The 57,671-nt window shown below is 49.6% G+C and carries 47 protein-coding genes and 1 tRNA gene (2 of these 48 only partly in view); 6 read left to right on the plus strand and 42 right to left on the minus strand.

Annotated elements, in window-relative coordinates; all coding sequences use genetic code 11:
- The 3 genes from EJL91_RS03200 to pta form a co-directional block, all read right to left on the minus strand.
- Positions 1-492, minus strand: the 5' portion of a protein-coding gene (locus tag EJL91_RS03200) for a YceD family protein (protein ID WP_125140509.1). Its footprint begins 33 nt before the window's first position; the window shows 492 of its 525 coding nt (coding positions 1-492); the start codon lies at positions 490-492; its stop codon lies beyond the left edge, outside the window.
- Positions 493-677: 185 nt separating this feature from the next.
- On the minus strand, positions 678-1,868 hold the full coding sequence (locus EJL91_RS03205) for an acetate/propionate family kinase (protein WP_125140510.1): 1,191 nt from the start codon (positions 1,866-1,868) through the stop codon (positions 678-680).
- 63 nt (positions 1,869-1,931) lie between these two features.
- On the minus strand, positions 1,932-2,933 hold the full coding sequence (gene pta / locus EJL91_RS03210; RefSeq protein ID WP_125140511.1) for a phosphate acetyltransferase: 1,002 nt from the start codon (positions 2,931-2,933) through the stop codon (positions 1,932-1,934).
- 286 nt (positions 2,934-3,219) lie between these two features.
- Here pta and EJL91_RS03215 point away from each other — a divergent pair, with 286 nt between their 5' ends.
- Positions 3,220-4,560, plus strand: a complete 1,341-nt coding sequence (locus EJL91_RS03215) for a tRNA(Met) cytidine acetate ligase (RefSeq protein ID WP_125140512.1) — start codon at positions 3,220-3,222, stop codon at positions 4,558-4,560.
- A 79-nt stretch (positions 4,561-4,639) separates the two neighbouring features.
- Here the strand turns inward: EJL91_RS03215 and EJL91_RS03220 are convergent, their stop codons facing one another.
- The 12 genes from EJL91_RS03220 to EJL91_RS03275 form a co-directional block, all read right to left on the minus strand.
- Positions 4,640-5,875, minus strand: a complete 1,236-nt coding sequence (locus tag EJL91_RS03220) for a class I SAM-dependent methyltransferase (protein ID WP_125140513.1) — start codon at positions 5,873-5,875, stop codon at positions 4,640-4,642.
- 13 nt (positions 5,876-5,888) lie between these two features.
- Positions 5,889-7,253: a PFL family protein gene (locus EJL91_RS03225; protein WP_125140514.1), complete on the minus strand. Its 1,365-nt coding sequence runs from the start codon at positions 7,251-7,253 to the stop codon at positions 5,889-5,891.
- A gap of 34 nt (positions 7,254-7,287) precedes the next feature.
- Complete coding sequence (locus EJL91_RS03230; protein WP_125140515.1) at positions 7,288-7,560, minus strand: ACT domain-containing protein; 273 nt, start codon at positions 7,558-7,560, stop codon at positions 7,288-7,290.
- A gap of 40 nt (positions 7,561-7,600) precedes the next feature.
- Positions 7,601-8,398, minus strand: coding sequence for an MBL fold metallo-hydrolase (locus EJL91_RS03235; protein WP_125140516.1), 798 nt, complete (start codon positions 8,396-8,398; stop codon positions 7,601-7,603).
- A 5-nt stretch (positions 8,399-8,403) separates the two neighbouring features.
- Positions 8,404-8,982 (minus strand): dephospho-CoA kinase, encoded by a 579-nt coding sequence (coaE, locus tag EJL91_RS03240; protein WP_125140517.1) that lies wholly within the window; start codon positions 8,980-8,982, stop codon positions 8,404-8,406.
- A 30-nt stretch (positions 8,983-9,012) separates the two neighbouring features.
- Positions 9,013-11,685: a DNA polymerase I gene (gene polA / locus EJL91_RS03245; RefSeq protein ID WP_125140518.1), complete on the minus strand. Its 2,673-nt coding sequence runs from the start codon at positions 11,683-11,685 to the stop codon at positions 9,013-9,015.
- A 78-nt stretch (positions 11,686-11,763) separates the two neighbouring features.
- The gene (locus tag EJL91_RS03250) at positions 11,764-12,099 is read right to left on the minus strand and encodes an anti-sigma factor family protein (protein WP_125140519.1); all 336 of its coding nucleotides are present in this window, start codon (positions 12,097-12,099) and stop codon (positions 11,764-11,766) included.
- Positions 12,100-12,218: 119 nt separating this feature from the next.
- Positions 12,219-13,196 (minus strand): aldolase catalytic domain-containing protein, encoded by a 978-nt coding sequence (locus EJL91_RS03255; RefSeq protein WP_125140520.1) that lies wholly within the window; start codon positions 13,194-13,196, stop codon positions 12,219-12,221.
- A gap of 421 nt (positions 13,197-13,617) precedes the next feature.
- Positions 13,618-13,700: transfer RNA gene (locus EJL91_RS03260), tRNA-Leu, on the minus strand.
- 92 nt (positions 13,701-13,792) lie between these two features.
- Positions 13,793-14,488: a hypothetical protein gene (locus tag EJL91_RS03265; protein WP_125140521.1), complete on the minus strand. Its 696-nt coding sequence runs from the start codon at positions 14,486-14,488 to the stop codon at positions 13,793-13,795.
- 30 nt (positions 14,489-14,518) lie between these two features.
- Positions 14,519-15,232 carry a DUF5058 family protein gene (locus EJL91_RS03270; protein ID WP_125140522.1) on the minus strand — a complete coding sequence of 238 codons (714 nt, stop codon included), beginning with the start codon at positions 15,230-15,232 and terminating at the stop codon, positions 14,519-14,521.
- Between the two features lie 13 nt (positions 15,233-15,245).
- Complete coding sequence (locus EJL91_RS03275; RefSeq protein WP_125140523.1) at positions 15,246-16,685, minus strand: amidohydrolase; 1,440 nt, start codon at positions 16,683-16,685, stop codon at positions 15,246-15,248.
- 186 nt (positions 16,686-16,871) lie between these two features.
- Between EJL91_RS03275 and EJL91_RS03280 the strand changes: the two genes are divergently transcribed.
- Positions 16,872-17,831, plus strand: coding sequence for a LysR family transcriptional regulator (locus EJL91_RS03280; RefSeq protein ID WP_125140524.1), 960 nt, complete (start codon positions 16,872-16,874; stop codon positions 17,829-17,831).
- A gap of 65 nt (positions 17,832-17,896) precedes the next feature.
- On the opposite strand, the gene EJL91_RS03285 is transcribed toward EJL91_RS03280, so the two are convergent.
- From EJL91_RS03285 to EJL91_RS25085, 4 genes are all read right to left on the minus strand, one after another.
- Positions 17,897-19,075 (minus strand): phosphoribosylaminoimidazolecarboxamide formyltransferase, encoded by a 1,179-nt coding sequence (locus EJL91_RS03285; RefSeq protein ID WP_125140525.1) that lies wholly within the window; start codon positions 19,073-19,075, stop codon positions 17,897-17,899.
- Between the two features lie 41 nt (positions 19,076-19,116).
- Positions 19,117-19,830, minus strand: coding sequence for an IMP cyclohydrolase (locus tag EJL91_RS03290; protein ID WP_125140526.1), 714 nt, complete (start codon positions 19,828-19,830; stop codon positions 19,117-19,119).
- A gap of 373 nt (positions 19,831-20,203) precedes the next feature.
- Complete coding sequence (locus EJL91_RS03295; RefSeq protein ID WP_125140527.1) at positions 20,204-21,538, minus strand: Na+/H+ antiporter family protein; 1,335 nt, start codon at positions 21,536-21,538, stop codon at positions 20,204-20,206.
- Positions 21,539-21,589: 51 nt separating this feature from the next.
- Positions 21,590-21,715 carry a hypothetical protein gene (locus EJL91_RS25085; RefSeq protein ID WP_279230028.1) on the minus strand — a complete coding sequence of 42 codons (126 nt, stop codon included), beginning with the start codon at positions 21,713-21,715 and terminating at the stop codon, positions 21,590-21,592.
- 1,012 nt (positions 21,716-22,727) lie between these two features.
- Between EJL91_RS25085 and EJL91_RS03300 the strand changes: the two genes are divergently transcribed.
- Both EJL91_RS03300 and upp read left to right on the plus strand, forming a co-directional pair.
- The gene (locus EJL91_RS03300; protein ID WP_125140528.1) at positions 22,728-23,558 is read left to right on the plus strand and encodes a hypothetical protein; all 831 of its coding nucleotides are present in this window, start codon (positions 22,728-22,730) and stop codon (positions 23,556-23,558) included.
- A gap of 368 nt (positions 23,559-23,926) precedes the next feature.
- Positions 23,927-24,556 carry a uracil phosphoribosyltransferase gene (gene upp / locus EJL91_RS03305; RefSeq protein WP_125140529.1) on the plus strand — a complete coding sequence of 210 codons (630 nt, stop codon included), beginning with the start codon at positions 23,927-23,929 and terminating at the stop codon, positions 24,554-24,556.
- 75 nt (positions 24,557-24,631) lie between these two features.
- Here upp and EJL91_RS03310 read toward each other — a convergent pair whose 3' ends face one another.
- The 16 genes from EJL91_RS03310 to EJL91_RS03390 all read right to left on the minus strand — a co-directional run bounded on the left by EJL91_RS03310 (position 24,632) and on the right by EJL91_RS03390 (position 46,729).
- Positions 24,632-25,645, minus strand: a complete 1,014-nt coding sequence (locus tag EJL91_RS03310) for an ATPase P (protein ID WP_125140530.1) — start codon at positions 25,643-25,645, stop codon at positions 24,632-24,634.
- A 50-nt stretch (positions 25,646-25,695) separates the two neighbouring features.
- The gene (locus tag EJL91_RS03315; RefSeq protein WP_125140531.1) at positions 25,696-27,135 is read right to left on the minus strand and encodes a carbon starvation CstA family protein; all 1,440 of its coding nucleotides are present in this window, start codon (positions 27,133-27,135) and stop codon (positions 25,696-25,698) included.
- 334 nt (positions 27,136-27,469) lie between these two features.
- Positions 27,470-29,431, minus strand: a complete 1,962-nt coding sequence (locus tag EJL91_RS03320; protein WP_125140532.1) for a fructose-1,6-bisphosphatase — start codon at positions 29,429-29,431, stop codon at positions 27,470-27,472.
- Positions 29,432-29,525: 94 nt separating this feature from the next.
- Positions 29,526-30,200, minus strand: a complete 675-nt coding sequence (locus EJL91_RS03325) for an LbetaH domain-containing protein (RefSeq protein WP_125140533.1) — start codon at positions 30,198-30,200, stop codon at positions 29,526-29,528.
- Between the two features lie 45 nt (positions 30,201-30,245).
- Complete coding sequence (locus EJL91_RS03330; RefSeq protein WP_125140534.1) at positions 30,246-32,435, minus strand: DNA topoisomerase; 2,190 nt, start codon at positions 32,433-32,435, stop codon at positions 30,246-30,248.
- A gap of 61 nt (positions 32,436-32,496) precedes the next feature.
- Positions 32,497-33,438: a DMT family transporter gene (locus EJL91_RS03335; protein WP_125140535.1), complete on the minus strand. Its 942-nt coding sequence runs from the start codon at positions 33,436-33,438 to the stop codon at positions 32,497-32,499.
- A gap of 136 nt (positions 33,439-33,574) precedes the next feature.
- Positions 33,575-34,630: an aldose epimerase family protein gene (locus tag EJL91_RS03340; protein WP_125140536.1), complete on the minus strand. Its 1,056-nt coding sequence runs from the start codon at positions 34,628-34,630 to the stop codon at positions 33,575-33,577.
- Between the two features lies 1 nt (position 34,631).
- Positions 34,632-35,717, minus strand: coding sequence for an aspartate-semialdehyde dehydrogenase (asd, locus tag EJL91_RS03345; protein ID WP_125140994.1), 1,086 nt, complete (start codon positions 35,715-35,717; stop codon positions 34,632-34,634).
- A gap of 256 nt (positions 35,718-35,973) precedes the next feature.
- Entirely contained in the window at positions 35,974-37,743 is a 1,770-nt protein-coding gene (ade, locus tag EJL91_RS03350) for an adenine deaminase (protein ID WP_125140537.1), read from the minus strand.
- Between the two features lie 128 nt (positions 37,744-37,871).
- The gene (locus EJL91_RS03355; protein WP_125140538.1) at positions 37,872-38,645 is read right to left on the minus strand and encodes a TatD family hydrolase; all 774 of its coding nucleotides are present in this window, start codon (positions 38,643-38,645) and stop codon (positions 37,872-37,874) included.
- Positions 38,646-39,684: 1,039 nt separating this feature from the next.
- Positions 39,685-40,863, minus strand: coding sequence for a BMP family lipoprotein (locus tag EJL91_RS03365; RefSeq protein WP_125140539.1), 1,179 nt, complete (start codon positions 40,861-40,863; stop codon positions 39,685-39,687).
- A 154-nt stretch (positions 40,864-41,017) separates the two neighbouring features.
- Positions 41,018-41,932 (minus strand): ABC transporter permease, encoded by a 915-nt coding sequence (locus EJL91_RS03370; protein ID WP_125140540.1) that lies wholly within the window; start codon positions 41,930-41,932, stop codon positions 41,018-41,020.
- A gap of 11 nt (positions 41,933-41,943) precedes the next feature.
- Complete coding sequence (locus EJL91_RS03375) at positions 41,944-43,023, minus strand: ABC transporter permease (protein ID WP_125140541.1); 1,080 nt, start codon at positions 43,021-43,023, stop codon at positions 41,944-41,946.
- Between the two features lies 1 nt (position 43,024).
- On the minus strand, positions 43,025-44,563 hold the full coding sequence (locus EJL91_RS03380; protein ID WP_125140542.1) for an ABC transporter ATP-binding protein: 1,539 nt from the start codon (positions 44,561-44,563) through the stop codon (positions 43,025-43,027).
- A gap of 69 nt (positions 44,564-44,632) precedes the next feature.
- Positions 44,633-45,352 carry a purine-nucleoside phosphorylase gene (deoD, locus tag EJL91_RS03385; RefSeq protein WP_125140543.1) on the minus strand — a complete coding sequence of 240 codons (720 nt, stop codon included), beginning with the start codon at positions 45,350-45,352 and terminating at the stop codon, positions 44,633-44,635.
- 99 nt (positions 45,353-45,451) lie between these two features.
- Complete coding sequence (locus tag EJL91_RS03390; protein WP_125140544.1) at positions 45,452-46,729, minus strand: amidohydrolase; 1,278 nt, start codon at positions 46,727-46,729, stop codon at positions 45,452-45,454.
- Positions 46,730-47,173: 444 nt separating this feature from the next.
- On the opposite strand from EJL91_RS03390, the gene EJL91_RS03395 reads away from it, so the two are divergent.
- Entirely contained in the window at positions 47,174-48,013 is an 840-nt protein-coding gene (locus EJL91_RS03395; RefSeq protein ID WP_125140545.1) for an AraC family transcriptional regulator, read from the plus strand.
- Between the two features lie 237 nt (positions 48,014-48,250).
- Complete coding sequence (locus EJL91_RS03400; RefSeq protein WP_125140546.1) at positions 48,251-48,631, plus strand: hypothetical protein; 381 nt, start codon at positions 48,251-48,253, stop codon at positions 48,629-48,631.
- Between the two features lie 119 nt (positions 48,632-48,750).
- On the opposite strand, the gene EJL91_RS03405 is transcribed toward EJL91_RS03400, so the two are convergent.
- The 7 genes from EJL91_RS03405 to EJL91_RS03435 form a co-directional block, all read right to left on the minus strand.
- Positions 48,751-50,991: a DNA gyrase/topoisomerase IV subunit A gene (locus EJL91_RS03405; RefSeq protein ID WP_125140547.1), complete on the minus strand. Its 2,241-nt coding sequence runs from the start codon at positions 50,989-50,991 to the stop codon at positions 48,751-48,753.
- Between the two features lie 93 nt (positions 50,992-51,084).
- Positions 51,085-53,004, minus strand: coding sequence for a DNA gyrase/topoisomerase IV subunit B (locus EJL91_RS03410; protein ID WP_125140548.1), 1,920 nt, complete (start codon positions 53,002-53,004; stop codon positions 51,085-51,087).
- Positions 53,005-53,236: 232 nt separating this feature from the next.
- Entirely contained in the window at positions 53,237-54,325 is a 1,089-nt protein-coding gene (locus tag EJL91_RS03415; protein ID WP_125140549.1) for a glycosyltransferase family 2 protein, read from the minus strand.
- Between the two features lie 126 nt (positions 54,326-54,451).
- Positions 54,452-55,231, minus strand: a complete 780-nt coding sequence (locus EJL91_RS03420) for a ZIP family metal transporter (protein ID WP_125140550.1) — start codon at positions 55,229-55,231, stop codon at positions 54,452-54,454.
- A gap of 384 nt (positions 55,232-55,615) precedes the next feature.
- On the minus strand, positions 55,616-56,005 hold the full coding sequence (locus tag EJL91_RS03425; protein WP_125140551.1) for a PH domain-containing protein: 390 nt from the start codon (positions 56,003-56,005) through the stop codon (positions 55,616-55,618).
- A gap of 79 nt (positions 56,006-56,084) precedes the next feature.
- Positions 56,085-57,359: a hypothetical protein gene (locus EJL91_RS03430; protein ID WP_125140552.1), complete on the minus strand. Its 1,275-nt coding sequence runs from the start codon at positions 57,357-57,359 to the stop codon at positions 56,085-56,087.
- On the minus strand, positions 57,356-57,671 hold the final stretch of the coding sequence (locus EJL91_RS03435) for a hypothetical protein (protein ID WP_125140553.1). Its footprint extends 1,133 nt past the window's final position; only the last 316 of its 1,449 coding nucleotides appear in the window; its start codon lies beyond the right edge, outside the window; it ends in the stop codon at positions 57,356-57,358. Before EJL91_RS03435 ends, EJL91_RS03430 begins: the two co-directional genes overlap by 4 nt.

Genomic DNA, 57,671 nt, shown 5'->3' on the forward strand with positions numbered 1-57,671 from the left:
GATAACTGACATCCGTGGATCGAGCGACCTAGTGTCACAGGTACAAGTCTCGTGATTGAGATTTGTTCCACATCTATTGCAAATCCCTTTGCAGTCTTCACTGCACAGGACTCTCATAGGCAAGCTCAGTAGCAGTTCGTTACAAACCAACTGGTCTACATCCAGACTATAACCGCTTAAATACGGCTCTTCATCCAAACCCTCTTCCTGTTCCTCCCCCTTGCCGAGAGCAAGCTCCCGATCAAATGTAAGTTCACAGACAAAAGATACAGGCTCAAGGCATCTGGCACAGGGTGCCTCCACAGTGACAGGAAGTTGTCCCGACATCGTGAATTTCTTGCCGCCGATATTTGCTATCTCAAGCTCAAATGGTTCCGCCTTCAAAATCGTATAAACATCGCCGCTGAATTTGATGGAAGCAAGTTCGAATGATACCGTATAAACCTTTCTTTTCCCTTCACAGGTAAAAAGCTCAGATAAATTTATCAGCATACTAATCTCCTAATACGCACTATGATATTATACATAGCGGTTTCTTGTTTGTCAATGCTTATTTTGTATATTATTCCAAATTTTCGACAAATTTTATACCATATCTGCCGGGTTTCCCAAAGCCGGGTTCAGGCAGAGCCGCAATTCCTGCAGCTCTGCCTGTCCGGTATTATAAACTGAATCGATTATTTTACAAGGGCCAGAGTCTCTCTTGCAATTGCAAGCTCCTCATTGGTTGGTACAAGAAGGACTTTAACTTTGGAGTCGTCGGTAGAGATAATTCTCTCCTCGCCCCTTACATTGTTCTTCTCATCGTCGATTTTAACGCCAAGGTAACCAAGGTTAGCACACACATTCTTTCTCAGTTCCTTATTGTTCTCGCCGATACCTGCCGTAAATGCGATGGCATCCACACCGTTCATAACTGCTGCATAAGCGCCTACGTATTTGATGACTCTGTAATCAAAGATATCAAGGGCAAGCTGAGCCTTCGCATTGCCTGATTCTGCGGCATCCTCTAAGTCACGTCCGTCGCTTGAGAGGCAGGAAATTCCGAGAAGGCCGGACTTCTTGTTCAGCACTTCCATAAGCTCATCGAGGTTCTTGTTCTCTTTCTTGCCAACATACTCTAAAATGGCCGGATCGATGTCACCGGAACGTGTTCCCATCACAAGGCCCTCAAGCGGAGTAAGTCCCATGCTGGTGTCTACGGATTTACCGCAGTCAACTGCAGATACACTGGCTCCGTTGCCAAGGTGGCAAACGATGATCTTCATCTCTTCGTATGGCTTTCCAACAATCTCAGCCGTTCTCTTGGATACGTAGCTGTGGGATGTTCCGTGGAAACCGTATCTTCTTACTTTGTAGTTCTCATAGTACTCATAAGGAAGACCGTAGATAAATGCTTTTTCAGGCATCGTCTGATGGAAAGCTGTGTCGAATACGGCTACCATCGGTACGCCCGGCATCAGTTCCTGGCATGCATGGATTCCGATCAGGTTGGCCGGATTGTGTAATGGAGCAAGCTCGTTGCACTCTTCGATAGCCTTTAAGGATTCCTCATTGATGATGCAGGAGGAAGTGAATTTCTCACCGCCGTGTACAACACGGTGTCCTACTGCGCCTACTTCGGAAAGGCTCTTGATAACGCCTGTCTTCTCGTTGGTCAGCGCTTTGATGACAGCATCGATTGCCTCTGTATGGGTCGGCATGGAAACGTCGGACTTCTCCTTCTCTCCGCCTTCCGGCTGATAAGTAAGCTTTCCGTCAATTCCGATTCTCTCGCAAAGGCCTTTTGCCAGAACTTCCTCAGAAGCGGAGTTGATTAACTGGTATTTTAACGATGAACTGCCACAGTTGATTACTAATATATTCATTTTCTTATCCTCTCACTTTTCCATAATCTCATTTAATATTGCAGAACATTCCCTGATGCCAGATTATGACATCTGAGCCTGTACTGCGGTCAAAGCTACTACGCCGACGATATCTTCCGCAGAGCAGCCACGGGACAAGTCGTTAACCGGTCTGGAGATACCCTGAAGCATCGGGCCGTAAGCTTCTGCTTTAGCAAGTCTCTGTACCAGCTTGTATCCGATATTACCACAGTCTAAGTTCGGAAAAATCAGAACGTTGGCATTGCCTGCCACTTCGCTTCCTTTTGCTTTGGACTTGGCAACTTCCGGTACGATAGCCGCATCAAGCTGTAATTCACCGTCCAGATCAAGCTGAGGATATTTCTCGTGTGCAATCTCGGTAGCCCTTATCACCTTGTCAACGAGAGCATGATGAGCGCTGCCCTTTGTGGAATGTGAAAGCATTGCGATGGTTGGTTTCTCACCTACCAGGGCGCGGAAGCTCTTGGCGCTGGAATCTGCGATGGCGGCCAGTTCCTCAGCCGTCGGATCCTGGTTCAGGCCGCAGTCTGCAAACAGGAAGGTTCCGTTATAACCAAATTCACAATTCGGCACGTCCATGATAAAGAAACCGGAAACAAGCTCTGTGCCCGGCGCTGTCTTTAAAATCTGAAGAGCCGGTCTCAGGGTGTCTGCCGTAGCGTGGCATGCTCCGGCTACCAGGCCGTCCGCATCTTTCTCTTTAACCATCATAACACCGTAGGTGATGTAGTCGTTCTTCAGGAGCTCTTTTGCTTTTTCAAGAGTCATTCCTTTATGTTTTCTCAGTTCAAATAAGGTATTTGCATAATTTTCAAAGTTCGGATCCAGGTCCGGGTCTACCACCTTGATTCCTGTAAGATCTACTTCCAACCATCCGGCACCATCCAGGATCTTTTCCTCTTTACCTACCATAATCAGGTCTGCTGTACCCTCCTCTAAAATCTTAGCGGCTGCAATCAGAGTCCTCTTATCTTTACTTTCCGGTAAAACGATGGTCTGCTTGTCCTGTTTTGCTTTCTCTTTCATTAAATCAATAAATGCCATGGTCAAAAAACCCCTTTCATAAGTGTGTGTGTTCTTTATTCTGCTAACATTATATACTACTTGTTTATTGTATACAAGAGATAATTTCCATTTTCGGGTTAATTATTTTTTTAACAGGCTTGTTTCTTTTTTAACTGCACTTAACCCTTTACGAAATTTCTTTCCTCTTATATAATTGTAACCAAATCAAGCGGGCAATATAAGCCTTATCGCAATCTTAACACACAGCGATTGTAAAATTTGGTTACATGATTCATCAGGAAAACTCAAAAAAGCAGGAAAAAATATGAAAATCGTTGGACTCATCACAGAATATAATCCATTTCATAATGGCCATCTTTACCATATCAGGAAATCAAAAGAACTGGCCGGCGCCGATTACTGTATCGCGCTGATGAGCGGCAGCTATGTACAGCGGGGGGCTCCGGCTATCTATGACAAGTATGTCCGCGCCTCCATGGCCCTGTCGTCGGGCGCCGATTTGGTGCTTGAAATGCCGGTGGCTTTTTCCACCGCCTCTGCCAGGGAATTTGCCTCTTATGGTGTCGCCCTGTTCACGGCACTGGGGGCCGTGGACTCCATCTGCTTCGGCAGCGAGTGCGGCGATATCGCTCCCCTCTCAAGAATTGCCGGCCTTCTGGCAGACGAACCGGAGGAATTCAGCCGGACGCTGAAGGAATGCCTGAAGCAGGGAATGACCTATCCCGAAGCGAGGCATCAGGCGCTCCTCTCTTCCCTGTCTCCGGACGAGCAGGCCGTTTTAGCCTCCCCGAATAATATCCTCGGGATTGAATACATCAGGGCCGGGATTACCCTTGGAAGCCCGCTCCGGTTCCATACCATCCGAAGAGAGGGCCAGGCCTATCACGACACTGCGCTTCTGAGCGGGATTGGAAATCCGGACTGTTGTCTGGCCTCCGCCTCGGCGATCCGGCGGATTGTCGCCTCCGGACAGAATCCGCCGCTCCCGTTCACCTCACAGAATCCGCCGATCCCGTCCGCCTCACAGGACTCGCCGGACTTAGCGGACTCACCGGAAACCGTCACGGCAGACGCTCTCTCTTCCATGGTCCCCGCCTGCGTCCATCGGATAATAACCCGGGAACAGCCCATTTTCAGCGATGATTTTTCTTCTATATTAAACTACCGAATCATGAAAGGGGACTGGATCGGTATCGCCGATTTGACGCCGGAACTGGACGCGCGCATCAGGAAAAACGCGCTTTCCCCCATATCCTTTGAGAAACGGATCCAGGAACTTAAAACCAGGCAGTTAACTTACACCAGGGTCAGCCGAGCCCTCCTGCACCTCATTCTGGATCTTCATGAATCGGATATCGATATCTATAAAGAAAACGGATATGCCCTCTATGCCAGGGTGCTCGGTTTTAGAAAGGACTCCCTGCCTCTTCTGGGCGTCCTTAAACGCTCCGCCTGCATTCCTCTCACTACCAAGCTGGCCGATGCCGGTAAGCTTCTGGACGGAACAGCTCTCTCCATGCTTGAACAGGAGATTAAGGCGGCACATATTTACCAGATGATCCGCGCATCAAGAGGCGGAATCTTTCGAAATGAATACACACAAGGTGTTATTGTCTGCGATACAGGGGCGGAGTGCAGCCCATAAATCGTTTAACACCATTAAGATGGCAAAAACGCGCCTCAGAAAGGCGCGTTCCCAATTTTCTTTACTGCTTAATTGTAATTTATACCGACTGGTCTTTTTGCTCATCTTTGCACTCTTCTTTTAGCAGACGGCAGAGAGTTGGCTCCACATGGAGTTCCTCCATCATCCTCTGCAGTTTCCCATCGTCTTTTTTCGGTTTTCCCTGTTTCACCGCTCGGATCATGATATTCTTAGGCGTATGCTCCATATCGATAAATTCCAGTATCTGCGTCCTGTATCCGGCCTGTTCCAAAAGGCCCGCGCGGATCCCATCGGTAAGAAGCGCCGACATTCTCTCCTTTATCAGCCCGTATTCCAGAACCGGGGAAAGCAGTTCATTGCCGATCTGCTTATTCAGCTCATGCTGGCAGCACGGTACGGAGAGAATCACGTCCGCTCCCCAGCGTACCGCTTTGGCCATCGCATAGTCCGTGGCCGTATCACAGGCATGAAGCGTCACCACCATATCGACATGTGATACACCTTCATAGCCCGCAATGTCACCGTGGTAAAAATGAAGGCCGTCAAACCCGAACTTTTCACTGAGTTTGTTGCAGAGTGCAATCACGTCTTTCTTCAAATCCAGGCCCACCACCTGAATCGGATATCCCTTCAGCTCCTTCAGATAATAATACATAGCAAAGGTCAGATAAGACTTGCCGCAGCCAAAGTCGATAATCGTATTGGTCCTGTTCTTATCGAGCCTTGGAAGAATATCCTCAATGAACTCCAGAAACCGGTTTATCTGGCGGAATTTATCGTATCTGGACTTTACCACCCTGCCCTCGGGCGTCATGACTCCCAGATCCGCCAGAAACGGTACGGGCACTCCCTCCTGCAGGACGTAATTTTTCTTCCTGTTGTGGCCGGACAGACGCTCCGCCAGCTCCTCCGGGATTAGGTTTTCCGGAACTTCCGGGGCGCCGCTTTGGCCGGGAGCTATCTTCATCTTCTTTTTGACGGTGACCGTTCCCTTCTTTCCCACCAGAATATTCATCGTACCGAGACGTGATACCGCCTCCGCATTCCGGTAAAGTTCTTTAAGCTGCTTCTGCAGGTAGGCCGCCGCCTCATCCCTGTCCATATTTTTCTGGAATGCCTGCTTTTCCGTAAATTCTTCCACCTGAAATTTGAGCGCCCCCTTGAGTATCAGGGGACGCACCGTCATTTTGATATAGTGTTCACGGCTGCGGGGATTGCTGAAAATCATGCGTTCCAGCTCCCCGTTTAAGAAGCAGTCCAGTGCTTCTGCCAGTTCTTCTTTCTTATCCGTCATCTTTTCCATCTTCTTAGTTTTTAAAGCTGTGGACAGGCGCAGGAATCCGGCCCGTCCTGCTGATAAATGCATCACAGGAGAATTTATTGACCGGAATGATCGGGGCATATCCCAGGAGGCCGCCGAACTCGGCCGTGTCGCCCACGGTCTTTCCGATTACCGGAATCAGACGGACCGCCGTTGTCTTCTGGTTAATCATTCCGATTGCCGCCTCGTCGGCGATAATTCCTGAAATGGTGGATGGCTTTGTATCTCCCGGAATCGCAATCATATCGAGACCGACGGAGCATACACATGTCATTGCCTCCAATTTTTCAAGGGTGAGCGCTCCCTCCGAAACCGCGTCGATCATACCCTGATCCTCGCTGACCGGAATAAATGCGCCGCTCAATCCGCCTACATAAGAGGAAGCCATGATGCCTCCCTTTTTCACCTGATCGTTGAGCATAGCAAGGGCCGCCGTGGTTCCGGGAGCTCCGGTGCGCTCCAGGCCGATCTCCTCCAGGATCTCGGCTACGCTGTCTCCGACAGCCGGAGTCGGCGCAAGGGAAAGGTCGATGATGCCGAAAGGCACACCGAGACGTCTGGAAGCTTCCTGTGCCACCAGCTGGCCGACACGCGTAATTTTAAACGCCGTCTTCTTAATGGTCTGGCAGAGAACTTCAAAGTTCTCTCCCCGTACCTTTTCAAGGGCAGTTTTTACAACACCCGGGCCGCTGACGCCGACATTAATAATCGCGTCCGCCTCCGTTACGCCGTGGAACGCTCCCGCCATGAACGGGTTGTCATCCGGCGCGTTGCAGAACACAACGAGTTTTGCGCAGCCCAGAGAATCCTTATCCCTGGTCGCTTCTGCCGTAGCCACGATAATCTCGCCCATCAGTCTTACCGCGTCCATATTGAGGCCCGTTTTAGTGGAACCCACATTGATGGAGCTGCAGACACGGTCGGTGACTGCAAGAGCCTGTGGAATCGAGCGGATTAGACGCTCCTCGGCAGGCGTCATGCCCTTGGATACAAGAGCCGAATATCCGCCGATAAAGTTGACGCCGACCTCTTTGGCCGCTTTATCGAGCGTCTTTGCAATCTCCACAAAATCATCGGAGGTTTTGCAGGCGGCTCCTCCCACCAGGGCGATCGGGGTGATGGAAATCCTCTTGTTGACAATAGGAACACCGAATTCCCTTCCAATGGCGTCTCCGGTTGAAACGAGATCCTTTGCATAGGTCGTGATCTTGTTGTAAATCTTCTCATTCAGCTTTGCCAGATCACTGTCCACACAGTCCAGAAGGCTGATACCCATGGTGATGGTACGCACATCCAGCTTTTCGTGGGCAATCATATTGTTGGTTTCTAATACTTCGAACATATTTATCATGTGTCTGTTTCCGTCCTTTCTCCGGCCTCTGTCATCAGATGCGGTGCATACTGGTAAAGATCTCTTCTCTCTGGCAGCGGATCGTAACGCCGATCTCCTCGCCTACCTTCTCCAGTTCCTTTGCCATGTCATCAAATGACTTCGGGGACTTGGAAATATCCACGATCATCATCATGTTAAAATATTCCTGCAGGATAGTCTGTGTGATGTCCAGAATGTTCATCCCGTTTTCTGCCAGATAATTACATGTTTTGGCAACGATACCCACTCTGTCCTTTCCAACGATAGTAATAATAATTTTGCTCATAGCGGTTCCTCCTCTTTTCTGTCTGTATGTGATACTGAATCTATATTGTAACAATGGGGGACATATCGTCACGCTTTGCTACCGTTATTGGGAAGTCGGATGCCGTATACGGCGAATCTCCCTGGCTGATTTCCAGACGCACCGTCTCGTATGCCAGTTCTTCATAATTATTCTCCTTGCTCAGATGCCCAAGGAAAATATGTTTTAAATTGTCGTGAAGGATGCAGTTTAAAAGGCGTCCCGCATTCTCATTGGAAAGATGGCCGTAATCTCCCAGGATACGCCGTTTCAGGTAATATGGGTACGGTCCTGCCTCCAGCATCTTCACATCGTGGTTGGATTCTAAAAGTATCGCATCCAGCCCCTGCAGGCGGTCGATTATGTACTGGGAATAATGCCCCATATCGGTTGCCACAGCCACTGATTTGCGGTTGTTCTGCACCCGGTAGGCCACGGGGTTCGCCGCATCGTGATCAATGCGGAACGGCTTTATCTCCAAATCCCCGATGCGAAAATCCACATCGTGGCAGATGGGGTGGAAAAGCTCCCTTGGATAGTCACCCAGGCTTTTCACATTGCCGATTTCCTCCAGCGTCTCTTTTGTGCTGTAGATCGGCGTTCCGTACTTTCTTGCCAGAACTCCCAGTCCCTTAATATGGTCCGAATGTTCATGGGTAATCAGGATTCCGTCCAGGTCGCCCCCGGACACCCCGATTTCATTTAATCCTTTTTCAATTCTCCTGTTGCTGATTCCGGCGTCTATCAGAATATGGGTCTCATCGCTGCCCACATAAATACAGTTTCCACTGCTGCCGCTCGCTATACTTACCATCCGCATCTGTCTTATTCCTCTTTCAATAAGTTTTCTATCTGAATACGTATTTCTTCCACGGTTCCGTTATTGTCAATCTCATGATCCGCCTGGGCCCTATATTCATCCTCCGTTACCTGGTTTGCCATAATCTCCAGGCACTTTTCCTTTGAATAGCCCCGGCTTTCCATGAGTCTTTTGATCCGGTTCTCCCGATTTGTGAAAACATACCAGATCTCATCAAACATGTGATTGTGCTCCTCATCAAAGAGGGCGGCTTCCACCACCACAATCTCCTTATCGGAGTGGGCGATGGCATGTTCGATCTCACTCCATGCCATCGGATGGATAATGGAATTCATCTTTTCAATGGATTCCCTGTCTTTAAATATCAGCTCAGCCATCTTCTGCCTGTCAATACTGCCGTCGGCATTCAGAAACGAATCGCCAAAGGCGGCAAGCACCCGGTTGTAACCTTTTTTTCCCGGCTCCATAAGCTGGTGTGCCACCTTGTCCGCTATGATGATGTCGGCCCCGAATTCCTCCTTAAGTATCCGGAGCACCTCACTCTTTCCGGAACCAACGCCTCCGGTGATGCTGATGACCTTCATACTCTTCCTCCACATTCCATATCTTTTATGCTATTTTGTCTCAAACCAGGAATGCCCCGTCTTCATGTCTATCTCAAGCTCCACCTTTAAGTGGGCCGCATTCTTCATCTCTTCTTCCAGAATTTTCTGAACCGTCTCCAATTCCTGCGTCCATGTCTCGATCAGAAGCTCATCATGCACCTGAAGCACCAGCCTGGAGCGCAGATTTTCTTTTCTCAGCCTGCCGTCCACGCGGATCATCGCAATCTTGATGATATCGGCCGCCGTTCCCTGGATCGGGGAATTCATCGCCACACGCTCACCGAAAGAACGCTGCATGAAGTTAGCCGATTTGAGTTCCGGAATGGGGCGTCTTCTGCCGAACATCGTCTCCACATATCCCTGCTCTTTTCCAAGCTCCACCAGATGGTCGAGGAATTTCTTCACATCCGGGTATGTCTCAAAATACCGGCTGATATACTCAAGCGCTTCCTTCCTGGAAATACTGAGATCCTCGCTTAACCCAAAGGCGCTGATTCCGTATACGATACCGAAGTTGACCGCCTTGGCGTTGCGCCTCTGAAGCGCCGTCACCTCGTTAAGCGGCACGTGGAATACCTCCGAGGCCGTGATGGCATGGATGTCTTCCGCTTTTTTATACGCCTCGATCAGACGCTCGTCCCCCGACATGTGGGCCAGCACTCTCAGCTCAATCTGGGAGTAGTCGGCATCCAGAAGCACACAGCCCTCCTGCGGAACGAACACCTTCCTGATTTCCCTTCCCAACTCCATGCGGACCGGGATATTCTGAAGGTTCGGCTCCGTGCTGCTGATGCGGCCAGTGGCGGTGATCGTCTGATTGAAGGTGCCGTGTATCCGGCCGTCATCCCGGATGAAAGCGGCAAGGCCGTCGGCATAGGTGGATTTTAACTTTGTAAGCTGCCTGTAATCCAAGATCTTTCTGACAACGGGATATTCCGGCGCCAGCTTTTCAAGGACATCGGCCGCAGTGGAATAACCGGTCTTCGTCTTCTTTCCGCCCGGCATCTTCATCCGTTCAAAGAGGATTTCTCCAAGCTGTTTCGGGGAATTGATATTAAACTCCGTTTCCGTATCCCGGTAAATCTCCTGCTCCAGCGTGACGATCTGCTCTCCCAGTCTCTCGCCGTAATCGTGGAGTTCCTCCCTGCGTACGCAGATTCCCTCCTCCTCCATATGGTAGAGGCTGTAGATAACGGGCATCTCTATATCGAAAAACAGCTTGCGCATGCCGGCGGCTTCCAGTTTCTTTACGAGAACCTCTTTCGCCTTCCATGCCACATACGCCATGTAGCAGATGCAGGTCTGCGCCTTATCAGGCATCATGTCAAATGCCGCCGTAAATGATGTCTTGCCTATGAGATCGGCTTTGGAGGGAACCGTCATATCCAGATAATCCCTGGCCAAATCGTCGTAATCATACGTATCCTTCAGCGGATTCAGCAGATATCCCGCCACGCCGGCGTCAAACATGGATTCACCGCCGTTCTCATTGCCGGTTCCGTCCACAACCCGTCTGTCCCTTCCTTTTAAATAAGGAAGCTGGGGTTTTAAGTCAAGTACGCTGACCGAAGCCACTTCCGTACAGAGGCCTTCCATCTTGTCGGCAAGGTACTCTCCCGTTATAAAACCGGCCGCCGGGATACTGTATATCCGTTCCTCCCCATAGCAGAGCGCCAGTGCGGCAACGTCGCCGTTTTCTATAATAAGCTGCATGCCGGCCGACGGTTTCAAAGCCGCCTCTTTAAAAATCTTCTCCGCCTCCGAAAGCTCCGTAACGGTCTTAAAATGTTCCTCCACCTTGGACGTGGAAAAAACACCGGCGTCGAACTTCTGGAGAATCGATTTGAATTCCAGCTGTTTCATATACTGATATGCTTCCGGTGTATATAAATTGGTTATTTCCGAATCTTCCAGTGAAAATTCAATATCACAGTCAATGCAGATGGTGGCAAGCTCTTTGCTCATCTGAGCCATATCGTAGTGCTCCCTCAGCGCTTTCTGGGCCCTCGGAGGTTTCACCTCGTCAATGTTCTCATATGCCTTCTCGATGGAACCGTAATTCACAATCAGGCTGGTCGCCGTCTTCTCACCGATGGACGGCACGCCCGGGATGTTATCCGAAGCATCGCCCATCAGGGCTTTCACGTCGATAAACTCCGTCGGCGTCACCTGATACTCCGCCTTCACATCGGCCGGATAATAGTCCTTAATCTCCGTTGTTCCCCTGGATGTCCTCGGCATGCGGATTTTAATTTTCTCATCGGCAAGCTGGAGGAGATCCCGGTCTCCCGAAACAACGGAAACCTCCACGCCCTGAGCGGCGCAGCGCTTTGCTATCGTTCCGAGAATATCGTCCGCCTCATAACCGGGGCGGGTCAGAATCGGGATTCCCATGGAAGACAGCACTTCCTTCATCACGGGAACCTGTTCGTGCAGTTCCTCCGGCATCGGTTTCCTGGTTCCCTTATATGCCTCATACATCTTGTGGCGGAACGTAGGCTCCTTAAGGTCAAATGCAACCGCAATATGATCGGCCTTTTCGTCCTCGATGACGCGGAACATAATGTTGAGGAAACCGTATACCGCATTGGTATGCAGTCCCTTGGAATTGGTCAGTTCCGGCACACCGTAAAAAGCCCGGTTCAGTATGCTGTGGCCGTCTATTAATACTAATTTGCTCATTTCATTGTCTCCTGTCCTGTTACTGCTTGCAGCGCTGTTGTTACAGGGCTGTCAAACGGTAACCCTGTTCTGTCGTTTTTAATAAAGCCAGATCCGAAACTGGAGGAGTACCGTCACAATCACCGCCATGACGCACAGTGTATTGACCGCATAGCGAAGTGTCCGGAATCCCCACATTCTCTGCACCCTGGCATAGGATTCCTGGATTCTGCGTTCAAGGGCTCCTGCAATGTCAAAGGTTCCGTCTCCTTTATCGAGCTGCTTCAAGCCGACATCCACCATAAAGTAGATCTCAAGCTCTTCCTGGCAGTTCCTGCAGGATTCAATATGCGCTAAAAACTCTTCCATCTCGTCGCCGGTCAGCTTATCATTAATATACGGCGTCACCAGATGCTCCGCTTCCTGACAAGTCACTGCCTCACCTCCATTTTAACGGCAGAGCATAATCCTTTCAAGGCCTGCTCTGCCCATTTTCGTATATCATACAATATTATACCCGATTTTTCAAGGGATTGAACAGGAATATGCGGTGTTTATGCGCCCATTAACTGACGGAACAGCCCGGAATATTCCGTTTTGTGGTTCTCCACAAACTCGATGGCTTTGGAAGGATGCTTGCTTCCCTGCCCGGTCAGAAGGTAGGGAATGTCATATCCCCAGAGCACTCCGGCCTGTTTCAGGGGCAGGACCTGTTCTTCTATAAATTCAATAATCGGCAGTTCATCGTACCGCTCCATTGTCCTCATATATCCCAGGAGCTGTTCCGTTGAGCAGTTCCCCGCGCCTCTTCCCATCCCGTTCACCGTCACATCCAGAAGGGACGCTCCGTTTCTCATCGCCTCGATGGTATTAGCAAAGGCAAGCTGCTGGTTGTTGTGCGCATGGATTCCGACTCTGCGGACCGCATCTTCTGCTCCGCCGTCTTCTCTTCCATTGTCGCGCTTTCCGGCCCTTTCAATATAGCGTCTTGTCAGTCTGCCAATCTCTTCCGGGTAAAAGGAGCCGTAGCTGTCCACCAGATAAACGGCGTCGGCCCTGCTGCCCCTCACTCGCTCAAGGGCCTCCTCTATCTCCGCCTCGGTGTTATTCGATACTGCCATAATATTAATTGCCGTCTCATAACCGCAGTCCCGGCAGTATTCCTCCATATTGAGCGCCTCATCCATTTTATCCGCATAGGTGGCAATCCGTATCATATCGATTACACTGTCCTCCTTTTTCAGGATGTCTTTCCTGTAATCGGTTCTTCCCACATCGGCCATAACGGAAATCTTCATGGAAGTTTTATTATCCCCGGCGATGGCCCTGATATCCTCTTCACGGCAGAATTTCCATTTGCCGAATTCCCTTCGGTCAAACAGCGCTTCAGAAGCTTTGTATCCGAATTCCATATAGTCGATACCGGCCAGCAGATTCGCCCGGTACAGTCCGCGTACAAAGTCGTCCGTAAAATAAAAACGGTTAACCAGTCCTCCATCTCTTAATGTGCAATCCAAAATTTTCTGCTCCATGATTCGTCTCCTTTCTGTCCGTCTTTTGCGGCATATTACATCTTCGCGCGAGTGCGCTTCCTGCCCGGAGGGCTTTTTATATCATAGGAAAATGTGCCTGATGATATAAAAAAAGCCGATCCCTGCACATGCAGACATCGGCTCATCATTTTCTGTTCAGTGTGTGGCTACTGATCGCTTCTGACTATACTCGAATGCTCATGCACAGCAAAAAAACCGGTACAAAATAAAAGTACCAGTAGCCATAAAATGTATATCCTGTTGAATTTACACATGTAAGGCGGTCTGCTGTCATAATGAACACTCCTGTCAAATAGTTAGTTGCATTATAGTGTATCGAATTTCATTTGTCAACGTAAAAAGGTAAAAGAAAACCCCGGAACCTTATAAAAAAGATTCCGGGGCTGCCCCTGCCAAGGAGTGCCGGCCACGGGACTTGAACCCGTACGGTGTTGCCACCAATGGATTTTGAGTCCACCTCGTCTGCCATTCCGACAGGCCGGCTACGCTGTCAGCGAATATTATATTACCAAAATTGTGAGAAAAATGCAACTACTTTTTATCCGCTTTCAGCTTTTTCTTTCCCCTATAGGCAATTACATTTCCGGCTGTCCTTTGATCTTTACTTTTCTCTTATGCAGGCCGTAGGAATAAAACGCCGAGAGAATGATAACGCCTATCATGATAAAGCTCTGGTTTGCACTGAAAAAGCTTCTGCCCAAAAGGAAAATTGCGGCGATGGATGCGGCGACAGGCACCAGGCTCTCCCTTGGAAACTTCTTGAAATACGGGAACAACAGGGCTCCAAACAGAGCCGGTATCATATTCTGGAATGCGGGCTGCAAAAATGGATTGTTGTAGACCGGTTCAAACACCGGCGCCAGGAACAGCATTCCAAGCAGCACGATCACCGTGGTGACAATCGTGGAAAATGCCACCGCAATAATCGAAATGACATCGCCTTTCTCGGAGCCCGGCGTACACCCGGCAATCTCCATTGCATTCATGGCTGCCGGAATTTTCATATTGCTGACATTTCCCGTAACGCAGGCCATATAGAGTGCGCCGCTTCCAATTACGGGTGCGAAGGAAAGATTTTCACACACTCCCGCAATTGTGAACGTGATGAGAATCGGGACCGCATTCTGGAGGATCACCCCCAGGTTCACCGGTATCCGGTTCACGGCTGCCAAACCCGCCGGAACCGCCAAAAAGAACAGCAATGCTACAATTACCGTCATCCTGCCCAGAAAATGAACGCGTGTATAAAAACTCTGATTTTTTAAATTCATTCTGCTACCTCCTCCTGTTTATTCCTTTTGTCACAGTACTGCATTAATCAGGCAGGCCGCCAGCATACCCGCAATCATACTGGCGGGAAATGCAAACTCCTTCAGTCCCGGAACCTTATCCGCCGCCTTCCCCACCGCCAGGGCGCAGGCACCTGCAATGAAGAAAGAGCCAAGACCCGAAATATTCGTAAAATTCGTCATATGGGGAGCCGCCATCGTGCTGTACATGCCAAGGAACATTGCCGTTGTGATGACCGGCACGACCGCCGCATTCTTTGATTTCAGGGATGCCACTTTTCTGTCGTACATTTTCAGGAAAATCACGTTGAACAGATTTCCTCCCAGAATTCCGATGCTGACTACAAACACAATACCGATAAACACTTCTGCCGGAATATTGGGAACCGACATGGATTCAAGCCCGAATGCCTCCGCGGCCATATTGGCAACCATCGTCTCGTAGGCGGCGGAACCGACCACACTCAGGCGCAGCCAGGGGAAAAAGCGTCCCAGGAAAGGCACCAGGAGCAGATAGCTGATTAATATCGGCAGAGACGGGATAACCGAAAACAGGGAACTGCTTTTAGCCGCCGTCTTAAGCTCCGCCATATCCATGTCCAGTTCCTTTGCCCTTCTCACTGCGGCCAGAGAAAACAGCACCGGCTGTATTAAAACCACCAGTATTGTAAGTCCGCAAAGTGCCGCCATTGCCGTACTGTTCGCAATCGATAAATGTTCTGACATACTATGTACCCCCTTACCCTTCCAAATGCGGCTTTACGTCCGCAGAAATGGGACAGATATAGATTCCTCCTGTCTCCTGTTTCCAGTCCTCAACCATCTTCTCCCTGATTTCCTCATCCTGCATGACGCGCACAACCGCCAGAGCCAGAGCCTCTCCCGCCGCCAGAACGGCCTTGTGTGCAGCGGAGGTATTCCCCTGGGCCGTAGCCTGCCAGGTATGCATGGCCGTCCCAAGCGCCATTGTAGCGTAAGAGCACTGGGCCGTCGGCACTACGTGGCTGACGTCCCCCACATCGGTGGAACCCGGTAACACGGGCATGTTCCATTTAAGCTCTGCAATCCCGGTATCCAGGGGATGTGCGGCAATTTCTTCCGGCTTTCTTCCAAACTCCCCCGCCAGGGCCGCCGCCCTCGCCTGCAGGCTCTCCTGTCCAAACGCTTGACTGAAGAATCCGGCTGCCGCCGCATAGTCCCCGTCGTCAAAGGCCGGGGCGCCTATATCCTTCATCGCCTCGTAGAGAACCTGTGTCAGTGTACGGTTAGGGACAAAGTCGGACAGGCCGGAATAGATTTCAAAACTGCTTTCCGTTCCCGTCATCAGCGCCGCCCCCTTTGCAATATCCTTCACCCGTTCAAATATCTCCAGAACCTGCTCCGTCTTAGGCGCACGGATGAAATAATGCAGGCGGCTGCTTCCCTGCACCACATTCGGGGCAATGCCGCCGACGTCCGTGTAGGCGTAATGGATTCTTGCCTCCTGTATCACATGCTCCCTCAGATAATTTACACCCACATTCATCAGCTCCGCCGCGTCTAATGCGGATCTTCCCAGATGGGGAGCCGCAGCCGCATGCGATGTAATTCCCTTAAAGTCAAAATAGACACTGACATTTGCCAGTGAACTGAAGCTGGAAACGTAATTCCGGTCCGCAGGGTGCCAGGTAAAAGCAGCATCCAGCCCGTCAAATATGCCGTCCCTTGCCATCAGCGTTTTGGCATTTCCCTTTTCCTCACTCGGACATCCGTAAAGAATCACGGTTCCCTTTTCCCGGTTCTTTTCCAGATACTCTTTTACCGCCACAGCCGCCGCATAGGCTCCGGCTCCGAGAAGGTTGTGGCCGCATCCATGGCCGTCCGGGTTTCCCTCCCTTTTCCTGCACTCCGTAACTCCGCCTTCCTGGCTCAGTCCCGGCAGCGCATCATATTCCGCCAGCAGTCCGATCACGGGCTTTCCCGTCCCGAAGCCGGCCGTAAAGGCGGTTGGTATCCCCGCAATCCCACTCTCCACTGTAAATCCGTCCGCCTTAAGCATCTCCGTAAACAGAGCCGCCGATTGAAATTCCTGAAACCCCGTCTCGGCAAAATCAAAAATGCTGTCACTGAGCTTTACGATCTCATCTTCATGGCGCTCCACAGCCGCTCTGATCCATTCCAAATCCGATAATTTCTCCATTTTCCCCTCCATTAGTCCATAAGTAAATTGATATAGATATGCCCTTTTTAATTTGACACTTCTATAAATTCTCTGTATACTTGTTATATCATTTTATTAATATCGTGACAAATATCTATCTACTATGCAAGCATAACTATTTGGTTATGGATTTTGATAACCGGAGTCTAAAAACAGGAGGAATGTATGAACATACAATATCTGAAATACCTTGTCGCCATCGAACGGCACGGCTCCATCACAAAAGCAGCGGAGGCCCTGTTTGTCTCGCAGCCTTATCTGAGCAAGGTGGTGAAAGAAACGGAAGATGAATACCACATTTCCATTTTCACGAGAGGAAAGAACGGAATAAACCTGACGGATAACGGGCGTGTTTTTATCGACACGGCCGCCCAGCTTTTAGAGAATGTAGAACAGTTTAACCACATGTTTAAATCCGATTTTGCGGATGTGAACCGTCTGCGCATCTCCTGTGTCTCATCCTCCTATCCGATGGACGCGTATCTGCAGCTTTTAAACCGCTACCCGCAGGACCGGCTCCGTTTCCATTACCGCGAGACAACGAACAACCAGGTGATTGACGACGTTTACACAAATGCGGCGGACGCAGGCGTCATCATCGGTACGGAGGACAACTGGAAAATGCTTGAAAACCTTCTCAGAATCCGGCATATTGCCCTTCACAAGATTCTGGACATGGAGACGCATCTGATTGTCAGGGAGGGCCATCCTCTCACGAAAAAAAGCGGTTCGATTACCCTGGAGGATATCTACCGCTACAATTTTGTCCTGTATGCCCAGCAAAACCAACTGGGAATTAAAAGTATTGAAAACGTGTACAGTGAGGGAGCCCTGGAACATATCGTGGACTGGAGCATTGTGCGTCAAATCACTTACGTTTACAGCCGCGCCAGCCTCCACAATGTCCTGACCCAGACCGACGCCCTCGCTCTCGGTTCACAGGAAACACGGGAGCAGAACAGACAATTCCATATCGTCTCGATTCCGTTCCCGTTTCCAAAGCACTATCCGGAGCCCAAGCCGCTGAGCTACCTGTGTTATATTCATTTGAAAGATAAGAAGCTCTCTCCCATTGCAAAAGAATACCTGGATATTCTCACGTCCACCTACAGCGTTAAACGGTGAAACAACTCGTCCGTCTACCTTAACCTCATCCATCTTACCCGCAGACGGCCGGTCCCTCATCCCGTTTAGTGGTGGAACAGACGGATTCCCGTAAATGCCATCACGATTCCGTATTTATTACATACTTCAATTACATTGTCGTCGCGCACGGAACCGCCCGGCTGTGCGATATAGTTAACGCCGCTCTTATGGGCGCGCTCGATATTGTCGCCGAACGGGAAGAATGCATCAGAACCTAGAGTTACGCCGCTCATCTGATCAAGCCAGGCTCTTTTTTCCTCACGTGTGAATACGGGCGGTTTCACCTTAAACGTATTCTGCCACACGCCTTCCGCCAGGACATCCATATATTCGTCCCCAATGTACACGTCGATGGCATTGTCCCTGTCGGCCCTTCGGATGCCGTCCACAAACTTAAGGTTCAGCACCTGGGGAGCCTGTCTTAAGAACCAGTTGTCCGCCTTCTGGCCGGCCAGCCTCGTGCAGTGTACCCTGGACTGCTGTCCCGCGCCCACGCCGATTGCCTGTCCGTCCTTCACGTAGCAGACGGAATTGGACTGCGTGTATTTGAGGGTAATCAGTGAAACAATCATATCAATTTTAGCTGAATCAGGAAGCTCTTTATTCTCCGTCACAATATTGGAAAGAAGTTCTCTGTCAATCTTAAGCTCATTTCTTCCCTGCTCGAACGTAATTCCATATACCTGTTTTTTCTCCACTGGCGCCGGAACATAGTCCGGATCGATTTGAATCACATTATAATTCCCGTTCTTCTTGGCCTTCAGAATTTCCAGGGCCTCATCCGTATATCCCGGTGCAATGACACCGTCGGAAACCTCGCGTTTGATCAGGCGGGCCGTGTCTGCGTCACAGACATCGGACAGGGAGACAAAATCCCCAAAGGAGGACATACGATCCGCTCCCCTGGCCCTTGCATAGGCACAGGCAATCGGTGACAGCTCTCCCATATCATCCACCCAGTAAATCTTTCTCATGGTCTCATCAAGAGGCAGTCCCACCGCCGCGCCGGCCGGTGATACGTGTTTAAAGGATGCCGCCGCCGGAAGTCCAGTGGCCTGTCTAAGCTCCTTCACAAGCTGCCATCCGTTGAATGCGTCCAGAAAATTGATATATCCCGGGCGCCCGCTCAGCACCTGAATCGGCAGTTCACTTCCGTCCTCCACATAGATTCTGGATGGCTTCTGGTTCGGGTTGCAGCCGTATTTTAACTCCAGTTCTTTCATTAAAACTTCCTCCTTTGTATTAAATGATCTGCAGCGGTGTCTTACTGATTCTTATTTATAATCTTCGAGCATGTCTTTCTTGTTTCAATATCAATATAACGCACAAAAAGAGAAACCTTGTTGTCCGGATTTAAATTTTCCCACAGAAGATCTGCGAACTCGTCTATATCATCGGGAATGGATATCCTCTTTGGCTCTCCCTCAAAGCTTGGAAGCGGATTGCCGTCCTGCATATAGGTGTGGATAAAATGGCCCTCTCCCGGTATCGGATTCTGATACGCATAGGTAAAGCGCAGACAGGAATCGGGTCTTCCGTTGTCACTCTTTAAAATGGACATGGCATAATTGTAACCGCTGTCCTCGATGTGCATGATGCCCGAGATACGCGGTGTATAGTTCGGCGCGTCCGGTTCAAAATCACGGCAGCGGAGAGACTGCTCGAATGTGAGCTGGATGTCCATCCCGTCGTAAATCGTGTCGGTCTGATCGCCGTTTGTCACAATTGTCTTATTACCCAGCACTCTGACCGGTGCATAAATGATCAGGCTTGGATCGGTGAGTTTGGATGGATCGAATGCCTGTGTACGGATTCCGTCTCCGTCCTCCACAAAGACACGGTTTCTGCTGTTCTCGCTTCTTCCCATGATAAAATAGGCTGTCACGGCTTTTGTGCCGTCTGCGGATCTGCCGATAATGATTCCGCGGCCGGGGTAGGAATTATTCTTCAGTTCCTCTGCAATAGATAACATTTTCATAGTATGGACCTCCTGATTGCGCTCTTTTGATATCCTGGATTTTATCTCATTCTGCTGCGGCAAGTACCTGTATAGCCTGCACACGGCCCGCCGTCTACAATGAAAAGTACGCTGTGCGTACTTTATCACCGTAATTTAAAAAGAATAACCTGATTTTATTATATACCATTTTCCTCATTCTTTACCAGTTAGTTTTATTGATTTTTTCTTAGAAGCTGAACTTATAATAGTTTATTGTTTATTTTATTGTTCTTATAAGAGTTTTCCACTCAATTCCTCTGTCCTTAAAACAGGCTCCAGACACTTACCTATGATACAAAAAAATGGGCAGGCCGTCAATCTCCTGATTCATGGCCTGCACCGTGCCTTTTCTTTAAAAAATCATAACCCCAATAAACCCGCATATCAGGAGCGGAATATTATACACGATAAACGTCGGCACACAGGTGTCCCAGATGTGGTCGTGCTGGCCGTCCGCGTTCAACCCCGCCGTAGGCCCCAGCGTCGTATCGGAGGCCGGTGACCCCGCATCACCCAAAACGGCTGCGGCTGAAATCAGAACAACGGTCGCGGCCGGACTAAATCCAAGCTGTGCGCACAGCGGAACATAGAGTACGGCCAGGATCGGCACCGTCCCGAATGAAGTTCCAATTCCCATATCGATCAGAAGACCTATGAGGAGCATAACAGCGGCTGAAAAAGCCTTACTCCCTCCGAGGATCGCCAGTGCGGAAGTGACGAGCGTATCCACTGCCCCGCTCTCCTTGACAACGCCCGCATATCCGGCAGCCACCAGCAGAGCCACCGCCACAACGCCCATCAGGCGGATTCCTTCATCCACAACCTGATCGACATCCTTTAACGGCACGGCTCCTCCGCCAATCATTACGATAAGTCCGGCCACGGCGCCGAACGGCATGGAATTATACATCAGCTGGCCAACCACCGTTGCCGCAATTGCAAGCAGGGAAATAAGCTGCGGGCGGGTAATTTTACTGCGTACGCCCTGCCCTGTGCCTCCTTCCTCCGTACTGTTGACCGCCATGCTCTCAACGGCAATATCCTGATACTCCCTCTTTTTCGAAAAGAAAAGAATCGCCAGAATCATTCCGGCCACCATTCCAATTGCCAGGATCCAGTTGCTGTGCCACACCTGGAAGGTATCGACCGGCATTCCGTTATCCGTCATATTGGCTGCCACAATGTTATGGAAAATCAGGCCGTATCCGATTGGCAGAGTAGCATAGGGAGTCACAAGGCCAAAGGCAAGCGCACAGGCCGCGGCCCGGCGGTCCAGTTTCATCTCGTTCATCAGAGACAGCATCGTGGGAACAAGGATTGGAATAAATGCGATATGTATCGGAATCAACGTACCGGATATACAGGCACAGACCGCCAGCATCGCAAGGAGCACATAACGCCTTCCCTTTATGATGCCGGCCAGCTTCTTTGCCAGGATATCAGCAATGCCGACGCGGGCCAGTCCAGCTGCGAATGCCCCAAGCAACAGATAACTGATAGCCGTCTCCCCGTTGTCCCCCAGATTCTCCACGAAAATCCCCATAATCTGTCCCGGATTCATCCCTGCGACCATACCCGCAATCAATGAAGCCGCAATCAGTGACAGAATGACGTTTACTTTAAAAAGACATAAAACACACAGTGCGATTACGGATACCGTAATCGGGTTACTTAATACTTCCCACATAAAAAGCTCCTCCTTAAATTATAATTTAATTGAGAAATGAGGACACCGCCGTCAGGCCAGGGGCCGGGATGGTGAGGGGATCGATGCGTCTTTCGTCCCGGGCGTCAGGTTGTCGTAGGCGGGGAATCCGGGCAGAAAAAGTTCCTGCGGGAAACGCTTTCGCTCGTCGGAGTACATAATGGTACTAACCTCGAAAACACCTCGGTAAGTACCAATGAACTCCCAGGTTCCCTCCGGAATCTTTTTCTCCCTTCTTCCCCGCAGAAAGGTTATGGCCGGGACGAAAGACTCAGCCAGGACGGCTGCCCGGCCCCTGGCCTGCGGCGGCTGATCTGTCCTATTTCTTCAATGGAGGAGGCGCTTGTCGCTGTCACTACGTTTCTATAGAATCCCTGAAAGCTACATCCTGTTCACCATGAGACTATGTAAGCTTAGAATCTTAGACTGTTTATTCTGATACTCTTTTTATGCAGCCCAAGATTCCGTCAGAATGCAAAATAGTTACGACTATATCGTGGTCGCGACAATACCCCCACCCCACTTGACGAAAGAGACAATCAGCCCCTGAAGCCGGCGGACGGGGCAATAACCTTCGCTGAGTCTTCAGTCCCGCCGACCACCTGCCCGGGGAAGGAAGGAGAAAACTTTCCGAAGGGGACCTTGGAATCCGCCGGTGCTTGATGAGGTATTTTCGAATCTAGCATCCGTTGCGCATTCCACAAGCGGGAGCGAGTCCCCGTAGGAATTTTTTCTCCTGGATTCCCCCTCACAACAACTTACCAACCGGGACTGAAGACTCATACACACCCTCCCACCACCCCGTCCGCCGTCTTACAGAGGCGTCCTCGCATCTCAACTAAATCCCTACCATTAATATACTCTTCTCCCAAACCTCCCTGCGTTCAAAAAGCGCGCAGGAATAAAGACACCCGTCATGCATTTATTTACACGGTATTAATTCACCCAAAATCGGCCGGCCGCTAAAAAAATTAAGAAAAATTCAATGATATTTTCTGACATTTTTCGTCACAATATTGTATAATAATTCCAGAAGGCAATTTTATTTCCCTGCAGGCAAACAACTGCGGTCCGGAAAACACCTGGAACGATTTTCACAACAGAAAAATCAGAATATAACAATTATCAAACTTGCCGACATTCTTAATAAATTTTTACGAGGAGGGATTTTATGCGTAAAGAAAAATTATTTATCGCTGCAACCGTAGCCGTCTGTGCCCTGGCTTTTGCGGGCTGCAAAAAGAGAGCGGCTGTCGACCTGTCGTCATTACATACAACCGTAGCCGTTGAGAAGGAGACACTTCCCGAAACCACGGAGGCCGTCACGGAACCGGCCGGGGAGACGAAGGAGGAAGATTCCAAGAACTCCACAAGCAGCTTTTCATTAAAGACCGAGACTAAAAAAGAAACATCCGGAAAAGCAACCGTGGAATATCCGGTTGTATCGAATATGAAGGACACCGAAAAGCAGAAACAGGTTAACGCCCTGCTGCGCACCAATGCAATGGCTATCGCCGATGTTCACCCGGATCAGACCCTGTCTGTAAAAAGTACGGTGGAAGCGGCCAACCTGAAACGGATCGTTGTGACTTACAAAGGAGAATTAACGAATCCGTCCACATCGAAGAAAGAAAAGATCTTCTATGCCAATACAATCGATCTCGACACTGTCCAGAACTTGCGCCTCAGCGACTTTACCGATGCCTATACCGTGGCCGGTTACATCGCTTCCGGCGACTACAAGCTGGAATCCGTATCCGGTAATGAGCAGTCTGTCAGAAGCTACATCAATGGCTCCGACAAGACGACGGACTACTACTTCAAGAAGCTCCAGTCGGCCGATTTCTCAGGCGGATATACGGCGGACGAGAACGTAACCCCTGCCGCAAGCTGGCCGGAGGTATTCAGCTATGAGAAACAGGGCGTCATCTATGTGAGCGTTCCGCTTTCCTCCGAACTCGGGAACTACGCCATTATCAAATACAGTCCCGACAATAAGTAACGGTTAAACAAAACCGGTTCAGGATTTGACATTTATTTCCAAAAAATTGCAGCAATTATCTAAATAGTTCTATTTATATAGTGACAAGCCTATTCAGACAGGTGTATAATACATTTGTCTGAATATTTTTTTATATCATAGAAATACTTTCCTATGATATAAAGAAGCCCTCCGGGCAGGATCGCACTGCAGCGGAGAGGAATTATGCCGCTAAAACGACCCGCCGCAGGCGGAGAATCCCGCGAGCGTGATTCTTTCTTGCTGTTAACTGCAAGAATATATTGGGACGGGGTTTTAACAGTAACCCTCTAAATCAGTGATGAAATTGAAACTGGAAACACTATAAATATAAAAGGCAGGTTTTTACTATGGAAAACGTAACAATTTTAGACCACCCTCTGATTCAGCACAAAATCTCCATTCTCCGCAATAAAGCGACGGGAACGAATGAGTTCCGTTCCCTGACCGATGAAATTGCCATGCTTATGGGATATGAAGCTCTCCGGGACCTTCCTCTTGAGGATGCTGAAGTTGAAACTCCGATTGAAACTTGTATGACACCAATGCTGTCGGGCAAAAAGCTTGCCATCGTACCGATTCTCCGTGCAGGCCTTGGCATGGTCAACGGAATCCTGGCGCTTGTGCCCTCCGCCAAGGTCGGCCACATCGGCCTTTACCGCGACGAGGTAACACATCAGCCCCACGAATATTACTGCAAACTTCCAAGCCCGATCGAACTGCGTACTATCGTTGTGACGGACCCGATGCTGGCTACCGGCGGTTCCGCCGTTGAGGCCGTTGACTTTATCAAAGAGCACGGCGGAAAGACCATTAAGTTCATGGCAATCATTGCCGCTCCGGAAGGCCTTAAAAGGCTCCATGAAGCGCACCCGGACGTACAGATTTATGTAGGCCATGTGGACAGATGCCTGAATGAGAATGCCTATATCTGTCCCGGACTCGGTGATGCCGGGGATCGTATTTTCGGAACAAAATAAGGACATAAAAGAACGGTGCCATTTGCTGCACCGTTCTTTTTATGTCCTGTGTTACCGGCTTTCGCCGTATTCTAATTATCTGTAATCTGCATTTAAAAACATAGCTTTGACTGCCACTACTTCCTCGTACTCTTCCTGATCCACTTCCACCCCGGAATTTAATGCCCTGAGATCTTCTTTCACCGCCTCAAGCGCGGCACCGGCGTCTTCCGCCCTGCCCTCCGCAATGATTTCACACATCCTTTTCAGCACTACGGGGTGTGAATACCTTGCGGGAAGCGGAAACGCTTTTTCCCGGTATGCGGCCAGATACTGCTCCATCTCCTCCAATGCCCGCTTTTCCTGGTTCAGGATAAAACGTTTGTTATTTTTCGAAGTCGGCAGCATACTGGCGCTGGAAAACAGGAAAATAGCCGCCATTCCAAAAAGAGTGAAATAGATGGCGAAACCCACATGATGAATCAATGAATAGATTCCGTATACAAGGGAACAAACTCCCAGAATCGAGATGGCTAAAGCCACCCATTTGTAGCTGGGGCTGCTGTTTTCATAGGCCCTTTTCCTTCTGGCCGCCTGGCTGAGCGCAATGCCAAGCTCCGGCTTCTCCTCCAGAAATTCTCTGGCGTTCTGAAGCCGTCCCAGTTCTTCTTTTGCCTCTTCCGGGAGAACCGGGAGGCGCTTTGCAGCGCGCTCCTGCTCCTTCTTTTTAAGCCGCTCCTCGGCTGCCTTACTCACCAGCCTGATTTCGGGGTGCTCCCTGCCGATGCAGGCCAGCATACGATCCACATTCTCCTCGTATTTAAAATTACACTGTTTTTCTTTCCCATCCTCATACTCTACCACCAGATAAGGAATACTGGCAAACATACCTTTCCCGCTGAATCCGCCCTTGCTCATCGCCACCCGCTTGAACACGCGGGTTACCGAGGCGATCGGGATATAGTACCGTCTGTCTATGTAAAAACTGTTCAAGTACAGCGCCTTCTCTCCCACCCCGCAGGGGCCGAATTTTCTGCACTGTTTTCTGTCCTGTTCCAAATCCTGCTCCGGCAGGCTCTCAAGGCCGAGCTTCACTGGCTTAAAAATCATAGTTTATCTCCGGTTTTCTTAGATTCGTGTCATTTAATCCGCCGCAATAGCTAGGCGGTCTGCTGCTTTTTTGTAGCCCTCATAAATACTGCAAGGAATACAACCGCCAGAATGATTCCGGCCGGATAAGCAAATGTTGTGCCGAGATTCAGGCATTCCTTTGCATAGAAGAAATAGGTCATGGACACGGCGCTCATAAAGGTTGCAGGCACTGCCGTAATCCAGTAGTTCTTTTTCTCTTTGAAGAGGTACATGCTTGCGGTCCAGAGAACGATCATTGCCAGAGTCTGGTTCGTCCAGCTGAAGTATCTCCATACAATCGTATAATCCAGATGGCCGATAACCGCACCTGCCGCCAGCAGCGGGATACAGAGTTTCAGACGGCTCATGTATGCCTTCTGGTCAATCTTAAACCAGTCGGCCACAACGAGACGTGCGCTTCTGAATGCAGTATCACCTGAGGTGATCGGACATGCGATAACGCCGAGCATAGCAAGTGCGATACCGATTCCTCCCATGGTCTTCTTACATACGTCGTAAATTGCTGCGGACTGACCGTTGGCAAGAGCCTCCTGAAGTCCCGTATTAAGACCTCCCGTTACAGAGTAAAGGGAACATCCCGCGGCTGCCCAGATCAGGGCGATTACACCTTCACATACCATTGCACCGTAGAATACAAAGTGTCCCTGCTTCTCGGATTTCATACAGCGGGCCATCAGAGGCGACTGTGTTGCATGGAAACCGGAAATAGCGCCACAGGCAACGGTGATGAACATAACACTCCAGATTGGCGTTCCTGCCGGATGCATGTTGTAAAAATTCGTCCAGATTTCAGGAATCACATACTCTGATTTTGTGAAAATACCGATACCGACGCCGACTGCCATGATAATCAGGCAGATGCCGAATACGGGGTAAATTTTACCGATAATCTTATCGATGGAAATAAATGTGGCAATGAAATAATATGCCAGGATTACCCACAGCCAAAGTTCCTTATTGGTTACAATACCAGTGGCTCCGCTGTTCTGGAACAGGGTGACAATCAGGCCGGCCGGTCCGACTGCAAACACGGTTCCTACCATTACAAGAAGAACGATACTAAAAACACGCATGACATTCTTCATCAGTCCGCCGAGATAGATACCGCAGACCTCGGAAATAGAAGCGCCCTCATTACGCTCGGACAGCATTCCCGAAAAGTAGTCGTGGACGCCTCCGGCAAAAATCGTACCGAATGTAATCCACAGAAAGACAACAGGTCCCCATAAAGCTCCCTGAAGCGCTCCGAAAATCGGGCCTAGACCTGCGATATTAAGGAGCTGGACTAAAAACAGTTTCCATTGAGGCATGACAACATAATCCACACCGTCGTTGATTCTCACCGCCGGAGTCTCCCTGTCGTCGGTACCAAATGTGTTATCTACCATCTTACCGTAGATAAAATAGCCGCCTACCAGCAGCGCCAGACAAATAAAAAAACTTAACATACTCATTCCCTCCTATGTTTTTTCAGTGCCATACACTGTTTTTTTATTCACTATCATTATAGTACATTCACACAAAAATACAATGATTTATTTGTATTTTATTAGATATTTTACACTAGTTTGTCCGGTTTCGGAGGATACTGTATACAATATCCGCTATATATTACATATGTATGTTAAAATTGTAACATATGTAACTTAATCTTAATATTTACTCTTTTTCTCTTCTGCGGGATCCAAAAACGGTTCATTTTGCAGCTTTTTTCTGTCTGCAAAATGAACCGCTCCCATTCGTCTTATTTCGACAGGAATGTATAAAATGTGACTCCGCCGTCTAATGAACTGTAAATTTCTCTGCAATTGTACCCGTATAGTAGGCATCCAGCAGTTTTTCCAGGTCTTTTATCTTCTCTTTCAGTTCCCTGCCGATGTCCGTGTCTCCCACACATTTGCGTTCCGGTACCCACTTGACCATCTTGCTGTCGGAGTGGATGTCGCTCTCATTCTCGATCGCCGCTTCCGTGGATTCAAAGGGATCATGAGCCGCCAGAATCAGTCCGTAAGAGTTATATATCAGGGTATAACCGGCAATTCCCGTTTCTTTCTGATAGGCCCTGGAAAATCCCCCGTCGATTACCAGAAGTTTCCCATTGCATTTGATTGGACTTTCCCCGTCTTTGGATTTGACAGGAACATGGCCGTTGATAATATGGGCTCCCTCTTTGGCAAGGCCAAACTCCGCGAGGATCCGATCCATCACATCCTCATTTTCCAGAAAATGATAGTATGGATTTTTGGCCTCCCGGTGCGTCTCCTTCTCGGCCAGGAAATACCGCTCGAATGTGGCCATTTTGTCTTTTCCGAACAACGGGGAATTCTCATGGAGCCAGATATACCACATCAGGTCGCGCCCTCGCTCCCTCTCCTCCATGTCCATGGAGACAAAGCCTTTTCTCACATAATTGTCCAGGATGTCATACAGGGCTTTTCCCTTATATTTTTTTCCGTAAATCTCCACCGCCCTGAATGTGCCATCCTCATTCAGAGGCACACAGCCATGGTAGAGCAGGTTATTATTGTATACTTTATAGAGACTTCCCTTGGCAAGCAGGAACTTCATGTGCTGCTGCAGCTTTTCACAGTTGAGGAACGCCCTCTCCAGGCGGTCCATAATCTCAGCCTCCTGGTCCGTAAAAGCGTACGGGTCCTTCGGATCCACAGTTGGAAAATGGCTGTCCAACAGGGTATATTCCTTCCCATCCAGCGTGATCGTCCCTTTTTCATAGTTGATCAGATGGAGCAGGTTGCGCTGTTCCAGACGGAATTCCGGATGGCGTCTGATAATCTGCCCCTCCGCCTTAAACTGGATGATGGAAATCGCCTTATGCATCTTCTGGTTAATCTCCATCTCTGACGCATCATAGGTGTTGCTCCCCTTTAACTGGAAGCAGGTGCAGGGATCGTCCGCATACGTGTTCAGCGCAAAGGTGGCTAAAGGCAGCATGTTGATGCCGTATCCGTCCTCCAGGATATCCAGGTTACCGTATCTGGCACAGATTCGTATCACATTGGCGATACAGCCCGCCTGTCCGGCCGCAGCCCCCATCCAGAGAACGTCATGGTTTCCCCACTGAATGTCCACCGAGTGATACGTCATCAGCTTATCCATAATAATATGAGGCCCCGGTCCCCTGTCATAGATATCTCCCACTATATGGAGATGATCCACAATCAGACGCTGGATCAGTTCGCTCAGGGCTATGATAAACTGTTTGGCCCGGCCCACCCGGATAATCGTCTGGACAATCGCGTCGTAATAGGATTCCTTGTCTGTCAGCTCCGCCTTCTCGGTCAGAAGTTCCTCCAGCACATAGGCAAATTCCTTTGGAAGGGCCTTGCGCACCTTGGAACGTGTGTATTTGCTCGCCGCCCTCCTGCTGACCTCAATCAAACGGTACAGCGTAATTTTGTACCAGTCCTCCGGATTCGTCTCCGCCTGCAGGATACGGCTCATCTTTTCCCTCGGATAGTAAATCAGCGTCGCCAGGGACTGTTTATCCTGACGGCTCAGCGTATTGCCGAACACATCGTCGATTTTGCGTTTCACGGCCCCGGAGCCGTTCTTAAGAACATGGGAAAATGCCTCGTATTCACCGTGAATATCCGTCAGAAAATGCTCCGTTCCCTTGGGAAGGTTGACGATTGCCTCCAGATTAATCACCTCCGTCGACGCCGCCCCAATCGTAGGATACAGCTCCGCCAGCCATTCCAGATATCTGATCTCCAAATTTTTCATAATATCCTCCTTATCCGCTATGTTCTGCTGAAACCACTCCGAATGGACTCCCGCCTCCCGGGCATCCGGCCGCGAAACATAAAGGTTACCGTTACTAAACCGTTTTTGCCACAACTTCTCCCTGGCGTTTGTAGATGGAATCCGGATCCACACAGCCTCGCACGCTGGAAAGAGGATAAATATTGGACCATCTTCCAATCACTGTGCCGGGATTTAAAATAGAACCGCAGCCGACCTCTACGTTATCTCCAATCAGCGCTCCCACCTTTTTTCTGCCCGTCTCGATCTCGCCGTCGGCGGCATGGATATTTACAAGCAGTTTGTCGGATTTTACATTGGAGGTGATGGAACCGGCTCCCATATGGGCCTTAAATCCAAGAATCGAATCACCCACATAGTTGTAGTGCGGTACCTGAACCTTGTCGAAGAGAATGACATTTTTCAGCTCCGTGGAATTACCTACCACAGCGCCCTCCCCAATCAGCGCGCTTCCGCGGATAAAAGCGCAGTGGCGCACTTCGGCATCCCTGCACACGATCACCGGACCGTTTAAGAACGCGGTAGGCGCCACCTTCGCGGTTTTGTGCACCCACACATTTTCTCCCCGTTTCTCATACCCGTTCTCATCCAGGCTGCTGCCGAGCTGAATCAGAAAATCGCTGATTCCCTGAAGTGCATCCCAGGGAAATTCATACTGCGCCAGATAATCTGCCGCAAGTGTATGTGTCAAATCGTAGAGTTTTGCAATCTTCATCTGTTCCCGAATCATAGTCTTGTTCCTCTCTTTCCTGCCTGTGGTTAGAATCTGTTACTGTTATACCGTCATGTCTGTTTCTTCTGTATTTGCTGCGGGCTTAAGGGCGTCCGCCGGCGCTGCTTTTGAAGCCGCTGCTTTCGTTCCCGCCTTCGCACCGCCTTTTTTTCCGGCTGCGGCTTTTCCTGAACCGGTGGTTTTATAGTTTTCCGATACCTGGTCAAAAATCGGCCTCAGACCGGCCTGGTTTGCGGCTCTTACCGCATTATAGGTCCGGCCGGCTACAAAACGTTCCAGCTTTTCCATGTATTCGTCGGCGGTGATACTGCCCTCCGCCACATAGGTAAGGCCCTTTTCCCAGCTCGCGGTGAGTTCCGGGTTTAGAAGCTGTTTAATCGAAGCTTCCACCACCTCAAAAATCACTTCCCCCAGAAAGGTCGGTGTGACAACCTGGGTTTTATCATTCAGCGACAGATACTTGATGTTGCAGAGCTTCTTAAGAATCTCGGCCCTGGTGGCACTGGTTCCGATGCCGCTTCCCTTTATCTGTGCCCGAAGCTCTTCGTCTTCAATGAGCTGTCCCGCATTCTCCATTGCCAGAATCATGGAACCCGAAGTGTAGCGTTTCGGCGGGGAAGTCTCCCCTTCCTTTATATTCAGAGCATCCAGGGATACAGAAGTGCCTTTTTTCATTTTTTCAAGCATTGCGATAAATTCCGGGCTGGATGAATCCAGGACCACCTCGCCCGTCTGCTCCTCTTTCCCGGTTCCCGCCGTCTCCCCGCCTTCACCGGAATTGTCCTGTGCATTCGCATTCTTTTTCCTGGTCTGGCCCGACACATCGGCCACCTTCAGGTAACCCTGATCTTTCAGGACTTTGAAGCTGGCAAAGAAATGCTCATTCTGTGAAACGATCTCCACCGAATATTTCTGGTAAACAGCCGGCGGGAAAAAGATACTTAAGAAACGTCTTACAATCACCTGATAAATCCTGGCATTCAGCTCCGAAAGCCCTCTAAGTGCCCCCAGCCCCTGGCCCGTCGGAACGATCGCGTAGTGATCGGTGATCTGCTTGTCATTTACATACCGCGTTTTAGCAATTCCCTTATAGGTGCCTAAGGCAAGCGCTTCATTCGCAAACTCGGCACACGGCCCGTAACTTTTTAGTCCGCCGATATTTTTATGAATCTCCTTCGCAACCGCGGTGGAGAGAACCCTGGCATCCGTTCTCGGATAAGTTACGAGCTTTTTCTCATACAGTTCCTGGACCGATTTAAGGGTCTGATCGGGACTGATTTTAAACATCTTGGAGCAGTCATTCTGAAGCTCCGCCAGGTTATATAAAAGAGGAGGATTTTTTGTCTCTTTCTTCTTCTCGATGGCTGCGATAACGCCCTCCATCGGTTCTTTGGAAGAGAGATAGTTTATCAGTTCCTCCGCGTCTTTTCGTTCCTTAAACCCGTTCTCTTTATAGAGACAGGGGTGATTAAAGTATTTGGACCCTTCTACCGCTTTCCATTCGCCGTCGAGTGTAAATCCCTCCGGGGCGAATGTGCCGATTACGCGGTAAAACGGGGTCTTCACAAAATCCCTGACCTCCCGCTCCCTCCGCACTACCATTCCGAGGACGCAGGTCATTACACGGCCGACGGACACAACGGTCCTGTCCGTGCGCATATAGTTTGAAATGGAAGGGCCGTATTTCAACGTCAGCGCCCTAGAAAAGTTAATTCCCATCAGATAGTCTTCCTTGGCCCTCAGATAAGCCGAGGACGCCAGGTTGTCATACTCAGACAAATCCTTTGCCTCCCTGATTCCACGCAGTATTTCCTCTTCCGTCTGTGAGTCAATCCAGACACGTTTCTGTTTCTTCCCCTTAATCCCGGCCATCTGCGCCACGAGGCGGTAGATGTACTCACCCTCCCGCCCGGAGTCGGTACAGACGTAAATAGTATCCACATCATTCCTGTTCAGAAGGCCGCTTACAATCTTAAACTGTTTTTCAACATTCTCAATTACCTGATATTTAAATTCTTTCGGGAGAAAAGGAAGCGTCTGGAGGCTCCATCTCTTATATTTTATGTCATAGGCCTCCGGATAACTCATTGTAACAAGATGTCCCACACACCAGGTCACAACCGCATTCTCCGATTCGATATAGCCGTCGTTCGCCCTGCCCGAAACCTTCAGCGCATTGGCGAATTCTCTGGCTACACTCGGTTTTTCTGCTATGTATAATGATTTTGACATTCCATTCCCCACATTCTGTAAATATATATATATAACGGTTCCGTACTTTCAAAGCCGGAGTTTAAACCTCCGCCGTCTCTTCCTGTCCTTTCACTTTCACGGATTTCTTACCGCCCGACGATTTATGCTCCGCCAGAATTGCCGCCGCAAACATCAGCCCGCATCCCACAAGCATCCTGGGCGTCACCGTCTCACTCAGGAAAATCACAGAAAACACCAGCCCGAACACCGATTCAAAAGAAAGCAGGATCGACGATGTGCTTGCGCTCAGATAGGTCTGTCCCACGGTCTGGAGCAGGAAACAGAGCATGCTTGAAACAAGTCCCAGGTACAGAATGGATAAAAGCACTCCTCTGTCCGCAAAGACGCCCAGCTCACAGGAACCCTCAAATGTAAAGGCCACAAGCCAGGAAATCACGGCGCAGGAGCCCATCTGGACCACCGTCAGCTTAATCGGATCGTAAACCATGGTATAACGATCGATGAAAACCATATGAAGGGCAAAACAAAAGCCGCAGATAAAGGTCAAAAAATCACCGTAGTTGACCGTCAGGTCGCCCTTCAGCGAAAGAAGCGCCAGGCCGGCCACCGCAATACAGGCGGCAATGATGTTATTTCTCGTTGGTTTTACTTTATTAAAAAGCCAGTGCAGGAAAGGAACTATGATGACATACAGCGTCGTGATAAACGCATTCTTGCTGGCTGTCGTAAATTTCAGCCCATAGGTCTGGAAATAGTAACTGATAAAAAGTAGAAAACCCAGCAGGGTTCCGCAGCTGATGTCGGCCCGGGTCATCGTCTTCACATGTTTCCTGAAAATAATCATCAGCCCCGCCGTAGCAATCGTAAATCTGTATGCCAAGAGAAACGTCGGTTTGATTACATCCATTGAGTTTTTCATGACCACAAACGCGCTGCCCCATACAATCGTCACAAACATAAGCCCGGCTGAAGCTAAAGCCGTAACCTTTCTGTTATTTGTCTTCCCCTCTGTCGCTCCCATTTTCCGTTTCATCCTCCGCAATGTTATTGTCCACACCCGGCTTAAACCGGCCGTCATGCCCAGGCTTTCTCAAAAATACAGGGCTGCAGCTTCTGCCGGACGGCTCTTTACTGCATCCCTGTATCCATGTACTGATTTATTCTATCATAAATTTATAAATTGTGGTAGTACTATATTCTTTTCCCTCTTTCAAAACAGGGGACGGATAATCCGGCATATTTATCGCATTTGGATAGTACTGGGTCTCAAAGCAGTATCCCTGGCGCGGGCCGTACAGCACGCCCTCTTTCCCCGGAATCTCCGGCTCCAGATAATTAGCGGTATAGAACTGGATACCCGGAAGGTCCGTATAGACCTCCATTGCGCGTCCGCTCTTCTCATCCCAGGCCTTAGCAGAAAGCGATAATTTCCCCGGCTCATGGTTCAGGACCCAGTTGTGGTCATAGCCGTGGCCGAACCGGATCTGCTCACAGTCCGCATCGATGTCGCGGCCGATTGGTTTCTTAACGGTAAAATCCATCGGACTTCCCGCTACCGGACGGAGTTCCCCGTAAGGGATGGCCACATCGTCCGTAGGAGTGTAACGGTCCGCATCGATCCAGACAAGCTGTGCCATAGCGCTTCCGCTCTTATGGCCTGCAAGGTTAAAATAGCTGTGGTTCGTCATATTAGCAACGGTATCCTGATCGCAGACCATATGATAACGGATCTTCAGCTCATTTTCCTCCGTCAGCGTATAGACAACGGAAATCCTCGCATTACCCGGATATCCCTGGTCTCCGTCGGGGCTTAAGAGGGAAAATGTGATGGACGTCCCATCCTCCTCTTCGGTCACCTCGGTATCCCAGATTCTGTTTCTGTAGAAATCAGGTCCGCTGTGGAGGTTGTTGGGTCCATTGTTGGCCTCCAGCTTATAAGTCACTCCGTTTAATGTAAACTCTGCCTTTCCGATGCGGTTGGCGTTTCTTCCGACAATTTCACCCAGATGGCCGCCGTTTCCCAGGCATGCCTCAATCGTGTCGTATCCAAGCACTACATCCGCCAGCTCTCCGTCCCGTCCGGGAACCAGCATGGAGGACCAGATTCCTCCCAGATCCAGAAAAGATGCGGAAAGTCCGTTTTTATTGACCAGTGTATACTGGGTCACGCTTCTTCCGTCTGACAGTTCACCAAATTTTACTTTTTTGTACATATTATTTCCCCTCAATATATCCCTGGGCTGTCAGAAGCTCCGCACAGAGAACGGCTCCGCCTGCAGCGCCTCTCAGTGTGTTGTGTGAAAGTCCGACAAACTTCCAGTCATAAACCGTGTCTTCCCTCAGACGGCCGACGGAGACTCCCATGCCTTTTTCAAAGTCAACATCCAGCTTGACCTGAGGACGGTTATCCTCCTCCAGATACTGGATAAACTGCTTTGGCGCACTCGGAAGTTCCATCTCCTGAGGAAGGCCTTTAAAGTTCACAAGCTTCTCAATCAGCTGCTCTTTCGTTGGTTTCTTTCTGAATTTAACAAATACGGCGGCCGTATGTCCGTCCAGAACCGGCACACGGATACACTGGCAGGTAATGACAGGTCCGTCTGCCTTCACAATCTCACCGTCTTTAATCTCGCCCCAGAGTCTGAGCGGCTCCTGCTCACTCTTTTCTTCCTCGCCGCCGATGTATGGGATAATATTCTCCACCATCTCAGGCCAGTCTTTAAAGGTTTTTCCTGCGCCGGAGATTGCCTGGTATGTAGTGGCAACCACCTCATATGGCTCGAATTCTTTCCATGCGGTCAGAACCGGGGCGTAGCTCTGGATGGAGCAGTTTGGTTTTACAGCGACAAAACCTCTCTTTGTTCCAAGGCGTTTTTTCTGGAATTCAATTACTTTAAAGTGTTCCGGATTGATCTCCGGCACTACCATCGGGACGTCCGGTGTCCAGCGATGGGCGCTGTTATTGGAAACAACCGGTGTCTCTGCTTTGGCATAGGCATCTTCGATTGCTCTGATTTCTTCTTTTGTCATATCAACGGCGCTGAAGACAAAGTCTACGGCTGCGGCAACCTTTTCCACTTCGTTGACATTCATCACAACCATATTTTTTACGGATTCCGGCATTGGCGTCTGCATCTTCCAGCGGCCGCCGACTGCTTCTTCGTATGTTCTGCCTGCCGATCTGGGGCTTGCCGCCACTGCAGTTACCTCATACCACGGATGTTCAGCCAAAAGTGTGATAAAACGCTGTCCTACCATTCCTGTTGCGCCTAAAACGCCTACACGTAATTTCTTCTTCATTTCCATAGCTATTCTCCTCATTCCCGAATTCGATTTCCGTAACTGTCCACTGTCTTTCCAGTTACCGATGCCCCTCTTTAGTATGCCGGGGATTCACTGCAGTGATCCGGTGCGCGCGCAGTCTCCGGTTCCCGAAGAACGGTGCGGCGTAACGAATCATAACATTAACGTATATCCTATACCAATTCGCAGAAAAAATCAACATTTTTCCGCAAAGAAAATACATTTGTCTTTCTGCAGCGAACATTTCATTGATTTATGACGTGAACAGCGGAAGGATCTTCTGTTCCGCCACGGAAACCAGGCCTAAATCGGACATTTTCACATCCGGGATAACGGGAAGCGCCAGGGAAACGATACGCAGAAGCGGATTTTCCTGGGCCGTAAGTCCCAGTCCGCGCTCCGTCTCTTTCATCTTTGCCGCCTCTTTTGTAAGCTCCTCGGCGTTCAGCCTGGTCATCAGGCCGCCTACCTCAAGCCTCAGGGTGTTGAGTATCTTTCCGTCTTTTACCGCCGTCATTCCGCCGCCTTTTGCAATTAATTCCTTTGCCGCTGCAAAGGCGTCTTCCGGTTTGAAATAAACAATCGTCAGGTTATGTGAATCATGGGAGACTGTGGATGCAATGGCGCCCTCGCTGCTCCCGAAGTTCTTTACGATTCCAAGGGCCTTTGTCCCTTTGCCGTGACGGTTGATTACGGCTACAAACGCCATGCCCTCCTTCAGTAAGACCGTGCCGTCCCTCACTTCCAGTTCTTCCACTGCACATCTTGTCATGCTCTGGAGAAGATCGTGGTATTCCATTACATTGACTTTTACGGTACCGCTCTCCACAGGAGCTTTTACGATAAAGTCATCCAGCGTCACTTCTCCTGCATTCATGGAATTTCTCTTTTCCATAGCGTATTCGCGGTCCTCGATCTCCACCGTCAGCTTTCCGTGCTCGGCAACCAGCTTACCGCCAAAGAATACGGCATCCGCCCACATAGTGTTAATGTCCTCGGTCAGGACCATGTCCGCCGTATAGCCAGGCGCCACGGCTCCGATGTGGGATACGCCGATCTCTCTGGCCGTATTGATTGTAGCGCTCTTGATAGCCAGCACCGGATCCATGCCGCATTCAATGGCCTTTCTGACTACTGCGTTCAAATGGCCCGTGTGCAGGAGATCATCGCTCTCTCTGTCGTCGCTGCAGAGAGTCAGTGTATCATAGAATCGGATTCCGTCGATTCCCTCCACGATGGCCTTGACGTTCTTTGTGATGGAGCTCTCCCTGGCATCCACATACATACCTGCCCTGAGCTTGCCAAGCGCCTCGTCGCCCCTGGTTGTCTCATGACAGGTATTCGGACCGCCGCAGAGATATGCGGAAAGCTGCCTTCCCATCAGGCCCGGTGCATGTCCCTGAAGATAAAGGCCGCTCTCCTCTGCCGCCTCGATGATATCCATCATACGGCCGTCTCCGTTCATCACTCCATAAAAATCCATCACTTCGGCCAGGCCGACCACACGCTCAAGCTTTGCCAGTTCCCGGATCTCTCCGGCAAAGAACTCGGCTCCCGCATTCTCGCAGCCCGGTACGGCCGGAACGCAGCTTGGGATGTCCACGAGCTGGCGCATCGGCAGATCGTCGGCGCTGTCGTGCATATATTTTACCGCATCCACACCATAGACATTAGCCAGCTCATGCGGGTCATGGATGATCGTGGTCGTTCCATGGGGAATCACAACCCTGGCAAAATTCCGCGGCGTCATCATGGAACTCTCAATGTGCATATGGGAATCAATCAGTCCCGGAATCAGATAGCGTCCCTTTCCGTCATAAATCTCCTCCGCCTCAAAAGGTCCCTCCAGTTTTTCGGTCTCCACATGTGCAATAAATCCGTCCTTTACATAGACAACGGCCGGATAAATCTCCCCCGTAAATACATTCACAAGCCGGCAGTTGGTCACCGCCAGGTCAGCTTTTACAAGGCCGAGTGCCGTTTTTAAAAGCTCTTTTTTATTCTTTGGTTCCAGTTTAATCATAGTTTGTCTCCTCTCTGTGTCCGGGTATCACCGTACCTGTTTCGTACTGTTCTGTTTCCTACTGTTCTGTTTCGTACTGATTCCATACTGTTTCGTATCTTCCGCTTCAATCTTCCGGACAATTCCATCTATTCTTTCATAAGGCATCTGTAATTATCATTGACAGCCTGTATTAATTCTTCCCTTTTCATATTCCTCACACGGCAGATATGATCAATCACATAAGTAATATACCGTGGCTCATTCTCTTTCCCCTGCATCGGAGCCGGAGTCAGGCTCGGTGCATCCGTCTCCACCAGAATCCGGTCAAGCGGCACTTCCTTTACCGCCCTCTGTGTACTTTCATCATCCAGTTCAAATGTGATATTTCCCGAAAAGGAAATATACATGCCCATGTCGAGAAAATCCTGCATCGCATCGGCGCCGCCGCTGTAACAGTGCATAATGCCAGGCACCTTCAGGTTCTCTTTCATATAACGTCTCGTATCATCGGTTGCCAGGCGCATATGGATCAGCACCGGCTTATCCACCTCATTCGCCATCCGGATCTGCCTGATAAAAGCCTCTTTCTGGATATCTGCGGGCACCGTCTCTTCATAGGGGTAATAATCCATTCCTATCTCCCCCACCGCCTTAACCTGCGGTTTGCGTACCAGACTTTCCAGCCGCACAAAATCCTCTTCCGTAACCTTTAAAAGATCATTCGGATAAAATGCGCAGGCCACGTCAAACATGGGATCCCTCTCCGCTATCCGAATCGCCCGCTCCGCCTCGGAAAGCTCTGTGCAGACAATCATTATTTTTTCAATGCCTGCCTCTTCCGCACCTGCAACCACCTCTTCCCACCGCGGATAAAGCTGCGCTCCGCAGATATGAGCGTGACTGTCGATTATACCCTGCATATACTCTGCCCTTTCTTTTTTTATTGGAATTTTCAGTTAGGCTGCATTTCCCACCTCATTATACTATAAGAATGGGGGGATGCACAACAGGTTGTTTGGTTGAGGAATGAGAACGCCGCCGGAACGGCCGGGGGGCGGAATGGTGAGGGGGAGGGATGAGTCTTCAGTCCCGGTTTGAAGGTTGTCGCGGGTGGGGAATCCGGGCAGAAAAAGTTCCTGCGGGAAACGCTTGCGCTCTTCGGAGTACATAATGGTACTAACCTCGTAAAAAACCTCGGTAAGTGCCAATGAACTCCAGGTTCCCTCCGGAATCTTTTTCTCCCTTCTTCCCCACAGGAAGGTTATGGCCCGGGACTGAAGACGCCGGGGTTCGTCGCGCACCATTCCGGCCCGGCCTGCGGCTGCTGATTGGTTCTATTTCTTCAAAGGGGGAGGTATTATCGCGGCCACTACATCCTTTCAAATGCCGGGAGACTGTCTGATGTTTAGTCTTAGAGTGATTTATCTGGCGCACCGACAGATTTAAATGACAGAGACTTCGTTTTGAAAGCTAATCAGCCTGTGAAAGTATCGCCACTTCATAGTGGCCGCGACAATACCTGCCCCATACTTGACGAAAGAGACAATCAGCCCCTGAAGCCGGCGGACGGGGCAACAACCTTCGCTGAGTCTTCAGTCCCGCCGACAACCTGCCCGGGGAAGGAAGGAGAAAACGTTCCGAAGGGGACCTTGGAATCCGCCGGTGCTTGATGAGGTATTTTCGAATCTAGCATCCGTTGCGCATTCCACAAGCGGGAGCGTGTCCCCGTAGGAATTTTTTCTCCTGGATTCCCCCTCACCACAACCTACCAACCGGGACTGAAGACTCATATCCAACCTCCCACCACCCCGTCCGCCGTCTTACAGAGGCGTCCTCGCATCTCAACTAAAAAAAGCCCCGCAAACGGTCATTCCCCCCATTTCCGAAGCTTTCTCCTGCAAATCTCATTTACATCCCGGAGAGCTAATATACCCCGCCGGGATGCATCTGCATACAAAATTAGTTATTCACAATGTCTTTTACCTGATCGGTTGTTAATTCGGCAACATCGGATACCGTGATTTCGCCGGATTGGATCTTTCCAAGGATTTCTTCTACCTTGGCAACATTTTCTTCACCGATGCTCTTTGTCAGGTTGTCGTTGAATACGATACCTACTGCATCATCTTTCAGGCCGTATGTTGCAGTTGTTCCAAACGGAACTTTGGAAACGTCTTCCACATAGTCGGAACAGATTTTGAATAATGCGTTGTCAAGAAGCTTTAAGCTGGAAGTAATGACAGATGCCTGTAAGTTGGAACCTTCCAGTGTTCTGTACTGGTCGCTGTCCACGCCGATGGCCATAACGCCGTCTTTCTCTGCCGCTGCTTCGATAACGCCGTTGCCTGCGCCGCCTGCTACCTGGAATACGATGTCTGCACCTTCGGAAATCTGTGCATTGGCAAGATCTTTTGCTTTTGCAGTATCCATAAAGTCACCAACGTAAGCTGTTAAAATTTTCGTCTCAGGATCTACGTATTTAGCTCCTTCTGCATAACCTACGAGGAAGTTGTTAACGGTTGTGCTCTCTGTGCCGCCTACAAAACCGATAGTCTTGTCCGTATTGGCTGCATTTTCGCCTGTTGTGTAGTATGCTGCTACGGCTCCTGCAAGGAAACCGGACTGGTTGGAATCGAATAATACGGTTAATACGTTGCCTAAGTCACCGGAAGTATAATCTACATCCTGGTCAAAGAGGATGAATTTTGTATCCGGGTACTCCAGCGGGATTGTCTCAAAGTTTTCCTTGTTCTGAAAACCGGTTCCTACGATAATGTCTGCGCCGCTGTCTGCCGCATCGTAGAAAGCTGCCTGCCACTTTGTCGTGTCGTCGCCCATCTCAACAACGTTAACTTCGAATTTGTCGCCCATCTCTTCCTGGACTCTCATAGCACCTTCATAGGCGGACTGCTGGAAAGAAAGGTCGTTCTTACGGCCGATGCAGAGTGTCATTTTTAACTTTTCTCCGCTTCCTGCCGCGTCTGCTGCTTTTGTTTCGCCGTCTGCTGCCGGCTCTGCTTCACTTCCTGCAGGCGCTTTCGTCTCTTCCGCTGTTTTGCCGCCTCCGCAGGCAGTCATGGACATTGCCATTGCCGCAGTCAGGATGATCGCTGCTGCTTTTTTGATTGATTTTCTCATAATGTTCCTCCTTAGAACGTGTGAATAAGTATTTTATATCAAAGGGCGCTTTTCCCAAAGATAGCATAAATATAACATATAAAAACAAATTGTAAACGTGCTGCCGCCCGATGCACCGCTTTGTTCAGACGGACTGTGAGCCGTAGCAGTGATTTTACAAAGAATCCTCGGTTTTTCTCTTCACCTTGTAATAGAAACTGAATATTACATAGAAAATGATGATGGACGCGTAAGGAATAATCGTAATAAGGTACGGATCTACATTGTTGTTCTGCAGATAAATGGAAATACCGCTGCCAAATCCGTAAAGGATGGAGCTGACCATTCCCATCAGCGCATTGCCGGCCGCCATTGCATTGGTTGCCAGCGCGATGTAGCCGCGGCCCGCAACCATACCGGATGTAAAACGGTTTACATATCCCATGGACAGGTACATTCCTCCAAGGGATGCTAAGAAACCACTGATAAACATAGCCTGGTAGCGCACCTTTTTTACATTGATGCCGACGGAACGGGCTGCTTCTTCCGATTCTCCCACGGCCCTGATATGGATGCCGAAAGATGTCTTTTTAAGCATAATGAACATCAAGATTGTAACAATAAACGCGATATAAGTCAAACTGTTATGTCCGGACAGAACGTCGCCCAGTCCCGGGATATCCTTGATCACCGGAATCTGCAGCGCCGGGAAAGCCGATGATGCCAGAGAGTTGCTGGCATTCTTATCTCCCGTGATGGAATACAGACAGAATACGGAACCGCCGCTGGCCGCCAGGTTAAGCGCCACACCGGTAATAACCTGATTGGCCTTCAGATGCTGTACAAAATAAGCGAGCAGCATGGTAAAGGCAATTCCCGCCGCAAGGCCCGCAATCGCTCCCACCAGAAGACTTCCTGTAAAGCCGCTGCCTAAAACTCCGCAGAGAGCCGCGATTGTCATCGCTCCCTCCAGTCCCAGATTAAGTACGCCCGAACGGCTGGCAATCAGGGCCGCCATCGTAGCAAAGAGAACCGGTGTCGTGGCGCGGAGAACGGTAAACCAAAAATCAAGATTTGTTATAAAGTCCATTTTTCCCCTCCTTAGATCGCGCCTTCTGCATCCACCGTCTGGTTTTGCAGCGCTTCTCTTTCTTCTTTATTCTTCTTCATCTTATACAGGAACCGCTCGGAGGCGATCAGCATGATCATGATACCCTGGATGATGGAAACGATCTCAGAGTCCACATCACCGCCCCTGGACATTACCAGGGCTCCGATACGGATATAGGAGATGAAAAAGGCGGAAACAGGTATCATAAGCGGTTTTGTACCGGCCAGCAGGTTAATTAAAATACCGTCCCACACATAGGTTTGGGCCGTAATCCACTGGAATTTCTTGTACATGCCGATCATCTCGACGCCACCGCCAAGACCGGCCAGCATACCGCCGATGAGCTGGGAGCCGATAACGACTCCGCCGATTTTGATACCTGCGTATTTTGCAAAGTTCTCGTTGGAACCGGTGATTTTCAGTTCACGGCCGAACTTTGACTTGTCCATCAGAATCCACATGATGATTACCGCAATAATCATGATAATCAGGCCATAATGGGTGTTTGTCCCTTTCATCATCTTGCCCAGGGTCGCCGTCGGCTGGAACCCGATAGAAAATGAGCCGTTGGAGGTGTCCAGGAAAAACTTTCTGATCAGCCAGTAACCGAAGTTAAAAAAGATATAGTTCATCATCAGCGAAATTACAAGCTCATTGGCGCCTGTCTTTTTCCTGATGAGAACCGGAATGATGCCGATCACGCCGCCCACCGCCGTGGCAGCGACGAGGATTACAATCTGGTGCACGATATTCGGCATCGGACAGGCAATAGCGATTGTCGCCGCCATAACGCCTGCAAAATAGAAGGAGCTGTCGGCCACCATGGAAAACAGGCCGCTCTTATGCATGACATTGATGGCAAGTCCGCAGAATACAAGCGGAATCATCGTCTCAATTACGTTAAAGAAGTTTCTCTTTGTCGAAAATGGCCCGAGCAGGAATTTGTAAAGAGCCGTCCACGGATCGTCCGCCACCGCGAAGATAATCACTGCCGCTATTAGAAGGGCGATCAGGATGGACGCCGTTACACGGATCACTCCATACCATTCAAACTTTTTCTTCTTGTTCATCTTACGCCTCCTTAAGCTTCTCTTCGGAATCGGATTTAAGCCCCAGCATGTAAAGGCCAAGCTCTTCTTCCGTCGTATTCGGGACATCGCAAAGGACACCCGCGATCTTTCCCTGATGGAATACAATCACGCGATCGCTTAGTGCCTTTAACTCCGCCAGGTCGGCGCTTACGAGAATCAGGGATTTATTCTCATCCCTCATCTCCAGAATCTTTTTGTGGATAAACTCCATGGCGCCCACGTCCACGCCGCGGGTCGGCTGGTTCAGGATGATGACATCCGCTCCCGCCGTAAATTCTCTCGCTACAATGGCCTTCTGGATGTTGCCGCCGGAAAGGCTCTTGATGCTGATATCTAGGCTGGACGTCTTGACTTTAAAGTCCGCAACACAGCTTTCGCAGTAGCTTTCTATGGCCTTCTGATCCAGAATCGAGTTTTTGGAAAGTTTATCTAAGCTGGCTGCAATCAGGTTGTCGCGCACGCTCATCTCCGGCGCGCTGCCGTTTAAGTTGCGGTCCTCGGGCACATGGGCAATACCCAGCTTCCGGTTCTCCCGGATCGTCTTTTTACAGAGGTCTTCGCCCCGGTACAGGATGGATCCGCTCTCCGCCTTCATATTGCCGGTCAGGATCTCCATTGCTTCCTTCTGTCCGTTGCCTTCGATGCCTGCAATGCCGAGCACCTCGCCCTGTCTTAAGGAGAAACAGAGGTCGTCCAGCTTCTTTGTGCCGAATTTGTCGGTATAACTTAAGTTCTCCACCGTCAGAATCTTGTCTCCGAACTCCTGAGGCGTCTTTTCGTATTCCAGTTTGACGTCACGTCCCACCATCAGGCGCGAGATTTCCTCCGCCGTCACGTCTTCCACCCGGTATGTGCCGATGGAGCGGCCATCCTTTAACACGGTCAGCCGGTCGCAGAGGTATTTCACCTCATGGAGCTTGTGGGAAATAAAGATAATCGTGTATCCCTCTTTCTTGAGGTTTAAAAGCTGTTCAAAAAGCTCTTCCGTCTCCTGCGGGGCAAGTACGGCCGTAGGCTCATCCAGTATGATAATCTTCGCGCCGCGGTACATGGTTTTTAAAATTTCCAGCTTCTGCTTCATTCCGATAGAAATGTCGCGCACCCTCTTTGAGGCATCCACATGAAGGTTATACTTCTTTGAGATTTCCTCGGTCACCTGCACCGCTCTTTTCTGATCCAGGAAAAGTCCCTTCTTTTGTTCAATTCCCAGCACCAGATTCTCTGCAACGGTCAGTGACGGCACCAGCATCATATGCTGATGAACCATTCCGATTCCGTGTTCGATCGCATCCTTACTGGAATGAAAATGCACTTCCTGTCCATGAAGGAATACTTTACCGCTTGTGATCTCTTCGATACCAAACAGCATCTTCATCAGAGTAGACTTTCCGGCTCCATTCTCTCCCACCAGTGCGTGGATTTCTCCCTTGTCCACACTGAAGTTGATATTATAATTCGCCAGAACGCCGCCCGGATAAATTTTAGTCAGGTCTTCCACCCGTAAAATTTCCTCTGCCATAGTCATTCCCCTTATTATTCTTCTGTTCGTGTATTTCCGTTACTGCATACGGAGTATAAAGTAACCTGTTTATGCCAGTTCCAGAGCCACTTCCATCATATTGGTAAATGTGGTCTGGCGTTCCTCGGCCGTCGTTGCCTCCCCGGTCACTGCGGAATCGGAGATCGTCAGGATGCAGAGTGCATTGACTCCCGCGTATGCAGCGTTGCTGTAGAGGGCCGCCGCCTCCATCTCCACCGCCAGGACTCCCATCTTATCCCATGTCGTTCCTGCGGGAGCAAGATCCGGATTGTAGAACATATCGGAGCTTAAAACATTTCCCACATGGTAGTTAAGTCCTTTCGCCTCTGCCGCCTTCACTCCCTTTGCAAGCAGTTCATAGCTGCAGATGCAGGCGTAATCGCCCGGCAGGCGGAACTGTTTTACATAGTTGGATGTGGTGCAGGCTCCCATTCCGAATACCATATCGCGCACTTTTACTTCGGGGCGGAGCGCTCCGGCCGTGCCGACACGGATCAGGTTCTTGCATCCGTAAAAATGAATCAGCTCATAGGAATAAATTCCGATGGAAGGGCATCCCATGCCGGTTCCCATGACGGAAACGCGTTTTCCTTTATAGTATCCGGTATAGCCAAACATATTTCTCGTAGCGTTAAACTGTTTTACATCGGTCAGGAAATTATCTGCAATATATTTTGCCCTAAGCGGATCACCCGGTAAAAGTATTGTTTCCGCAATTTCTCCTGCCTGTGCTCCGATGTGTGGTGTTGGTGTGTTGTGTTCTGACATAGTCATTCCTCCTGATTATTATTTTAGACTGTTTATATGCTTATAAGCGCATTTGTGAAAATGCACCTCCAAACTGCTTTTTCATCTTCTGTCATTAATCTATATTTCTTTGTATAACCAATTTTTCAGATAAAACTCTTTGCGTTCCTTAAAATCTTCATTTTTCACCTGCAGCTGGGGGTTTATCAGGATGTCACACACGGTCTTCATCACAATCTCCGCCGTGTGTAAATAGGCATTTTCTTCATCCACAATCGCAAATTCGCTGCTGTGGATCCGCCCTCTTATCCCTGAAAAGCCAAACTGAACCGCCGGAAGCAGATATCCCAGATCCCCGATATCCCCGGAAGCTCCGGAAACCACATTTTTAATAATTTTCTCTTCGGGGCAAATCTCCCGCATATGGCGGTAAATAATCTCGTTCAATTCTTTGGACTGTTTGAGCGGCATATATCCCGTCCTGTTTTCAATGCGGCACGAAAGGCCGAGGGCTGCCGCAGAGTGCACGGCGCAGAGGTCAAATTTTTCCCCCGCTTCCAAAAGATCCGCGAGCGTGTTGGCCCTGACATAGGTTTCCAGGACCGCCTTCTCCGGGATAATATTGACGCTGCCTCCGCACTCCGTAATGACGGGATGTATCTGAAGGCCTGCGTCCGCCGGGAACTGATCTTTCATATAGGCGACGGCATCCATACAGAGGCTCGCCCCGTGAAGCGCATTGCGCCCCATATGCGCGGCCGCACCTGAGTGGGAGGCCTGTCCGGTAAAGACAGCTTTTTTTACCATAAAACCGGCCAGGGTGGAGTTAACGTCAAAGAGCGTTTCCGTCTCCCCATTGACATGCATGGTCAGGACACAGTCGACATCGTCGAACACTCCCTGTTCTATCATGTTCTGTTTCCCGGAAAAATAATTGATTTTTCCTTCTTCTTTTAATTTTTGTCTGTAATCGAACTCTATAAACTCCTCGGCAGGGGCGGCGATAAAACTGATGCGCCCTCCCGTCTCCTCCGCTATGTTTAAATCCTTCAGCATCTTGAGGACGCCGGCCATAACAGCGGTCTGGATACTGTGGCCGCAGGAATGACAGGGATAACTCTTCTCCCCGTCATTCACCACCAGAGCGTCCATATCGGCCACCAGGGCGATGTGGTATCCGTCCCCCGATCCAATGGTTGCCAGAATCCCCGTCAGACAGAGATCCGACCGGCAGGAAATCCCGTGTCCACGCAAAAAAGAAGTGAGAATCTGATTCGATTCCACTTCTTTAAAACCGGGTTCCGGGCAGCTAAAAAGCTCCCGTCCCAGCCTTATCAGTCCGTCTTTATTCTGCTGAATTTCCCTGTTGATTTCTATATAAAGGTCTTGTATTTCCATCCTGTCACTTTCCGGCAGAAGCCAACGCGTAATTTTGCTATTTTATTTAATAAATTTATCATGATTGCGGAAAAAAGTCAAATGCTGTAGTTGAAAAGTGAGAACGCCGACGTAGGGTGGGGGGCGGAATGGTGAGGGGAGGTTGTGAGTCTTCAGTCCCGGTTTGTAGGTTGTCGCGGGCGCTGCGTTTCTTTGAGTGCCTGGGGAATACCGGGTTGGGAAGGATTTTGGGCGTTTTTTATGGGACTGGGTGAATTTTTTTTATGATGACGGATGTTGTTTACACAAGTGGCTGGAATGATGGTAAAATATTGTTAAGGCAGAGATATTTTGATGTTTGATGATGAGCCGGTCTGTCCGACATAAGAAGACAGTATTAGTCGGGCAGGCGGGGATTGTTGTTTATATAATATAGTTACAGCGGACAACGAAGGAGGACATTGTATGAATGGTTGGAATGACGGCATTACCGATGCAATTGCATACATTGAAGAGAATTTGACTGAGGATATCAGTATGAATGAAATTGCAGATAAGGCGCATGTGTCCAGTTTTTATTTTCAGAAAATCTTCCATGTATTATGCGGCTTTACGGTGGGCGAGTATATAAGGAACCGGCGGCTGACGCTTGCTGCGCAGGAGCTTTGCTCTACCGATATCAGGGTGATTGATGCCGCGCTGAAATATGGCTATGATTCGCCGGACAGCTTTGCCAGGGCATTTACGAAGTTTCATGGAATCAGTCCTTCCGCAGCAAGAGAAAAAGGAAGTAAGCTGAATTCTTTTGCACCGCTGAAAATTAAACTCACATTGGAGGGCGGTACTATGTTGGAGTACAGGATTGCCGAAAAGGCACAATTTACAGTAATGGGAAGGTTACGCAGATTTAATATGGAGACCTCTTACGAAGAGATTCCCAAATTTTGGACGGAGCATATGGAAAGCGGCGGATGCAAAACCGTATGCGGAATGTTCGGGATATGTCTTAACGATGAAGGAAAGGACTTTGATTACATGATCGCCGATAATTACATTCCATGGAATGAGGTCCCCGAGGGTTATGTAACGAGAGTCATTCCGGCATGTACGTGGGCTATCTTCCCCTGCCATGGCGCTTTGCCGAAAGCGCTGCAGGATGTGAATACAAGGATATGGAGCGAATGGCTGCCGTCCTGCAAGGCGTATAAGATTGCAGGAAACTATAATATCGAGATGTATACACCGCCACGTGAAAATCCGGACGACAACTATAACGAGATATGGATTCCTGTAGAGAAGGTATAATTCACGGTTTGTTGTCATTTTCTATGTGCAGCATTTCATTGTAACGGGCATGGTGTCAGGCAATTGGGGAACAAGAAACAACGCTTTTAAAGAATGATCTTCTGTGAAATGGGGGTGATGAAAATCCGGCATAAAAAAATTGTGGTTTTTTTCATATTGGTTTGCAGCCTTTTAATCATTGCCTCAGCCATATACTATCACAGGCACACCCCGGACAGAATAGCTAAGAATATTTTATTGAGCATTACCACTGACTCAAAAGTCGAATCGCTTTTCACCGACAGCCCGGATTTGGAACCGGAAGCGTTTCTTGAACACTGCAAACAGAGATACCGGCCCGATTTGACGGAGGAGGCCTTTGATATGGCCGTCCGGGATGGAACCTTCCTTACCTTTTTCAGATCGAACCAGAAAGGCGGCCGCCTGAAAAGCAGCGGTACCGAGGTGGAACGTCTGCAGACGTTGCCTGATGATGTCAGTTTCTTCGGTGTTGTCAAAGCCGATTATGTCTCCGGGGACGGTAGTGTCTATACTCAGACATGGAATGCCAGAATCCGTGTCATACGGATAAATGGTACCTGGAAAATAAAATACCTGACTCTGAACTTTGTCAGATAGCAATTAAACGGCTGCATGCTTATAAAGCACGCAGCCGTCGGTCTGTTGACCTGAACTGCCGGTTTCCAGGGGCTTAAGCCCTTATGTGAGATAATCGGCAGTTCTTCCTTAAATTAGTATTAAAGTCTGACCTTACTTCCTTTTCCGTCCCTCTTTCCTATCTTCAGCCGGTTTAAATGTACCTGCTTTTCTTTGTACATCACGGTCGGCTCGCCGTCTGCGCCCAGGAGATAGACTTCTTCCAGTTCTTCCCCGCGTCCCAGTTTGATGCCGCGCACGCCCTTGGAGTTCTTTTTCAAGGTTGAAATTTCTTCCAGGTCAAAGCGCAGGAATACACCGTTTGTGGTCTGCAGGACAGCTTCCGTTTTGCCGTCGGTGAGCTGGATACTGATCACCATATCACCCTCCTGCAGCTTTGTGGCCGCCACCATTCGGTTGTTTGTCTCGAATTCTTCGCCCGGCACGAGTTTTACCATCGCTCCTTTTGTTGCAAAGAGCAGGCGTCTGCCAAGCAGCGCCGACGCGTTGATGATAAAAATAGGCCGTTCCTTTGTTCCGTCGAATTTGCACAGATTGTCGATTGGGGTTCCTTTGTCTCTCATCTTTCCGTACGGAATGTCGGACGCCTTTACCTGGTGCAGAAGGCCTGTGTCCGTAAAAAGACAGATCTTATCGGTATTCAGGCATGGGATGACGTATGGATTCTCCCCGTCTACCGTCTCCTGGTTTCTGTCATAAGTGGCTTTGTCTATCAGCTTACTGTAGCCGAACCGGTCCATGATAAAGACGACTTCCCGGATTTCCACGGCCGTCTCATCATAGACCGCCTCCTTGCCGTCCTCGAGCAGGGTTCTTCTCGGCGTTGCAAACTCTGCCTTGATTCCTTCCAGGTCTTTCTTGATCACATCATCCATTGTGATTTTGCTGGAAAGAATTTTTTCATATTCCCGGATCTTTTTAAGCGTCTCTTTGTATTCCTTCTCAAGAGCCATAATCTCAAGGCCGATCAGTTTATACAGTCTCATCTCCAGGATTGCGGATGCCTGTTTCTCGGTAAAGTGAAGCTGTTTTGCGTCCTCCTCAAATCCCGGAACGCGGAATTTAATGTTGGAAATATCGCCGTTCATCAGGCAGGCCTTGGCGTCCTTCAGGTTTTTTGAGCCTCTGAGGATTGCGATAATCAGATCGATCACATCGCAGGCCTTGATCAGGCCTTCCTTAATCTCCTTCTTTTCCAGCTCTTTTTCCAGGAGTACGTTGTATTTTTTTGTGTTATTCTCATACTGGAAATCCAGATAGTTTTTAAGGATTCCCTTTAAACTCAGCGTCTCCGGACGGCCTCCGGCGATAGCCAGCATATTGACTCCGAAGGTGTCCTGAAGCTTTGTTTTCTTGTAGAGGATATTTTTGATTTTTTCTATGTCCGCGTCTTTTTTAAGCTCTAAGACGATACGGATGCCTTCTTTATTGGACTGGTTGGAAATGTCGACCACGTCGGTGAGCTTCTTGGACTCCACCAGCTCGGCGATGTCTACCAGGCATTTGTTGATTCCTGCGCCGATCATCGTGTACGGTATCTCAGTGATAATCAGCTTGTCCTTGTCCACGCGTCTCTTGCCCAGCTCCACTTCCAGCTTTGCGCGGAGCTTAATGCGTCCGCTTCCCGTCTCATAAATATCCAGAAGCTCACTCTTATTGGCGATGATGCCTCCCGTCGGAAAATCGGGGCCGTGAAGGATATTTAAAAGCTCTCCTGTCGTGCTGTCCGGATTGTCGATATAAGCCATGACCGTATCGACCACCTCCCCGAGATTATGGGGCGGAATGCTGGTGCTCATCCCTACGGCAATTCCCTCTGCGCCGTTGATCAGGAGGTTGGGAACGCGTACAGGAAGAACTTCCGGTTCCTTCTCCGTCTCGTCGTAGTTCGGTACAAAGGCCACCGTCTTGTCCAGGTCCTTTAAATATACTTCTTCTGCAAACTTCTCCAGTCTCGCTTCCGTATATCGCATGGCGGCGGCTCCGTCTCCCTCGATGGAACCGAAGTTGCCGTGGCCGTTGACAAGCGGCATTCCCTTTTTAAAAACCTGGGACATGACAACCAGTGTTTCATAGATGGAACTGTCCCCGTGGGGATGGTATTTACCCATCGTGTCACCGACGATACGGGCCGATTTTCTGTGAGGCTTGTCATGCCCCAGACGCAGCTCGCTCATATCATAAAGCACGCGGCGCTGTACCGGCTTCAGACCGTCCCTTGCATCCGGGATGGCCCTGGCTGTAATGACACTCATGGAGTAGTTCATATAACTGCGCTGCATTTCTTCCGAGTATTCCGTTGTGATTATCTTCTCAGCCATTCTTTATTCTATCTCCTGCAATTTTCTGTTTTCACCGGGTTATCACGGCCGTGTCCGGCCTGATTCGCTGCACGCCCGGCTGAAGTTCCCCGTTTATGCGTCAATTTCCGCCTCATCGGCATGCTCATAGATAAACTGCCGCCTTGGAGGAACTTCGCTTCCCATCAGCATCTCAGTAATCTCGGACGCCATCCTGGCATCTTCTATCTCAACGCGCTTTAAGATTCTGGTCTCCGGATTTAACGTCGTTTCCCAGAGCTGCTCCGCGTCCATCTCACCGAGACCTTTGTAACGCTGCAGGGTAAAGTCGCCCCCGTGCTTCTTTCTGTAACGCTCCAGCGCCTTCTCATCGTAGAGGTACTCCTCCTCCCCCTTCTTCGGGATCACTTTAAACAAAGGCGGCATGGCAATATAGACATGGCCGTCGTTGATGAGATCCGGCATAAAGCGGTATAGGAAAGTAAGAAGCAGCGTATCGATATGGCTGCCGTCCACATCGGCATCCGTCATCAGGATAATCTTGTTGTAACGGAGCTTGCTGATATCGAAATCATTGCCGTAGCCTTCGGAAAATCCGCAGCCGAAAGTGTTGATCATCGTCTTGATCTCGGCATTAGCCAGAACCTTGTCCATTGTGGCCTTCTCCACATTCAGGATCTTTCCGCGGATGGGAAGGATTGCCTGATACTGGCGGTTTCTGCCCATTTTAGCCGAGCCGCCGGCCGAATCTCCCTCAACAATGAAGATTTCACATTTCTCTGCGTCGCGGCTCTCGCAGTTTGCCAGCTTACCGTTGCTGTCAAAGGAAAATTTGGACTTTGTCAGCATGTTGGTCTTGGCCTTTTCCTCCGCTTTCCTGATCTTGGCGGACTTCTCCGCACAGGCGATGATTGCCTTCAGCACCTCCAGATTGCGGTCGAAATATAACTGCAGCTCTTCCCCCGTCACATTAAACACGGCTTTCGTACAGTCGGCGCTGGCCAGTTTTGTCTTTGTCTGTCCCTCAAAAATCGGATCCGGATGCTTGACCGCAATGACAGCCGTCATGCCGTTTCTCGTGTCTGCGCCTGTAAAATTGGAATCCTTGTCTTTCAGAATCCCCAGTTCCCTGGCATAACTGTTGATCATTGTGGTAAAACGTGTTTTGAATCCCACCAGATGGGTTCCGCCCTCCTGAGTGAAAATATTGTTGCAGAATCCCAGCACATTTTCCTCAAATGTATCTACGAACTGGAATGCTACTTCCACCTCGATATTTTCCGACGTCCCCTTAAAATAAAACGGTTCGTGGACCGGTGACTTGGTGCTGTTTAACTCTTTTACGTAAGCCAGGATGCCTTCTGGCTCACTGTAGGTGATTTTCTCCGCTTCCCCCGCTCTTTTATTCTCATAGTGAATCGATAATTTAGGATTCAGGTATGCGGTCTCGTGAAGACGGCTCTTCAGCCAGTCCGCCTTGAAACGCGTCTTTTCAAAGATTTCTCCGTCGGGCTTAAAGTTAATCCTGGTTCCCGTCTCCCGCGTCTTACCAATAACGGGGAGCAGGCCGTTCTCCAGTTTAATAACAGGGATTCCTCTCTCATAGGCATCATGATGGATGCAGCCGTTCTTGTACACCTTCACATCCATATGCTCGGAAAGGGCGTTCACCACGGAAGAACCGACTCCGTGAAGACCGCCGCTTGTTTTATACGCATTATTATCGAATTTTCCGCCCGCATGGAGGGTGGAGAGTACGATTCTTTCCGCTGAAACTCCCTTTTTGTGCATCTCCACCGGGATTCCCCTGCCGTTGTCGCGCACGGTACAGGAGCCGTCCGCCTCCAGAGTGACCCAGATATCGTTACACTCCCCGGCCAGATGCTCGTCCACCGAGTTGTCCACGATCTCGTATATTAAATGATTCAGGCCCTTTGTTCCGACACCTCCAATATACATACCGGGGCGTTTGCGGACCGCCTCCAGGCCTTCCAGGACGGTAATACTGTCCGCATCATACTGTGTTTTTGCCATGATATTCCTCCAGATCTGGTATTAATCTGTCTTATTATTACATAAAAAAGTGGGTTTTGCAAGTTTCTTAGTTGAGAAACAGGGGGGCTTGAATGGGATGGAAGGTGTTGACGGGAGGTCAGTCCCGGGGTATGAAGCGCATAACGGCGCTTTACACACGTCCCGCCTTCACGCCGGTAATTCCCCGGATGATGCCCGGAAGCCGGGACGTGGTGTATGAAAAAAATTGTTCTTACTGTTTTACGGCTGTTTTTCCCTCAAAGTATATTCTGTTCTGTTTCACTGCTTCCGAATCGGGTTTGTAATAGGCAGCCAGATCGTTATATCTCGCTGCTTCCACGTATTTCCCCTGGCGGTCCAGGCAGACGGCCAGTTGAATGGCTGGTACGAACTCGCGGTACTCCGGTTCCACGAAGGCTCCCGGGAGGGGTTCATAGGATGTCTGCATAGCCTGACGGTACCAGTACTCCGACTGCTTGTAGCGTCCTGCATCCAGGAAGTGTTTTCCGATATCGCAGCAAATCTGGGGTCTGGGGACATCGAGGGAAAAGGTATGGAAAAGTTTTTTAAGAGCCTCCTCCCCTCTTCCCAGGCCGTAGAGGCACAGGGCGCAGAACCGGCAGGCGTCCACCAGATTTTCAAGCCAGGCCTCTCCCTCCCTGTTTTCCAGAAACTGATTGAATATTACGACCGCGTCCTCATTTCTCCCGTGGTAATACAGCTCCCGTCCATAGTAAAACTGGTGGCGCGGCTCCAGCTTCTCCCCTTCCTCTATCATTTTTTCATAGATTTTCAGGTTTCTATCACTGTATTCTTTCTTTATAGAATGATGTTCTATCATTGCGTCGGAATAAATGACTTTTCCCCTGACCGTGATCGCCTCATGCACGCGGCCGCTCCAGAGATATCCGTCCTCTCTCCTGAGAAGACGTTCCCGGTCAAATAAAAACGCCGGTTTTCCCCTGTCGTCAAAAGCAGTTACATACTTCATCATGACAGCGGAATCCGCCGGCGTCAGTTGTTTCTTCAGTTCGTTTATTTTCTTTTGTTCGCTCTCCTGAATCACATCATCCGCATCCAGCCACATGCAGTAATCCATGGATGCCTTTGAAAACGCAAAATTCCTTGCGGATGCGAAGTCGTCCTTCCATTCGTAATCATAAATCTGATCGGTGTAATTTGATGCAATTTCCTTTGTACCGTCGCTTGATCCCGTATCTACGATGATAATCTCGTCTGCTATCTCCTTTGCACAATCGAGGCAGCGTCCCAGCACCTTCTCCTCGTTCTTTACTATCATACAGAGACTGACTGTTGCCATGACAGTCCTCCGGTTCTTTCTTTACTCTACTTTATGATGCGGGAACGGATCTGATGTTTCCGTTCATACAGGACATGTTTCCTTTCGTGACTTCATCTGTTTTTTACGGAAATCCCGGAGCATGTTTTATCCCAGCGCCACATCCAGAATCATCATAATCACAAAGCCTGCCGCGAATCCGATGGTTCCCATGTTGGAGTGTTCTCCCTCGGCCGATTCCGGTATCAGTTCCTCCACTACAACGTAAATCATGGCTCCTGCTGCAAACGCCAGCAGATAAGGAAGCACCGGGACAATAAAACGGTACATGGCGATTGTCAGTACCGCTCCCACCGGTTCTACAATTCCCGACAGCATTCCAAGAAAAAATGCTTTTCCACGGCTGCTGCCGCCCTCGGATTTAAGAGGCAGTGAAATGATCGCCCCTTCCGGAAAGTTCTGTATCGCAATGCCGATAGACAGCGCCATGGCGCCTGCTATCGTGATACCGCTGTTCTCTGCCAGCAGTCCGGCAAATACCACGCCGACCGCCATTCCCTCCGGTATATTGTGAAGCGTCACGGCCAGCACCAGCATCGTCGTCTTTTTCAGACTGCTCTTTGTGCCCTCCGGTTCGTCGCTGTTCAAATGCAGATGGGGAATCAGCTTATCCATCAGAAGCAAAAATGCAATTCCGAACAGGAAGCCAACCGCCGACGGGATAAATGCCAGTTTTCCCATCCCTTCCGACATATCCATGGCCGGTATTAAAAGCGACCACACCGAAGCGGCAACCATAACGCCGGAGGCAAATCCCAGCAGTGTTTTCTGTATAACGGGTTTTATCTGATCTTTTAAAAAGAACACGCAGGCTGCCCCTGCCGTAGTACCGATAAAAGGGATCAGTATTCCAGTAAGTATATTCATCTGTTTATCCTCCTATAATTTATGTTACCATTCTCCCACAGTGAAAAATAGAACAGTAACTAATTTATAACTATGCAGGACTCCCATAGTTATCTCTTGTAATCCGGATATTCCTGTATTTAAAGCCATTATAGCAGATAATGATAATGTTTACTAGTATTATTTTTCTCAACAGAGAATAAAGAATACCGCGAGTGGGATTCTTGCGCTGCCGCGCGGTTGCTTCAGCAACTATTTACCTCTGCGCGGCATGTCATCCTCGCGGAGCGTTTTTTGATTCATAGGACGTAATTTCCTATGAATTAAAAAAATGTCCCGCGGATTATATCTCCCGCGGGGCATTTTCCATATTTTTTATGAAATTCCAAAGGTTCCGGTTCTCTTTTATTCGGTATCGAGCCCGTCGTCCTCCTCATCCTGTTCAAAACTGATAAATTCCCTGGAGGAAACTTTCTTTCTCTGTCTCTCCTCCTCCACAAGACTTGATAATTGCTCCTTGACATCGGAACTGTTCTTCACATTGACCAGTTCAAAGTTCCCGAGGCTTGAATCACTGGAAACAATACGGATGGTTCCCAGGCCGAACATCCGCTGCAGCAGGCTTCTCTCAAGCCCCAAATCCTTGATGCGGTAGAGGCGCACCTCATCCTCCCTCAGATTAAAAATTCCTCTTTTTATAAAAAGTCTGTCCTCGGACATGCTGTACACGGTAAATGTCCAGGGTAAACCGCACCAGAGTCTCTTTCTGTCCGACCATAAAATTTCTTTTTCCATTTTTATCACCTTTCATGCTGTTTCCTGCCGCCGGTTGCCTGTATCCTGCTTTGAAGGCCGCAGTTTTCTATTCTATATTCTATTGGTTGTAACTTTCCGTATGATTTACTTTTTCGTTATGCTCCACTGCTTTTAATTTTCTCATAAGGGCATAAATCTCTTCTTTTTCTTCGTTTCTTATGAAAGTTGCCGTTATAAGAAACAGGGACGGACCGGAAACGACCTCACAGACCGCCTGAAATAATGGCTGTCCGTCCTCCTCTTCCTCATTCCAGCCGATGCGGACCCGTCCGCCGGGGATATCAAACTCTTCCCTGTCACGTTCGAGGCTGCGCTCGGAAAATTCCGCAGTTCCCTCTCTCCTTTTAAAACCGCTGACGCGCCATACGGGCTCATCCGTCCCCGGATTCCACCACATGCTGCAGCCTTTCCTGTCTTCATACTCCTCCCACTCATACAGGCAGTTCCCGGGCAGAGTAATACGCAGATCACCGAAGGCATGTGTCACCGTCCCTTTGCGGTATCCGATTGGAAAGTCCGTCTCCATCTCCTCTGCATCCTCCCCGATGACAGGTTTTCTGCCGGCCAGTCCACAGATTTCACGGTAGGAAGACAGGGGCAGGGGGAGGCTGCGATCCAGTTCGGCCGCTCTTTCAAGACAGTCGAGAATCCTTTCATTACATTCCCTGTCCTCTTCACTTCTTTCGGATGGGACGAAACAGCAGTCTTCCCACAGGAAATGAATGGCGCAGTTGCGGTAATACAGGGCGTCTTTTTCCTCGGTGTCCCATATAAAAAAGCGTTCCGCCAGCCAGCCGATGCCATGCTCCTCCACCTGTTCCGTCATTTTCTTTACATCAAAACGGCCCATCGGCGTGATAACGCTGCCCTTTATCTCATCCGGCTGATACTGATCCAAATCCCAGCAGAGGCAGAAATTGCTGTACTCACCGCCGCGCTCCGCGCAGTGTCTTTTCAGCGCATTGAGCCAGGGATAAAAATGTTCTCTCTTCATGCGCTCAAAATCACGGTGTCCATAGTATTCCGTATCATCCGACACCTCCAGGTTTTTAAGCTCCTTTTTCTCCAGTTCATCCAGAAAGCGGACCGCCGCCGCATGGAATCCGGCCCCCGACGGTGTGGAGTAACATTCTCCTGAGATAAGCCACCGGCCCATCATGCCGCTTTCTTTCTTCCATTCCATCGTCAGTTCTCCCATGGGACAGAATGAAACTCTCAGCCAGCCGTCATTCACGGTCAGCCCATATCCACTGTTCACAGACAGTTCCTTTATTTCATTGATAAGGAACTCTTTTTTTCCTGCTCTGGCAGTGAAGGTCAGTCCGATACTCATCTTCCGTCCTCTTTCCTGCTCAGGCCCACTCCGCTCACATCTCTCCGGAATGAGTGGAATGCCGCTTCCATCTTACGTCTGCTGAATACGGCCGCCGCCGCATCTAAAACCGGCCGTAAATCCCAGGCCACAAAATCCAGGTATCCATATTCCGTACCCGTAGCCCCGCCGGTAAATGTCACGGCATCTCCTGCTTTGTCCGTAATCTCTTTCTCTATGCTGTCCCGCAGTTCCAGAGCTTTGCTCCGCTCGTTCCGCTCTAATGGATAGAAGAAAAATCCCGGAACCGCGCCGTCCTGATGAAAATCTTCC

It is taken from the genome of Clostridium transplantifaecale (genome assembly GCF_900626075.1).
In the GTDB taxonomy this organism is placed as follows: Bacteria; Bacillota; Clostridia; order Lachnospirales; family Lachnospiraceae; genus Otoolea; species Otoolea transplantifaecalis.

What these genes read in the sequence shown, in the direction of transcription:
- EJL91_RS03265 (WP_125140521.1), bottom strand. Translation starts at nt 14,488, where the DNA reads ATGAATTTAAAAAATCAGAGTTTTTATACACGCGTTCATTTTCTGGGC.
- EJL91_RS03415 (WP_125140549.1), bottom strand. Translation starts at nt 54,325, where the DNA reads ATGGCAACAGTCAGTCTCTGTATGATAGTAAAGAACGAGGAGAAGGTG.
- polA (WP_125140518.1), bottom strand. Translation starts at nt 11,685, where the DNA reads ATGAGCAAATTAGTATTAATAGACGGCCACAGCATACTGAACCGGGCT.
- EJL91_RS03285 (WP_125140525.1), bottom strand. Translation starts at nt 19,075, where the DNA reads ATGAAAGAACTGGAGTTAAAATACGGCTGCAACCCGAACCAGAAGCCA.
- EJL91_RS03355 (WP_125140538.1), bottom strand. Translation starts at nt 38,645, where the DNA reads ATGCAGGGTATAATCGACAGTCACGCTCATATCTGCGGAGCGCAGCTT.
- EJL91_RS03295 (WP_125140527.1), bottom strand. Translation starts at nt 21,538, where the DNA reads ATGTGGGAAGTATTAAGTAACCCGATTACGGTATCCGTAATCGCACTG.
- pta (WP_125140511.1), bottom strand. Translation starts at nt 2,933, where the DNA reads ATGGCATTTATTGATTTAATGAAAGAGAAAGCAAAACAGGACAAGCAG.
- EJL91_RS03425 (WP_125140551.1), bottom strand. Translation starts at nt 56,005, where the DNA reads ATGGAAAAAGAAATTTTATGGTCGGACAGAAAGAGACTCTGGTGCGGT.
- EJL91_RS03430 (WP_125140552.1), bottom strand. Translation starts at nt 57,359, where the DNA reads ATGAGTATCGGACTGACCTTCACTGCCAGAGCAGGAAAAAAAGAGTTC.
- EJL91_RS03325 (WP_125140533.1), bottom strand. Translation starts at nt 30,200, where the DNA reads ATGATTCGGGAACAGATGAAGATTGCAAAACTCTACGATTTGACACAT.
- EJL91_RS03205 (WP_125140510.1), bottom strand. Translation starts at nt 1,868, where the DNA reads ATGAATATATTAGTAATCAACTGTGGCAGTTCATCGTTAAAATACCAG.
- EJL91_RS03235 (WP_125140516.1), bottom strand. Translation starts at nt 8,398, where the DNA reads ATGCGGATGGTAAGTATAGCGAGCGGCAGCAGTGGAAACTGTATTTAT.
- EJL91_RS03220 (WP_125140513.1), bottom strand. Translation starts at nt 5,875, where the DNA reads ATGACGGATAAGAAAGAAGAACTGGCAGAAGCACTGGACTGCTTCTTA.
- EJL91_RS03290 (WP_125140526.1), bottom strand. Translation starts at nt 19,830, where the DNA reads ATGAAAATGTTATCTATTGCAGAGGAACTGAAGAATAATTCCTACCCC.
- EJL91_RS03340 (WP_125140536.1), bottom strand. Translation starts at nt 34,630, where the DNA reads ATGTACAAAAAAGTAAAATTTGGTGAACTGTCAGACGGAAGAAGCGTG.
- asd (WP_125140994.1), bottom strand. Translation starts at nt 35,717, where the DNA reads ATGAAGAAGAAATTACGTGTAGGCGTTTTAGGCGCAACAGGAATGGTA.
- EJL91_RS03370 (WP_125140540.1), bottom strand. Translation starts at nt 41,932, where the DNA reads ATGGACTTTATAACAAATCTTGATTTTTGGTTTACCGTTCTCCGCGCC.
- EJL91_RS03275 (WP_125140523.1), bottom strand. Translation starts at nt 16,685, where the DNA reads ATGGAGAAATTATCGGATTTGGAATGGATCAGAGCGGCTGTGGAGCGC.
- EJL91_RS03420 (WP_125140550.1), bottom strand. Translation starts at nt 55,231, where the DNA reads ATGAATATACTTACTGGAATACTGATCCCTTTTATCGGTACTACGGCA.
- EJL91_RS03225 (WP_125140514.1), bottom strand. Translation starts at nt 7,253, where the DNA reads ATGATAAATATGTTCGAAGTATTAGAAACCAACAATATGATTGCCCAC.
- EJL91_RS03390 (WP_125140544.1), bottom strand. Translation starts at nt 46,729, where the DNA reads ATGGAAATACAAGACCTTTATATAGAAATCAACAGGGAAATTCAGCAG.
- EJL91_RS03380 (WP_125140542.1), bottom strand. Translation starts at nt 44,563, where the DNA reads ATGGCAGAGGAAATTTTACGGGTGGAAGACCTGACTAAAATTTATCCG.
- EJL91_RS03365 (WP_125140539.1), bottom strand. Translation starts at nt 40,863, where the DNA reads ATGAGAAAATCAATCAAAAAAGCAGCAGCGATCATCCTGACTGCGGCA.
- EJL91_RS03405 (WP_125140547.1), bottom strand. Translation starts at nt 50,991, where the DNA reads ATGGCTGAGAAGATAATCACAACGGAATACTCGGAAGAAATGCAGCGC.
- upp (WP_125140529.1), top strand. Translation starts at nt 23,927, where the DNA reads ATGGAAAACGTAACAATTTTAGACCACCCTCTGATTCAGCACAAAATC.
- EJL91_RS03330 (WP_125140534.1), bottom strand. Translation starts at nt 32,435, where the DNA reads ATGTCAAAATCATTATACATAGCAGAAAAACCGAGTGTAGCCAGAGAA.
- EJL91_RS03255 (WP_125140520.1), bottom strand. Translation starts at nt 13,196, where the DNA reads ATGGAGCAGAAAATTTTGGATTGCACATTAAGAGATGGAGGACTGGTT.
- EJL91_RS03410 (WP_125140548.1), bottom strand. Translation starts at nt 53,004, where the DNA reads ATGGCAAAAACACAGTATGATGCGGACAGTATTACCGTCCTGGAAGGC.
- ade (WP_125140537.1), bottom strand. Translation starts at nt 37,743, where the DNA reads ATGATTAAACTGGAACCAAAGAATAAAAAAGAGCTTTTAAAAACGGCA.
- EJL91_RS03310 (WP_125140530.1), bottom strand. Translation starts at nt 25,645, where the DNA reads ATGATTTTTAAGCCAGTGAAGCTCGGCCTTGAGAGCCTGCCGGAGCAG.
- EJL91_RS03215 (WP_125140512.1), top strand. Translation starts at nt 3,220, where the DNA reads ATGAAAATCGTTGGACTCATCACAGAATATAATCCATTTCATAATGGC.
- deoD (WP_125140543.1), bottom strand. Translation starts at nt 45,352, where the DNA reads ATGTCAGAACACAACACACCAACACCACACATCGGAGCACAGGCAGGA.
- EJL91_RS03315 (WP_125140531.1), bottom strand. Translation starts at nt 27,135, where the DNA reads ATGTTAAGTTTTTTTATTTGTCTGGCGCTGCTGGTAGGCGGCTATTTT.
- EJL91_RS03280 (WP_125140524.1), top strand. Translation starts at nt 16,872, where the DNA reads ATGAACATACAATATCTGAAATACCTTGTCGCCATCGAACGGCACGGC.
- EJL91_RS03375 (WP_125140541.1), bottom strand. Translation starts at nt 43,023, where the DNA reads ATGAACAAGAAGAAAAAGTTTGAATGGTATGGAGTGATCCGTGTAACG.
- EJL91_RS03230 (WP_125140515.1), bottom strand. Translation starts at nt 7,560, where the DNA reads ATGAGCAAAATTATTATTACTATCGTTGGAAAGGACAGAGTGGGTATC.
- coaE (WP_125140517.1), bottom strand. Translation starts at nt 8,982, where the DNA reads ATGAAGGTCATCAGCATCACCGGAGGCGTTGGTTCCGGAAAGAGTGAG.
- EJL91_RS25085 (WP_279230028.1), bottom strand. Translation starts at nt 21,715, where the DNA reads ATGTACTCCGACGAGCGAAAGCGTTTCCCGCAGGAACTTTTTCTGCCC.
- EJL91_RS03270 (WP_125140522.1), bottom strand. Translation starts at nt 15,232, where the DNA reads ATGTCAGAACATTTATCGATTGCGAACAGTACGGCAATGGCGGCACTT.
- EJL91_RS03395 (WP_125140545.1), top strand. Translation starts at nt 47,174, where the DNA reads ATGAATGGTTGGAATGACGGCATTACCGATGCAATTGCATACATTGAA.
- EJL91_RS03300 (WP_125140528.1), top strand. Translation starts at nt 22,728, where the DNA reads ATGCGTAAAGAAAAATTATTTATCGCTGCAACCGTAGCCGTCTGTGCC.
- EJL91_RS03320 (WP_125140532.1), bottom strand. Translation starts at nt 29,431, where the DNA reads ATGAAAAATTTGGAGATCAGATATCTGGAATGGCTGGCGGAGCTGTAT.
- EJL91_RS03335 (WP_125140535.1), bottom strand. Translation starts at nt 33,438, where the DNA reads ATGGGAGCGACAGAGGGGAAGACAAATAACAGAAAGGTTACGGCTTTA.